General features: G+C 40.1%; 53 protein-coding genes, 1 pseudogene and 1 riboswitch (1 of these 55 running past the window's edge). Of the genes and pseudogenes, 44 read left to right on the top strand and 10 right to left on the bottom strand.

The features are described 5' to 3' along the window. Positions 1-454 precede the first annotated feature (454 nt). Positions 455-855: pseudogene (locus QRD39_RS01475) on the bottom strand (transposase); the annotation flags it as partial. A 503-nt stretch (positions 856-1358) separates the two neighbouring features. On the opposite strand from QRD39_RS01475, the gene QRD39_RS01480 reads away from it, so the two are divergent. From QRD39_RS01480 to copZ, 16 genes are all read left to right on the top strand, one after another. Beyond that, a complete protein-coding gene (locus QRD39_RS01480) occupies positions 1359-3707 on the top strand; it encodes an HAD-IC family P-type ATPase (protein WP_434556759.1) in 2349 nt (782 codons plus the stop codon). A 94-nt stretch (positions 3708-3801) separates the two neighbouring features. Continuing rightward, complete coding sequence (locus QRD39_RS01485; protein WP_004183234.1) at positions 3802-4152, top strand: PBECR3 domain-containing polyvalent protein; 351 nt, start codon at positions 3802-3804, stop codon at positions 4150-4152. A gap of 318 nt (positions 4153-4470) precedes the next feature. After that, positions 4471-4767, top strand: coding sequence for a lactococcin 972 family bacteriocin (locus tag QRD39_RS01490; protein WP_004183233.1), 297 nt, complete (start codon positions 4471-4473; stop codon positions 4765-4767). A 129-nt stretch (positions 4768-4896) separates the two neighbouring features. Further along, on the top strand, positions 4897-6924 hold the full coding sequence (locus QRD39_RS01495; protein ID WP_004183231.1) for a DUF1430 domain-containing protein: 2028 nt from the start codon (positions 4897-4899) through the stop codon (positions 6922-6924). A 1-nt stretch (position 6925) separates the two neighbouring features. Next, entirely contained in the window at positions 6926-7588 is a 663-nt protein-coding gene (locus QRD39_RS01500) for an ABC transporter ATP-binding protein (RefSeq protein ID WP_004183229.1), read from the top strand. Positions 7589-8098: 510 nt separating this feature from the next. Beyond that, complete coding sequence (locus QRD39_RS01505; protein ID WP_021146340.1) at positions 8099-8380, top strand: chorismate mutase; 282 nt, start codon at positions 8099-8101, stop codon at positions 8378-8380. An 87-nt stretch (positions 8381-8467) separates the two neighbouring features. Beyond that, a complete protein-coding gene (gene trpE, locus QRD39_RS01510) occupies positions 8468-9823 on the top strand; it encodes an anthranilate synthase component I (protein WP_285955414.1) in 1356 nt (451 codons plus the stop codon). After that, positions 9820-10386: an aminodeoxychorismate/anthranilate synthase component II gene (locus tag QRD39_RS01515; protein ID WP_037599218.1), complete on the top strand. Its 567-nt coding sequence runs from the start codon at positions 9820-9822 to the stop codon at positions 10384-10386. The genes trpE and QRD39_RS01515 overlap by 4 nt, the downstream gene beginning before the upstream one ends. An 89-nt stretch (positions 10387-10475) precedes the next feature. Next, positions 10476-11480: an anthranilate phosphoribosyltransferase gene (gene trpD / locus QRD39_RS01520; RefSeq protein WP_008535345.1), complete on the top strand. Its 1005-nt coding sequence runs from the start codon at positions 10476-10478 to the stop codon at positions 11478-11480. Further along, positions 11477-12244 carry an indole-3-glycerol phosphate synthase TrpC gene (trpC, locus tag QRD39_RS01525; RefSeq protein WP_060934069.1) on the top strand — a complete coding sequence of 256 codons (768 nt, stop codon included), beginning with the start codon at positions 11477-11479 and terminating at the stop codon, positions 12242-12244. Before trpD ends, trpC begins: the two co-directional genes overlap by 4 nt. Beyond that, complete coding sequence (locus QRD39_RS01530) at positions 12231-12812, top strand: phosphoribosylanthranilate isomerase (protein WP_285955415.1); 582 nt, start codon at positions 12231-12233, stop codon at positions 12810-12812. Before trpC ends, QRD39_RS01530 begins: the two co-directional genes overlap by 14 nt. Beyond that, positions 12809-14017 carry a tryptophan synthase subunit beta gene (gene trpB, locus QRD39_RS01535; RefSeq protein ID WP_285955416.1) on the top strand — a complete coding sequence of 403 codons (1209 nt, stop codon included), beginning with the start codon at positions 12809-12811 and terminating at the stop codon, positions 14015-14017. The genes QRD39_RS01530 and trpB overlap by 4 nt, the downstream gene beginning before the upstream one ends. A gap of 3 nt (positions 14018-14020) precedes the next feature. Continuing rightward, positions 14021-14803, top strand: coding sequence for a tryptophan synthase subunit alpha (gene trpA, locus QRD39_RS01540; RefSeq protein ID WP_285955417.1), 783 nt, complete (start codon positions 14021-14023; stop codon positions 14801-14803). Positions 14804-14943: 140 nt separating this feature from the next. Then, positions 14944-15375, top strand: a complete 432-nt coding sequence (locus QRD39_RS01545; protein WP_285955418.1) for a CopY/TcrY family copper transport repressor — start codon at positions 14944-14946, stop codon at positions 15373-15375. Positions 15376-15378: 3 nt separating this feature from the next. Continuing rightward, positions 15379-17607: a heavy metal translocating P-type ATPase gene (locus tag QRD39_RS01550; RefSeq protein ID WP_285955419.1), complete on the top strand. Its 2229-nt coding sequence runs from the start codon at positions 15379-15381 to the stop codon at positions 17605-17607. Positions 17608-17680: 73 nt separating this feature from the next. Next, positions 17681-17884 carry a copper chaperone CopZ gene (copZ, locus tag QRD39_RS01555; protein WP_143567764.1) on the top strand — a complete coding sequence of 68 codons (204 nt, stop codon included), beginning with the start codon at positions 17681-17683 and terminating at the stop codon, positions 17882-17884. Positions 17885-18209: 325 nt separating this feature from the next. On the opposite strand, the gene QRD39_RS01560 is transcribed toward copZ, so the two are convergent. Continuing rightward, positions 18210-18779 (bottom strand): TetR/AcrR family transcriptional regulator, encoded by a 570-nt coding sequence (locus QRD39_RS01560; protein WP_285955420.1) that lies wholly within the window; start codon positions 18777-18779, stop codon positions 18210-18212. A gap of 228 nt (positions 18780-19007) precedes the next feature. On the opposite strand from QRD39_RS01560, the gene QRD39_RS01565 reads away from it, so the two are divergent. From QRD39_RS01565 to QRD39_RS01595, 7 genes are all read left to right on the top strand, one after another. Beyond that, positions 19008-19742, top strand: a complete 735-nt coding sequence (locus QRD39_RS01565) for an ABC transporter ATP-binding protein (RefSeq protein ID WP_285955421.1) — start codon at positions 19008-19010, stop codon at positions 19740-19742. Between the two features lie 6 nt (positions 19743-19748). Then, the gene (locus QRD39_RS01570) at positions 19749-21092 is read left to right on the top strand and encodes a hypothetical protein (RefSeq protein WP_285955422.1); all 1344 of its coding nucleotides are present in this window, start codon (positions 19749-19751) and stop codon (positions 21090-21092) included. Positions 21093-21317: 225 nt separating this feature from the next. Continuing rightward, on the top strand, positions 21318-22364 hold the full coding sequence (locus QRD39_RS01575; protein ID WP_285955423.1) for a D-alanine--D-alanine ligase: 1047 nt from the start codon (positions 21318-21320) through the stop codon (positions 22362-22364). A 655-nt stretch (positions 22365-23019) separates the two neighbouring features. Continuing rightward, complete coding sequence (locus tag QRD39_RS01580; protein ID WP_285955424.1) at positions 23020-23700, top strand: amino acid ABC transporter permease; 681 nt, start codon at positions 23020-23022, stop codon at positions 23698-23700. Continuing rightward, positions 23660-24337 (top strand): amino acid ABC transporter permease, encoded by a 678-nt coding sequence (locus QRD39_RS01585; RefSeq protein ID WP_008535333.1) that lies wholly within the window; start codon positions 23660-23662, stop codon positions 24335-24337. The genes QRD39_RS01580 and QRD39_RS01585 overlap by 41 nt, the downstream gene beginning before the upstream one ends. A gap of 1 nt (position 24338) precedes the next feature. Beyond that, positions 24339-25097, top strand: coding sequence for an amino acid ABC transporter ATP-binding protein (locus tag QRD39_RS01590; RefSeq protein WP_285955425.1), 759 nt, complete (start codon positions 24339-24341; stop codon positions 25095-25097). Between the two features lie 42 nt (positions 25098-25139). Further along, positions 25140-25994, top strand: a complete 855-nt coding sequence (locus tag QRD39_RS01595; protein WP_008535331.1) for a cysteine ABC transporter substrate-binding protein — start codon at positions 25140-25142, stop codon at positions 25992-25994. A gap of 92 nt (positions 25995-26086) precedes the next feature. Here QRD39_RS01595 and QRD39_RS01600 read toward each other — a convergent pair whose 3' ends face one another. Next, positions 26087-26776: a hypothetical protein gene (locus QRD39_RS01600; RefSeq protein WP_285955426.1), complete on the bottom strand. Its 690-nt coding sequence runs from the start codon at positions 26774-26776 to the stop codon at positions 26087-26089. Further along, a complete protein-coding gene (locus QRD39_RS01605) occupies positions 26745-27440 on the bottom strand; it encodes a hypothetical protein (protein ID WP_285955554.1) in 696 nt (231 codons plus the stop codon). Before QRD39_RS01605 ends, QRD39_RS01600 begins: the two co-directional genes overlap by 32 nt. Before the next feature lie 143 nt (positions 27441-27583). Between QRD39_RS01605 and QRD39_RS01610 the strand changes: the two genes are divergently transcribed. The 3 genes from QRD39_RS01610 (at position 27584) to QRD39_RS01620 (ending at position 31697) form a co-directional block, all read left to right on the top strand. Continuing rightward, positions 27584-28957, top strand: coding sequence for a UDP-N-acetylmuramoyl-tripeptide--D-alanyl-D-alanine ligase (locus tag QRD39_RS01610; protein WP_285955427.1), 1374 nt, complete (start codon positions 27584-27586; stop codon positions 28955-28957). Between the two features lie 181 nt (positions 28958-29138). Next, a complete protein-coding gene (locus QRD39_RS01615) occupies positions 29139-29804 on the top strand; it encodes a TMEM164-related integral membrane acyltransferase (protein WP_285955428.1) in 666 nt (221 codons plus the stop codon). A gap of 348 nt (positions 29805-30152) precedes the next feature. Then, complete coding sequence (locus QRD39_RS01620) at positions 30153-31697, top strand: peptide chain release factor 3 (protein ID WP_008535319.1); 1545 nt, start codon at positions 30153-30155, stop codon at positions 31695-31697. A 350-nt stretch (positions 31698-32047) separates the two neighbouring features. Here QRD39_RS01620 and QRD39_RS01625 read toward each other — a convergent pair whose 3' ends face one another. The 3 genes from QRD39_RS01625 to thiT all read right to left on the bottom strand — a co-directional run bounded on the left by QRD39_RS01625 (position 32048) and on the right by thiT (position 34949). Next, positions 32048-33226, bottom strand: a complete 1179-nt coding sequence (locus tag QRD39_RS01625; protein WP_048673836.1) for a ryptide export MFS transporter — start codon at positions 33224-33226, stop codon at positions 32048-32050. 115 nt (positions 33227-33341) lie between these two features. After that, on the bottom strand, positions 33342-34205 hold the full coding sequence (locus QRD39_RS01630) for a helix-turn-helix domain-containing protein (RefSeq protein ID WP_285955429.1): 864 nt from the start codon (positions 34203-34205) through the stop codon (positions 33342-33344). A 168-nt stretch (positions 34206-34373) separates the two neighbouring features. Beyond that, a complete protein-coding gene (gene thiT / locus QRD39_RS01635; RefSeq protein ID WP_285955430.1) occupies positions 34374-34949 on the bottom strand; it encodes an energy-coupled thiamine transporter ThiT in 576 nt (191 codons plus the stop codon). An 80-nt stretch (positions 34950-35029) separates the two neighbouring features. Further along, a riboswitch (TPP riboswitch) is annotated at positions 35030-35148 on the bottom strand. Between the two features lie 103 nt (positions 35149-35251). Between thiT and QRD39_RS01640 the strand changes: the two genes are divergently transcribed. The 5 genes from QRD39_RS01640 to QRD39_RS01660 all read left to right on the top strand — a co-directional run bounded on the left by QRD39_RS01640 (position 35252) and on the right by QRD39_RS01660 (position 39413). After that, the gene (locus QRD39_RS01640) at positions 35252-35632 is read left to right on the top strand and encodes a PH domain-containing protein (RefSeq protein ID WP_002891573.1); all 381 of its coding nucleotides are present in this window, start codon (positions 35252-35254) and stop codon (positions 35630-35632) included. A gap of 12 nt (positions 35633-35644) precedes the next feature. Continuing rightward, entirely contained in the window at positions 35645-36550 is a 906-nt protein-coding gene (locus QRD39_RS01645; protein ID WP_285955431.1) for a magnesium transporter CorA family protein, read from the top strand. 194 nt (positions 36551-36744) lie between these two features. Then, positions 36745-38328 (top strand): degradosome RNA helicase CshA, encoded by a 1584-nt coding sequence (cshA, locus tag QRD39_RS01650; RefSeq protein ID WP_285955432.1) that lies wholly within the window; start codon positions 36745-36747, stop codon positions 38326-38328. 279 nt (positions 38329-38607) lie between these two features. Continuing rightward, the gene (locus tag QRD39_RS01655) at positions 38608-38913 is read left to right on the top strand and encodes a hypothetical protein (RefSeq protein ID WP_285955433.1); all 306 of its coding nucleotides are present in this window, start codon (positions 38608-38610) and stop codon (positions 38911-38913) included. Positions 38914-38915: 2 nt separating this feature from the next. Continuing rightward, complete coding sequence (locus QRD39_RS01660) at positions 38916-39413, top strand: hypothetical protein (protein WP_285955555.1); 498 nt, start codon at positions 38916-38918, stop codon at positions 39411-39413. Between the two features lie 377 nt (positions 39414-39790). Here the strand turns inward: QRD39_RS01660 and QRD39_RS01665 are convergent, their stop codons facing one another. The 3 genes from QRD39_RS01665 to QRD39_RS01675 are packed head-to-tail and all read right to left on the bottom strand — an operon-like array spanning position 39791 to position 41849. Further along, positions 39791-40060: a GIY-YIG nuclease family protein gene (locus tag QRD39_RS01665; protein ID WP_164376280.1), complete on the bottom strand. Its 270-nt coding sequence runs from the start codon at positions 40058-40060 to the stop codon at positions 39791-39793. A gap of 3 nt (positions 40061-40063) precedes the next feature. Then, a complete protein-coding gene (locus QRD39_RS01670; protein ID WP_285955434.1) occupies positions 40064-40828 on the bottom strand; it encodes a tRNA1(Val) (adenine(37)-N6)-methyltransferase in 765 nt (254 codons plus the stop codon). 49 nt (positions 40829-40877) lie between these two features. Beyond that, positions 40878-41849, bottom strand: coding sequence for a polysaccharide deacetylase family protein (locus QRD39_RS01675; protein WP_285955435.1), 972 nt, complete (start codon positions 41847-41849; stop codon positions 40878-40880). 103 nt (positions 41850-41952) lie between these two features. Here QRD39_RS01675 and QRD39_RS01680 point away from each other — a divergent pair, with 103 nt between their 5' ends. The 13 genes from QRD39_RS01680 to QRD39_RS01740 all read left to right on the top strand — a co-directional run. Beyond that, the gene (locus tag QRD39_RS01680; RefSeq protein ID WP_285955436.1) at positions 41953-42708 is read left to right on the top strand and encodes a lysophospholipid acyltransferase family protein; all 756 of its coding nucleotides are present in this window, start codon (positions 41953-41955) and stop codon (positions 42706-42708) included. 107 nt (positions 42709-42815) lie between these two features. Continuing rightward, the gene (locus tag QRD39_RS01685; protein ID WP_008535305.1) at positions 42816-43511 is read left to right on the top strand and encodes a helix-hairpin-helix domain-containing protein; all 696 of its coding nucleotides are present in this window, start codon (positions 42816-42818) and stop codon (positions 43509-43511) included. Next, entirely contained in the window at positions 43501-45741 is a 2241-nt protein-coding gene (locus QRD39_RS01690; RefSeq protein WP_285955437.1) for a DNA internalization-related competence protein ComEC/Rec2, read from the top strand. Before QRD39_RS01685 ends, QRD39_RS01690 begins: the two co-directional genes overlap by 11 nt. An 85-nt stretch (positions 45742-45826) precedes the next feature. Continuing rightward, positions 45827-47089: a UDP-N-acetylglucosamine 1-carboxyvinyltransferase gene (gene murA, locus QRD39_RS01695; protein ID WP_285955438.1), complete on the top strand. Its 1263-nt coding sequence runs from the start codon at positions 45827-45829 to the stop codon at positions 47087-47089. Positions 47090-47154: 65 nt separating this feature from the next. Further along, entirely contained in the window at positions 47155-47700 is a 546-nt protein-coding gene (locus QRD39_RS01700; protein WP_285955439.1) for a GNAT family N-acetyltransferase, read from the top strand. Next, positions 47693-48973 (top strand): CBS-HotDog domain-containing transcription factor SpxR, encoded by a 1281-nt coding sequence (gene spxR / locus QRD39_RS01705; RefSeq protein WP_285955440.1) that lies wholly within the window; start codon positions 47693-47695, stop codon positions 48971-48973. Before QRD39_RS01700 ends, spxR begins: the two co-directional genes overlap by 8 nt. Positions 48974-49016: 43 nt before the next feature. Further along, positions 49017-49877, top strand: coding sequence for a methionyl aminopeptidase (locus QRD39_RS01710; RefSeq protein ID WP_021146307.1), 861 nt, complete (start codon positions 49017-49019; stop codon positions 49875-49877). 1 nt (position 49878) lies between these two features. Then, positions 49879-50838, top strand: coding sequence for a YihY/virulence factor BrkB family protein (locus QRD39_RS01715; protein WP_285955441.1), 960 nt, complete (start codon positions 49879-49881; stop codon positions 50836-50838). Positions 50839-50927: 89 nt separating this feature from the next. Further along, positions 50928-51437, top strand: a complete 510-nt coding sequence (locus QRD39_RS01720) for a QueT transporter family protein (RefSeq protein WP_037612389.1) — start codon at positions 50928-50930, stop codon at positions 51435-51437. A 50-nt stretch (positions 51438-51487) separates the two neighbouring features. Then, positions 51488-53446: an NAD-dependent DNA ligase LigA gene (ligA, locus tag QRD39_RS01725; RefSeq protein WP_143567737.1), complete on the top strand. Its 1959-nt coding sequence runs from the start codon at positions 51488-51490 to the stop codon at positions 53444-53446. 9 nt (positions 53447-53455) lie between these two features. Then, on the top strand, positions 53456-54469 hold the full coding sequence (locus QRD39_RS01730) for a diacylglycerol kinase (RefSeq protein ID WP_008535295.1): 1014 nt from the start codon (positions 53456-53458) through the stop codon (positions 54467-54469). Positions 54470-55797: 1328 nt separating this feature from the next. Then, positions 55798-56787 carry a helix-turn-helix transcriptional regulator gene (locus QRD39_RS01735; protein ID WP_008535290.1) on the top strand — a complete coding sequence of 330 codons (990 nt, stop codon included), beginning with the start codon at positions 55798-55800 and terminating at the stop codon, positions 56785-56787. A 106-nt stretch (positions 56788-56893) separates the two neighbouring features. Continuing rightward, positions 56894-57671 carry the start of a hypothetical protein gene (locus tag QRD39_RS01740; protein WP_285955442.1) on the top strand. 851 nt of this gene lie beyond the right edge of the window, so only the first 778 of its 1629 coding nucleotides appear in the window; the start codon lies at positions 56894-56896; the stop codon falls past the right edge of the window.

Below are 57671 nucleotides of genomic sequence, written 5' to 3' on the forward strand. Positions count from 1 at the left end.
AGCAGTATTGCTAATTTACATATATTTCATAAAAACTTCTCCCCATTTTAAAGAGCGTCCCCTTTACTTACGCTCTACCCCTATCTTACAAATCAAAATATCGGTATGATAACCCTATCCCAATACCATATAGTACCAAGCACCAACACGTAATCGTATAAAACTCTCCCCAAAAGAGTTGAAAGATTACAATCAAGTTGGCTTCAAGTTACTACTACCAATATTCCCTATTCATATAGACGCTATAATTATAACATGTTATTTTTATTTTTCAACCTTTTTTCAATTTTTTATAATTTTAATGTATGTGACAACTATTATAATGAAGTCGTTTGAATTAAACACTCCTACTTAACAAATACTAATCAAATGATATTTATCTATATTTTAATAAATAATAATTAAACACCCTTTGGCTTTTAAATGGATTTGCATAAAAAAATCAGAATTCCTATTAAAATTCTGATTCAGAATGAAGACAAACATCGTTTTTGATGTTTGTCTTTTTTTATATTCACACTTAATTCTCCCATAATCCAATAATATTGAGGTATTTGAATAAAATAACAGGTCTTCCCTACCATCATTTTTACCAATTTTTTGATATTTAGACATGCCAAAGTAAGCCCAACCTTATCTTCCATTTTGGACTTTCCTTTTTCTCTGGTATAACGCAAGTTATGATATTCTTTTAGCTGTTCCGAATAAACGTTCTATCGTTTCTTTCCGGTGTTGGTACCGTTCCTTCATCCCACTTTGATGACGGATATCTTCACAGATTTCTAAGGCATCTTTCCAAATATGACGCACAACAACTTTTTGGTGCTGGCGACTTTCAGTACAAATCGCTAACAAGGAGTACCTCATCAAATACCTTTTCTTGCTTCGAAGGAGGTATTTTTATACCTCTTTTTGTTCACTCTTCAATTATGCTGTCACTGTCCATTTACTGTCCTATATTGTGTAAAATATATAAAAGTTGTTAAGTTTACTAGTAGTTAAATCCCTTGAAATCAGTATTTATGATGATAACAAGCCTAAAAAATTCTTGGAACAAGTTTTGCATGTTCATCATAATATTTTCTAGATTCCTTTCATACCAAGGGTTTAGCCCCTGTTTGTTAAATATGATGCCTTATTTTGCCTAATAGAAGAGGCAGTCAAAACCTTTTATCAATCTTCAGTGGTTGTTTAATTTACTTTATCAAAGTAGGTTTAATTAGAAACGCTAATCCTACAGAGTGCTTTTGGGTTTATTGGCCTGAATGACAAAGTGGAAAAAATATGCGATTTAATGGGCCTATTTCCTTGGGATTTATGACGGCTAACTTTTGAAAACACCTCGTTTTTATGCTACTATGAAAGTTATGAACAGACAGTTACAAGGCTTGACTCAGATGGAGGTCAAGCGGCGGATAAATGCCGGAAAAACAAATCATTTTAAAGCAAAAACTGGCTCCAGTAATTGGGAGATTTTTAGGCGTAATGTCTTTAACTCCTTTAATATGCTCAATTTTGCGATCTTTGTGGCCTTGATTGCTGTGCAGGCCTGGTCCAATCTCTTTTTCTTCGGGATTATTGTGCTTAATGCTTTTACGGGGATGATGACGGAGTTGCGTGCCCGTCGCATGATTGATAAGCTCAATCTCATGAATAAGGATCAGATACGTGTGGTTCGTGATGGTCAGGTTTCTGCTATTGATCCTCAAGATATTGTCTTGGATGACCTGATGCTTCTATCTGCGGGTGAACAAGTGCCTAGTGATGCTAAGGTTGTTGATGGAATGGCTGAGCTGAACGAGGCTATGTTGACTGGTGAGAGTGATCTCATTCTCAAAAAGGATGGGAAGGAGCTGCTATCAGGTTCTTACCTTGTGAGCGGTCAGGTCTATGCTAGAGTCATTCATGTAGCTGAGGACAATTACGCCAATAAGCTCATGCTAGAGGCCAAAACGCACAAGCCAATCGTGTCTCGTATCCTCTATAACATGGATAAGATTGCCAAGTTTACAGGGAAGATTGTTATACCATTTGGTCTGGCTCTCTTTTTCGAGGCTTACATGATTAAGCAGCTTTCTCTTCAAGAGTCGGTCGTTACAAGTTCGACGGCGCTTTTGGGCATGTTGCCTAAGGGAATTGCCCTTTTGACCATTACCTCTCTTTTGACGGCTGTCATTAAGCTTGGGATGAAGCATGTCTTGGTGCAAGAGATGTACTCTGTTGAAACTCTAGCACGTGTGGATGTGCTTTGCCTGGATAAGACAGGGACGATTACGCAAGGTAAGATGACCGTTAAAGGTCTAGAGCTCTTGTCTAAGCGCTACACAAAGGAGGAGTTGGAAGGTTTGCTGGCGGCTTACATGCAGCATAGCAAGGATAACAACTCAACGGCCCAGGCTATTCGTAATGCCTATGAAGGTCTGGAAAACAACTATCAGGTTGGCGATATTATTCCATTTTCAAGTGATCGTAAATGGGGTGCTATGGTTATTGAAGGGGTTGGAACTCTCTTTTTAGGTGCACCTGAGATGTTACTTAAGGAAAACCCTCAAGCAGTAGAACAGGCGCAGGCACGTGGTTCTCGGGTCTTGATTTTAGCCTTGAGTCAATCGGGTATTGATACAGAGACCATGAGTTTGCCGAATGACGTTGAAGCCTTGACCTTGCTTGAAATTGCCGATCCAATCCGTGAGGATGCGGCTGATACATTAGAATACTTGCGTTCGCAGGATGTTACCCTTAAGATTATCTCTGGAGACAATCCAGTAACGGTTTCTCATATTGCCCATCAGGCTGGCTTTGTTGATTATCAAAGTTATATTGACTGTTCTAAGGTCAGCGATGAGGAGTTGGAGGCCTTGGCTGAGGAGACAGCAATCTTTGGACGGGTATCTCCGCATCAGAAGAAGTTGTTAATCCAAACCCTTAATGCTAATGGACATACCACAGCCATGACAGGTGATGGTGTCAATGATATCTTGGCACTGCGTGAAGCGGATTGTTCGATTGTTATGGCAGAGGGAGATCCTGCAACACGTCAGATTGCCAACTTGGTCCTTATGGATTCCGAATTTAAGGACATTCCTGAAATTCTGTTTGAGGGACGCCGTGTGGTTAATAATATTGCCCACATTGCACCTATTTTCCTCATCAAAACGGTCTATTCCTTCCTTTTGGGGCTTATCTGTATTGCCAGTATTGTTTTTGGAAAGGCAGAGTACCTCTTGGTCTTCCCATTCATTCAGGTTCAGATGACTTTGGCCGGTCAGTTTATTGAGGGTCTTCCACCATTTGTTTTGACCTTCGAGCGTAATATTCGACCTGTTGATAAACATTTCCTCAGACGTTCGCTCCAGTTGTCTATTCCTAATGCCTTGATGCTGGTTATCAGTGTTCTCATATTCCATCTGTCTCAGGTCTATCTTGGCATGAGCAATACGGACATGCTGACGCTATCGTATTACATGATGGGGTCGACGGGTGTCCTTGCCGTTATTCGTGCTTGTATCCCCTTGAATAAGGGGCGTGTGGCCTTGATTATTTACTCAGTCTTTGGTTTCTTAATCAGCTCTTACTATCTTCGAGATGTGATTGAAATTTCGACACTTAATAGCTACACCTTGCCAATCTATCTGGTAGCAATGGCTATCTGTACACCGCTTTTCTTCTGGATTAGCTACAAACAAGGTGCTTTCCAAAAAACATAAGTCAAAACTCGAGCTTGGTAACAGGCTTGAGTTTTTTTGATACCTCAACAATAGGAAAGACCTTGATGTGTATGAGATGTGGTACAATAGAGACATGAAAACAGTAGGGCACTTGACGCCAAAAGTCATTAAAGCTTTTGATTTGAACTACAAGCCTGGTGAAGAAATCACGCTGTCTGCACAACGTAAGAAGCATATGGAAAAACATCGCCAGGAATTCAGTGATTTTGATGCCACCTATGAGCGTATTCCAGAGATTATTGCTCATCCGGACTATATCGGTCGCCATCCTAATGGTCAGTCCTTGGAATATATCAAACGTATTGATGGTAATGTTCTGGTAGCGGTCAGATTATGTGATAAACTTAATGTCCGTACCATGTTTGTGATTAAAGATTCTAAGCTGAAAAATTATCTAAATGCTGGTAGAGCTAAGAAAATGTGATATAATATAAGTAAGAAATAACAACGAGGGCGGAAGAGGCAGCCGCCGCACCTTCGGGTCTGAAAGAGATGCAGGACTGTCACCCTGCCGTTGTTTATCAAACCGAGAAGTCCCTTTGGGGGCTTTTTTGCGTAGCAAAGGTATCAATTCTTACAAAAATACAAAAAGTGTATTGACAAAAATAAAAAAACTGTATATAATAACTTTAAAAGTAAGCGCTTACTTAATGTAACAGTTGATTTATGAAGGTTTAGAAATGTTATGCATAGTTTATGTCATTTTATTTCCTTCATCGCAATTACTTTAAGGAGAATACTTATGAGAAAAAATATGAAATCGTTAATGGTTTTGGCTCTTGCTGTGACTTCTTTTGGGACTTTGTCTGGAGTTGCTGCAGCTACGCAGTATCCAGGTGGTGGTGTTTGGACTTACGGGGCTTCTAACGGTGGTGCTTTTTCGAATTACTATCATGGTTCGAAATATCATAGTTCAACTGTAGTTAGTCGTTGGACCTCTAAATCTAGTAAGGCCTATGCTTATGCCGGTCAGACTTCGTATGCTTTTATTAAAACGTCTTTTGGCGAGCAGGCTGCCTTTTACTATAACTATAATTAATTAAGTAACGGTGACTAGGTTGAATGTAATATGTCAACCTAGTTTTTGTTTCCTTGTAATGGTTCCATTTTCGACCGTAAACTTTATTTCAATACAAAGATATATAATTGTTCCGTTTAGGAGGTTTGTATGAAACGTGTTTTTATATTCATCTCGACTATCCTGTTTTCTTGCTACTTAGTCACAATGATTGTTCAACAAAATCAGCAAATATCTTTTTCGAGTTATAATGCTGTAGATGTGACTGGTCAGGCTTTGACTGATCATAAGGTATCTAATCGCAAGGAAGTAACAGATGCTTTAACTAATTTAGCTAATGAGCATAATAGCTTAATTGCTAGACGGATTGTTCAACCAAATGAAAAGGGTGAAATAGATTTTCGTTATCAGTTTTACGGACACGTTTCTCCACCTTCTAATTTAAAAAGGGCTTCTCAGGAGAGTGCTGAAGGCAGTGATATAGTTAGTAACTATCTAATTGTCTCAGGTGATTTAAAGGGAGCAGAACTTATCTCGACATTCAGTCAGCTTGGCTATAATGCGGTTGATTTTTCTTCTTATTCAATACTGTCTTTACTTTTAACAATATTATTGAATGAGGTTTCACTTATTAGTTTCGCATTATTTCTGTTGACCTTTGCTTCACTAGTGTTGATTTACCGAATAAAGGATTTAAGGGATGCGGGAATCAAGCTTGTTTCGGGGCAAAGCATGATGAAAGTAATGTTATCATCATTTATCGTTGATTCTAGGCAGTTATTGGTTGCATATTGTTTATCTATTCTTATTGGGGGAGTAGGTTTGTGGCATTTTCGGATTTTGCAATCTTTGCCTATATTACTTTATTTTACAGGAGTAACTTTATATTTTTTTGCGCTATGTTTTATTTCTCTTGGGTTAAGTTTAATATATCTACTAGGGTTAAAAGCAACTTCTTTAGTTGAAGTTATGAGAGGGCGCCTCCCCTTAAGAAGACTTCTAGGAGTGATGTTCTTAGGACAATTCGTTGCAATTGTAGTTGTTGGTATTACTGTAGGTACGTTGTTGAACAGTTATCAAGATTTTGTGCAATTAAATAGTGCTAAAGAAGAGTGGTCTATAAATAGAAATTACTACCAGCTATCTTATAGTTATAGCTCTGCCTTTACACAAGGTAAGGAAGAAGAAAAGCAGAATAAGTCTTGGTATGACTTCGCAAATCGTACTCTAAAGGACGATAAAGGGCTATTTGTAAAAACAAATTTACGTCAGTTCTTAGTATCAAATATAGCTAATGGGGTTAAAATAACAGACTATGTGCCTAATGGGAATACCATTTATGTTTCACCTAATTACTTGGAAAAGCAAAATGTTGGTGTCTCCGATGAATTTTTAGCACAAATGAAAAAACTTAAGCGTGGCGAATTTGGATTAATAATTCCAGAGAAGTTGAAGAATAGTAGGAAAGAGTTAGAGAGTATATATTCAGAATATATGTCAGGTTTCTCAAGTCGTAGTCTAAATCCTCATAGTCATCACTTATTTAAGGTATCGGTCTCTACCGAATTCGTAAAAGATAAGAAAAAGCGTTTTTTGTACAATACAGATAGTGACATACCTATGCAATTCCTTAATGATCCTATTATTGTTGTGACTACACCTGAAGCAATGGGAGATACACCAAGTAGTCAGTTATTTTGGGGAACAGAAGTAGGTTCGGGACTACACATGACGGGCTATAAGGATAGCATTGATTTACTTAAACAAGGTGGTGTTTATCAGTGGGTTTCTTATTTGACTAATAATCGTAATAGCTACTATAAGATTCTTTCAGAGAGTCGTAGTCGCCTTGCTTTTCTATTAATTGGTGTTTTATTAGGTTTATTGACCTCTATACTTTTATTTGACAGTATGAACCTTCTTTACTTTGAGCAATTTAGAAAAGAAATCTTTATCAAGCGATTATCTGGTATGAGGTTTGAAGAAGTGCATTTTAACTATCTTTTTTCACAAATCTGTGTTTTAGGTGTTGCACTTGTGTTTTTGATTTTCTTGACTCATCATTTGATTATGAGTTTACTTATAGTTTCCTTGTTTATTATCAACATGTTTACCATTTTATACAGACAGACGCTTACTGAGAGTAGAACTTCAGTCAGTGTTTTGAAAGGAAAGTAATATGATTGCAATTAAGAAACTAAGCAAATATTTTGGTAAGCGAGTTATTTTTGATGATTTAAATTTATCTTTTGATAAAGGAAAGATATATGCGCTTATCGGAGAAAGTGGCTCTGGGAAAACAACTCTTTTAAATATTCTGGCAAAACTAGAGACTTATGATAGTGGTTCTGTCACTTATGATGGTACAGACTTGAAAGAGATTAAATCTCAAGTCTATTATCGTGATTATTTGGGTTATTTGTTCCAAAACTTTGGGCTTATTGAAAATGATAGTATAAGTTACAACCTGGATTTGGGGTTGGTAGGAAAGAAACTCAGAAAGAATGATATTCAAGAATGCAAAGAAAAAGTGATGAAAGATGTTCATCTGGAACATTTAAATCTTAATCAAAAAATATACGAATTATCTGGTGGAGAAGCACAGCGTGTTGCTCTGGCTAAACTTTTTTTGAAAAATCCTCCTATCATACTAGCTGATGAGCCAACAGCTTCTTTGGATCCTGATAATGCTCAAGAAATTATGGACTTAATTCGATCACTAAAAAATCCAAATCGTATTATTATTATTGCTACCCATAATCCAGGTATTTGGGAACAAGCAGATCAAGTAATTCGATTAAATAAGATTCGATATAACAACTCTAACGACGATATTAGTTAGTTTTAATATCGAGAACCTAGGTTAAGAGGTATTTTGACTTATTCTCATAAGATATCCTGAGGAGATGCAAATACCATATAATGTAAGAAATAAAGTCAGTTGGGTCGTTGAAATTGTCAAAATTAACAGAAAATTCTTGACATCTCTCTAAAAAGGAGTACAATAGTTAGTAAATCAGAAAGTAACTGGTCTTAGATTTTCAGGGAGCCTGCGGTGATTGTGAGTAGGTAATCGAGATGAGCGAACATTGGGCTGATTGGATGATAATGAGAAGGTAATACATATTCTTCTCGGTTGGCACCCCTTACCGTGCAACTCCTTGTTAGAGGAGATAGAGATGATGGTCGTTTTTTGGAGACCATTAACTGAGGTGGTACCGTGTTAAACTAGATTTAATGCCCTCACAGAGTTTTTCTCTGTGAGGTTTTTTGTTTATGGTTATCCCTTGAGATTGGACTTACTCACGTTAAAAAAGTGTTATGATCTTTATTCAATGAAAGGTTGGGTATTATGGATGCATTAAGCGATATTCGAAGTGATATTGATAATATTGATAGTCAGTTAATTCGACTACTGGCCCAACGTCAAATACTTGTGGAAAAGGCAGGGCGGCTGAAGCCAAAAGGAGACAAGGTTGCTGTCCAGGCTAGTGATCGTGTTGCTCAAGTCATAGCTAACCGTCGTAAGGAGGCACTAGAGCTTGGCTTATCACCAGATGTTGCTGAAAGTGTTTGGCGAAGCATGATTCAAGCCTTTATTGCTTTGGAAGAAAATGTGAATAAAGAACAATAAATGATTTGATTTTAGACCAATTGAACCAGTAACAGGGTCTTGTATCCGACTTACTATTCTTGATAAACCAGTTTGAAAGGAAATACTATGAGAAAAATTTTACCAGCCGATACCTTAACACCAATCTTGGCTTATATGCGTGTTCAGGGGGAACACAAGGTTATCCTTGAATCCATTCCTCGTGAGAAGGAAAATGCACGTTTTTCGATTGTTGCCTATAATCCGGTCTTTGAAGTAACCTTCAAGGATGGTGTTCTTTATGAAAATGGTAAGGCGATTGATCAGGATCCTTTCGAATACTTGGACCAAGTTACCGTCAAAGGTATCAAGTCTGACCTCCCTTTTGCAGGCGGTGCTATCGGGTTTGCAGGCTATGATATGATTGGTCTCTATGAAAATATCGGTGAGATTCCCGAAGATACGATTGGAACACCTGATATGCATTTCTTTATCTATGAGTCTTATTTGATTTTTGACCACAAGAAGGAAAAGGTTTATGTGGTTGAGGATAATATCTACTCTGGTCGTGACAACGATGCGGTGCGTCAAGCTCTTGGGCAGGTGGTAACGAGCCTACAGACTCAGGCGCCAAACGAGTTTACGCCTCAAGCCTTGCAAGCCTTGCAATTTTCAAATCATATCGAAAAAGAAGTCTTCATGGATATGGTGGCTAAGGCCAAGAAACTCATTCGTGAGGGAGATATGTTCCAATGTGTGCTTAGCCAACGCTTTTCAGCGGACTTTGAGGGAGATCCTTTGGATTACTACCGTAACTTGCGTGTGACCAACCCATCAAACTATCTTTATTTCTACGATTTTGGAGATTATCAGGTGATTGGTGCTAGCCCAGAGAGTTTGGTTTCAGTGAAAAATGGAGAGGTGGTAACCAATCCGATTGCTGGAACTCGCCCTCGTGGTACCAATGAGGCGGAAGACGCTGCTTTGGCAGATGAACTCTCACATGATGTCAAAGAAACTGCGGAACACCGTATGTTGGTTGACTTGGGACGTAATGATATTGGTAAGATTGCTAAAAATGGTACGGTCAAGGTGACCAAGTATATGGAAGTTGAGTATTTCCGCTATGTGATGCACCTTACCAGTGTGGTTAAGGGACAACTCTTATCGGAATTGACAGCACTGGATGCACTAAAATCAACCCTACCAGCTGGAACCGTATCTGGAGCACCTAAGATTCGTGCCATGCGTCGTATCTATGAGCTTGAGCAAGAAAAACGTGGTATTTATGCGGGAGCTATTGGTTATCTGTCTGCGACAGGAGATATGGACTTTGCCATTGCCATCCGTACTATGATTCTCAAAAATCAAAAAGCCTATGTTCAAGCAGGTGCAGGTGTTGTTTACGATAGTGTTCCTGAAAATGAATTTTACGAAACGATTAACAAGGCGAAAGCTATGACAAGAATAGGAGATGCCCAATGATTTTATTAGTTGATAACTATGACTCTTTTACCTATAATTTGGCACAATACCTAGGGACATTTACAGAGGTAAAGGTCTTGCGTAATGATGATGAGACCCTCTATGAAGCGGCGGAAAAAGCTGACGGGTTAGTCTTTTCACCAGGTCCAGGTTGGCCAGCTGATGCGGGTAAAATGGAAGCCTTGATTAAGGATTTCGCTGGTAAAAAACCGATGATGGGAATTTGCTTGGGGCATCAGGCTATTGCGGAAACTTTTGGCGGTAAGCTCGGCTTGGCTAAAAATGTCATGCATGGAAAACAAAGTAACATCACTTTTGAAACGCCATCACCTATTTTCAAGGATATCGACAATGATGTCCCAATCATGCGTTACCATTCCATCGTTGTTGACCAAATGCCAGAGGGCTTTGATGTGACAGCTATCACAACTGATGATCAAGAAATCATGGCCATTCAGCATAAGGAGCTACCTATTTACGGTTTGCAATATCACCCAGAAAGCATCGGAAGTCCAGATGGGCTTAAGATGGTTGAAAATTTCGTAAAAATCGTTGCAGGCTAGTTGGACAGTCTTTGGACTAGATTTGTCTACGCTCAAAACCTCTCGCGTGCATCAGAAAACATTGAACAGTTTTTAAAAGGAAAACAGATATGAAAGAAATATTCCTACAAATCTCAAACCGTCAAGACTTGTCTCAAGACCAAGTCCAAGCAGTCTTTGACCGCATTCTCAAAAATGAAGTCTCAGAAAGCCAAATTGCTGCCTTCCTTATGGGGCTTAAGACTAAGGGGGAAACAGCAGATGAAATCACAGGTATCGTGCGTGCCCTCAAATCACATGCGACTGTCTTGCCTGAGACCTTCACAGATGCTATGTGTAACTGTGGAACTGGCGGAGACCAGTCTTATAGCTTCAACATTTCGACTACGGTTTGTTTTGTTCTAGCAGCAGGCGGTATTCGTATGGCCAAGGCTGGTAACCGTTCGATTTCTTCTAAATCTGGTTCGGCAGACGTGCTTGAAGCCCTTGGAATCAACGTTGCGGCATCACCAGAAACCCTATCTAAAGCACTTGATGAGGTTGGTTTGGCCTTTATCTTTGCCCAAACCATGCATCCTGCTATGCGCTTTATCGGTCCAGCTCGCCAAGCTCTTGGGATTCCAACGATTATGAACTTGGTCGGACCACTGGCTAATCCGCTTGACCTTGAGACACAACTCATGGGCCTCTACCGTGTGGAATTGCAAGAGATTGTTGCTAATGCTATCCAACAGTTGGGACGTAAACGTGCGGTTATTATCACAGGTCCTGACAATATGGACGAAGCTGCTCTCTATGGCACTAACACCTACACCCTTTTAGAAGATGGTCACATCAGCCAGCACACTTTCACTTATGAAGATTTGGGTATGGAAAAGGTTGAGTTGTCAGATATCACAGGTGGTGATGCTAAGGAAAATGCAGAGATTCTCCTTAGTGTCTTGAAAAACGAAGCCAGCCCTTATCTTGAAACAACAGTGCTTAATGCAGGTCTCGGATTCTTTGCTAATGGTAAGGTTGCGACTATTAAAGAAGGTGTTGAGCTTGCTCGCCAATTGATTGCGGACGGCTCAGCCCTAGCTAAACTTCGCCAACTCCAAGAGGTACAAGTATGAGTAAAACCTTTCTTCCGACAATCTTAGAACAAAAAGAAAAAGAAGTGGCTCAGTTGGTCATGGAAGACTTGCAGCCTTTGCGTCAGACCTATCGTCTTTATGATTTTCTCAAGTCAAATCAAAACAAGCTGCAAATTATTTCTGAAGTGAAAAAAGCTAGTCCAAGTATGGGTGATATTAACCTAGATGTGGATATTGTGGCTCAAGCCAAAACCTATGAGGAAAATGGGGCAGCTATGATTTCTGTTTTGACTGACGAAGTCTTCTTTAAAGGTGATATTTCCTATTTGAAAGAAATTTCGTCAGAGGTGGCTATTCCAACCTTGGCTAAGGACTTTATTATTGATGAAAAACAGATTGTGCGTAGCCGTAATGCGGGAGCGACAGTCATTCTCTTGATTGTAGCGGCCTTGCCAGAAGCTCGTCTCAAGGAGCTCTATGATTTTGCGACTAGCCTTGGCTTGGAGGTCTTGGTTGAAACGCATAATCTACCAGAATTGGAAGTGGCTCATCGTATTGGTGCTGAAATCATCGGCGTTAACAACCGTAATTTGGTCACCTTTGAGACGGATATCAATACCAGTCTTGAAATGTCAGCTCATTTCAAGGATAAACCTGTTTATATTTCTGAGTCGGCTATTTTCACAGGTCAGGATGCTGCCTTAGTTGCCCCATATTTTAATGGGATTCTGGTAGGAACTGCCCTTATGACGGCTGACAATGTGGCTGAGAAGGTCAAGGAGTTGCAAATTGACAAAGGTTAAAATTTGTGGACTATCAACACCAGAAGCAGTGGCGACTGCGGTTGAAGCAGGAGCTGACTACATCGGCTTTGTCTTTGCCAAGAGCAAGCGTCAAGTGAGTCTTGAACAAGCTCACGAGCTAGCTAAAGGAGTGACAGGGCAGACAAAAATCGTCGGTGTCTTTGTTTCACCAAGTCTTGAGGAACTGAAAGAAGCGATTGGTCAGGTTCCCTTAGATATCGTTCAGATTCATGGAACTTTTGATGAAGCTCTGATTTCTCAGATTTCAGCACCAGTGATTCGAGCTATTCAGATTTCGGATAGTGAGTCTCAAGTCAAGAGCCAGGCGGATTATCTTCTCTTTGATGCTCCTATTGCTGGTAGTGGTCAGACCTTTGACTGGCAACTCTTGGCGGACAAACAGATTGAACAGGACTATTTCATCGCTGGTGGCTTGACTGTGGATAATGTGGCAGAGGCCAAGGAAACTTTTCATCCCTATGCCTTAGATGTGTCCTCGGGTGTCGAGACAGATGGTCACAAAGATTTAGACAAGATTAAAGCATTTATAGAAAGAGTGAAAGCATGACATATCAACAACCTGATGCAAAAGGATTTTACGGAAAATTCGGTGGTCAGTTCGTTCCAGAAACGCTGATGACGGCCGTTATTGAATTGGACAAGGCCTATCGTGAGGCCAAGGAAGATCCAAGTTTCCAAGCGGAATTGGATGACCTCCTTAAAAACTATGTGGGCCGTGAGACGCCTCTTTACCACGCCAAACGTTTGACTGATCATATCGGTGGGGCACAAATTTATCTTAAACGTGAAGACCTTAACCACACTGGGGCCCACAAGATTAACAATGCCCTTGGTCAAGTCTTGCTTGCTAAACGCATGGGTAAGAAGAAAATCATTGCCGAAACAGGTGCAGGTCAACACGGTGTTGCAACAGCGACAGCCGCAGCCCTTTTCGACATGGACTGTACTATTTATATGGGTGAAGAAGATGTTAAACGTCAGGCGCTTAACGTTTTCCGTATGGAGTTGCTTGGTGCCAAGGTATTTAGCGTCACAGATGGTTCGCGCGTGCTTAAGGACGCTGTCAATGCTGCTCTTCGTGCTTGGGTAGCTGGTATTGATGATACCCACTACATCATGGGCTCTGCCCTTGGTCCTGCGCCATTCCCAGAAATTGTCCGTGACTTCCAATCTGTCATCGGTCGTGAAGCCAAACGTCAATACGCAGAGATTTCTGGCGGTAAACTGCCTGATGCTGTCATGGCTTGTATCGGTGGTGGTTCAAATGCTATCGGTATGTTCTACCCATTTGTCAATGACGAGTCAGTAGCTATGTATGGTGCTGAGGCTTCTGGTTTGGGGCTTGATACCGATAAACACGCCGCAACCTTTGCCAAAGGTCGTCCAGGTATTCTACACGGAGCGCTTATGGATGTCCTCCAAGATGCTCATGGTCAAATCATGGAAGCTTTCTCTATCTCAGCTGGTCTGGACTACCCAGGGGTTGGTCCTGAGCACTGTTATTTCAACGAAATTGGACGTGCGACTTATGACTCTATCACAGATGAAGAAGCTCTCGAAGGCTTCAAACTTCTATCACGTTTGGAAGGTATTATCCCAGCCCTTGAGTCTAGCCATGCCGTTGCGCTTGCACAAAAAGTGGCAGCTAAGATGTCGCCAGACCAAAGTCTCCTTGTCTGCCTTTCAGGTCGTGGGGACAAGGACGTGATACAAGTCAAAGAACGTTTTGAAGCTGAAGCAGAAGGGAAATAAACCATGACAAAAACACTAACAAAACACCTACAAGCTATCAAAGACAGTAAACACGGCATTTTTGTACCTTATATCATGGCTGGTGACCACGCTAAAGGCCTAGACGGACTCTTTGAGACTATTGCTCTCTTGGAAAATAGTGGTGTCTCAGCTATTGAGGTCGGTATTCCATGGTCTGACCCAGTGGCTGACGGTCCCGTTATTGAACTGGCAGGACAACGTAGTTTAGCTAAAGGTGTGACCTTAACGGCTATCATCAAGAAGCTTCAAGAACAAAAAACACAGGTGCCTTTGGTTATCATGACCTACATCAACCCAGTTTATCAATATGGTATTGAAGCCTTTGTTAAAGATTTAGCAGAAACTTCTGTCAAGGGGCTCATCATTCCTGATTTGCCAAATGAACATGCTGACTTTATCACACCATATTTGAAAGATAGTGATATTGCTCTTGTTCCTTTGGTAAGCTTGACGACAGGAATTGAGCGTCAGAAACAGTTGATTGATGGGGCAGAAGGCTTTATCTACGCCGTTGCCATCAATGGTGTTACAGGTAAGACTGGTAATTACCGTGATGACCTTGACAAACACTTGGCTAACTTGACTGCCCATGCAGACATTCCAGTTCTCACAGGTTTTGGTGTGTCAACAGAGGAAGACATTAAACGCTTTAATGCTGTATCAGACGGTGTTATCGTAGGATCAAAAATTGTCCGTGACCTTCACGACGGTAAGGAAGAAGACGTCACTGAATTTGTTAAGTTCGGTTCACATTTCGAAAAATAGAAGATGATACTCTCCAGAAATGGGGAGTTTTTTTCATCAAAAAAACTACAAATGTAAATAAAACTCTTGACACTTTTTCATGATAACGTTAAAATAAATCTACAAACGTAAACGAACAACAAATTCAGAAAGGAGCTATCATGCTGACAATTTCACCTGCGGAATGGGAAGTCATGCGAGTGCTCTGGGCCAAGGGGCAAGCGACTTCTTCAGAGATTATAGCTATTCTATCAAAGAAGCTAGACTGGTCGGCTTCGACAGTAAAGACCTTGATTGGACGTTTGGCGGACAAGGGGTACCTAACCAGTCAGCGTCAAGGACGAGGCTTTATCTATCAAGCTAGCTTGGGGGAAGATGAGGCGAATTTTCAGGCTTTAGAAGCTGTTTTTGACAAGATTTGTTTGACCAAACACAGCGATTTGTTAGGTCAACTCATGGCAAAGACGCCGATGACCCAAGCCGATATGGATAAGTTACAGGCCTTACTTGTAGCAAAAGAACCTGTGGATCAGGTGGTTTGTGACTGTGTGCCTGGCCAATGTGCTTGTGGGCATCATATAGAGGTGATATAGGAAATGGCAAAAGAAACCTTTGTGGTTAATGGGATGACCTGTGCATCCTGTGTAGCCAATGTTGAAAATGCTGTTAATAAGTTGGATGGTGTGGACAAGGCTGTGGTTAACCTAACCACCGAAAAAATGTCTGTGGATTACGCTGGGGATAAGGTTAGTCCAGAAGCCATTGAAAATGCTGTGGCTGATGCCGGTTATGAAGCTGAAGTCTACAATCCAGACACAGCTAAAAGCCAGGAAGAGCGTGAAGAAGACAAGATTCACAAGGTGCGTGAGCGACTTATTTGGTCGTCGGTCTTCACCATTCCTCTCTTTTATCTAGCTATGGGGCCAATGGTCGGTCTACCTGTGCCAAACTTCCTGTCTCCTCACCATGCAGCCTTGACCTATGCCTTGGTGCTACTAGTTTTGACAGTTCCCGTCATGTGGTTGGGTCGTTCCTTCTATAGTAATGGTTTTCGTACTTTGGCCAAGGGTCATCCTAACATGGATGCCTTGGTAGCCTTGGCAACATCGGCAGCCTTTCTTTATAGTCTCTATGGTACTTACCATATTTCATTGGGACATGCCCATCACGCCCACCAACTTTATTTTGAGTCAGTGGCTGTTATCTTGACCTTGATTACTCTAGGAAAATACTTTGAAACCCTGTCTAAAGGTCGAACTTCAGAAGCTATCAAGAAACTCATGCACTTGTCAGCCAAGGAGGCAACCGTCCTTCGGGATGGTAAGGAAGTCAAGCTTCCTGTGGATAAGGTTGTTCTTGGTGACCATATTGTGGTCAAACCTGGGGAAAAGATAGCCGTGGATGGTCAGGTGATATCTGGTAGCTCTGCGATTGATGAGAGTATGCTTACAGGGGAGTCACTCCCTATTGAAAAATCCGCTGGTAAGCCAGTGTTTGCAGGTTCTATTAATGGTCAAGGTAGCTTAATTTATGAGGCTGAAAAGATTGGTAAGGACACCCTGCTTTCCCAAATCATTAAATTGGTTGAAGATGCTCAACAAACCAAGGCCCTTATTGCCAAGATTGCCGATCAGGTATCAGCGGTCTTTGTTCCTGTTGTCATGGCTATCGCCCTTGTTTCAGGCCTCTTCTGGTACTTTGTCATGGGACAAACCTTTACTTTTGCCATGACAGTAGCAGTCAGTGTCTTAGTTATTGCTTGTCCATGTGCCTTGGGCCTTGCTACACCGACAGCCATCATGGTTGGTACAGGGCTTGGTGCAGGACACGGTATTCTCTACAAGCGTGGGGATGTGCTCGAGCTAGCGCACAAGGCTGATGTCCTCGTCTTTGACAAGACAGGAACTATTACTCAGGGGAAACCTCAGTTGGTTTCTAGCTATACCTATGCTAATAGTGGAGCAGCCTTACAGCTTTTGGCATCCTTGGAAGCCAAGTCCGAACACCCATTAGGTCAAGCCATCCTTGTGGCGGCAGAAAATGCTAACTTGGACTTGTTAGAGATGGATAACTTTTCAAGTCTGACAGGACGAGGACTTACTGCCAGCTATGCAGGCAAAACTTATTTAGCTGGAAATCAAACCCTTATGACAGAGGAAAAAGTCGACTTGACTTCAGCACAAGCTGATTTCCAAAACTTGACAGCTGATGGTCAAACACCGATTTTCCTAGCTGAAGATGGTAAGTTAATCGGACTCTTTGGTGTAGCCGATCAGGTTAAAGAAGACAGTGCAGATATGGTGACAGCTCTTCATCAAATGGGCAAGGAAGTCATCATGTTGACTGGGGATAATGACCAAACAGCTCAAGCTATCGCTCAAAAGGTTGGCATCAAGCGTGTCATCAGTCAAGTCCTTCCGCAAGAGAAATCTAGGGTGATTAGTGACCTGCAAGCAGAAGAAAAATCAGTCATCATGGTTGGTGATGGTATCAATGATGCCCCAGCCCTTGCGACTGCCGATATCGGTATTGCCATGGGATCAGGGACAGATATTGCCATGGAAAGTGCCGATATGGTCCTTATGAAACCCAACCTCATGGATGTCGTTAAGGCCCTGAAAATTAGTCAGGCGACGATCACGACAATTAAAGAGAACCTCTTTTGGGCCTTTATCTACAATATCTTGTCTATCCCAGTAGCTATGGGTGTCCTCCACCTCTTTGGAGGCCCGCTCCTTGACCCAATGATAGCAGGACTTGCCATGAGCTTCAGCTCTGTCTCAGTTGTCCTCAATGCTCTCCGGCTCAAACGTCGCAAAGTCTAAGTGTCGATTGCTAATGTCCTCCATCACTTAAGGTGTGTATCAAAAAACAATTAAAGAAAAGGAAGAAAGAAAAATGACAAAAACATATAACATCACAGGAATGAAATGCCAAGGCTGTGTCAACACCGTTACTGAAAAACTCTCTGCTGTAAAAGGCGTAGACAAGGTTCAAGTTGACCTCGAAAACAAACAAGTCACTATCGAAGGGAAACCATGGAAGTGGTCTCTCAAACATGCCCTCAAAGGCACTAAGTTCGAACTTGGTGACGAAATTTAAGACAGGAATGAAACAGCTCTTAGGCTGTTTTTTTTTTTATGATTTTACAAAATCAACAGAATTTATTTTTATATATAGTTTTTATTAAGTTAGTACTTGTAAATATAGACTTCGTATCTAGATAGATTTCTTAAAAATAGGTGTAAGTATTAGTCATGAAAGTGTTATTAGTGAATAGGGGTAAAATGATAAAGAAAGATGACTCTTGAAAGCAAAAGAATATGAAAAAACAAACATCAAAATCGATGTTTGTTTTCACACTATCCTGTTTTCACAGAGAGTTTTACATTAACTATTAATTAATAAGAAGAAATATAATATGTAATTATGAGTCATGTTTTATTGGACTTATGTGATTATTTAGAGGAGTATTTATTAATTCAATAAACTGTTTTGAAAAGACTTCTGGGGGAGAGGGGAAAGGTTCAGTAATCCAAGTTTCTATAATACTTAATACACAATTCACAATATAATTTGATAAGGCGTCGTTATGTAGAAACGAGTGGTTTAAGTTAATAGGTGCATTTAGTAGCCAGTTGGAATATTTTTTTCTTAAATAATTTCGCCAATTAGGAATAGCAGATGTAGAGTAGATACAGCGGAGCCAATCTCTATATTTATATAATTCTGGAATAATAACTTTTGAAAAGAAAACTTCGACTGAAAGATTGTGTTCTTCGAACAGTAAAAATTGTTCGTTTATAGTAGTATCTATGGATTGCATGATGTAATTTATTATTTCTTCATAGCTTTTGAAATGTTTTTGATATATTGCTTGTCTCGAAATCTTTGCCTCGTTAGCAATTTCAGTTATACTGAAACTTGAGCGTTCTGGATATCGTTCTGCTAGTTTGAAGAACGAGTTAATAATCTTCTCTTGAGTTCCTTTTACCATATTAAATCCTAAAAATTTACAAACTGTCAAAAAATTTATGTTTAAGTAATATTCTAAATAGAAAAAATATAATTTACAAGTCTAAAATGTTGATAATGTGTCAATTTTTTTGATACGAAGTTCAAGATTAACGATGAGTATTATCATGTATAATAGAGAGGAGAGTAAATTAATCAAAATTCTTTCCCATTTTTTAGAAATAGTAAGTAGTGATATAGAAAGGAAAATATGAATACAGTTGCAGTAGAAGTAAAACACTTATCTAAGAAATTTCAAATTGATAAAAATAAAGACATTTCGGTTCTTAGAGACATTTCTTTCGAAGCGAACTATGGTGAGTTTGTTTCTATACTAGGAGTAAGCGGGTCTGGTAAGTCAACCTTGTTAAATTGTATATCGAGTTTATCAGCACCAACAGAAGGGGTTGTAAAGGTTAATAATTGTAATCCTTATCAATTAAAGAATAGTAGATTATCAAAATTTAGAAGAGAAGATATTAGTTTTATTTTTCAGTCTTATAACCTACTTCCAGCTCTTCCAGTTCTGGAGAATGTAGCTTTGCCTCTTAGATTGTCCCATAAAAAAGTATGTAGAGACGATATTCAGACATTGTTAGATAAGATGAATTTTAGAGCTGATTTGATGTCTTCAGTTTCTTCGTTATCTGGTGGAGAAAAACAGAAAGTAGCTATTGCAAGATCGATTCTTTCAAAAACTCGTATCATATTTGCAGATGAACCGACAGGTGCATTGGATAGTACGTCAAGGAAGATTATTTTTGAGATGTTAGCTGATTTAGCCCAAGAGGGAAGATGTGTCATTATGGTGACCCATGATATTGAGTTAGCAAGTCAAACAGATAGGGCTCTAATCTTGAAAGATGGCAAAATCTATCAGGAATTGTTCAACCCCACAGCTGAAGCTCTTTATAAGGCATTAGAGATAGAAAATAGTGGGGATTAACTTAAAATGTTCAAATTAATTTATTATCAATTTAAGTATTCAAAAAAACAGTGGCTTGGAATGTTTCCCCTATTTTTCGCTTCGAGTTTATTAGTTGGGATGTGTCTGTCTGTAGCATTTAGTACCATAAAGTATCAGCAAGTATTTCGAGATGTTGGGAGTCCTACCTTATTATTTGTAGGGCCAGTTCTTTTTGGAGGATTTACTTTATTATTTCTGGTTTCCGGTCTAATCCGACTATTTTTGAATTTAGCAAAAGAGGATTATCGCCAATGGTCAATAAATGGAGGAAGCCGAGTTCAGTTGTCGTTATTGATTAGCGGACAACTTACTATTTTTGCATTTTTAGTAAGTATAGTAGGAAGTTTTTTCTCAATTTTTTGTGCAAGATTTTATTACAGTTATGCGCAATATTTGGGAGGAGAAAAATTATTACCAACTATACCGATTGATTTCAGTATATCAGCATTCCTCTTGACCATACTTATTATTTGCCTACTTGCTTTCATAGGTAGCTTTCTTTACTTATATAAAATTCTAGGGAATGCAGTTTTGCTTGGTGATAGATTTGACTCTAAAAATCACTTTGTTGTTAAGATAATAAAGGTATTAGGCTTTGCTATTAGTTTAGGGTTCTGGTTAAAATTGCTTATTCCATTCTTCACAGTATCTGTAAACAAGCCCAATGAAAACTTATTATTCAGACTGGATGACTCAATCTTACTTATCTTAGTTATGCATTTGTTTTTGTTGGCCTTCATTTCACCACATATTCAAATTTTTCTAACTAAAATTTTATTAGCTTGGCGTTCGTCTTATGATTTTGTAATGGCAAAATGGATTATTCTGAAGGATAAAGAGTATTTAAAGTCATTAACAGTATCTATTTCGATAATAGCAATCTTAATATCAGAATTAATGATTTATTCTGACATTGCCTACTCAAATCTAGCAAAGAAAACAGCATCAGTTGAAATAAATGCTATTCTACTATTTTTTGTAGTGGGACCATTAGTAGTTGTGATAGCCAATCTTATTTCTATTACCGTTCTTTCTTCAGTCAAAGAAAAAGAAGAGAATCTGCAATGGGAGAGAATTGGAATATCACATAAGCAGACTGTAACTATTAGATCTGTACAAGCAATAACATATGCAGTCATCATGCTTATTAGCACAGTCTTCTTCAATATTATTTTCTTCGTATTAATGCATAAAGAAGCTCTATTATTAGGGATCAAACAGATGAATTATGGAACTATTATTTATTATCCAATTATTATTTCTATAGTTATGTATTTGTTTGTTTTTATTACCAAAAGTTGGTTTGATGTTAAAAATAAAGCAAATTGATAGATTTTAGGGCTTTTGTAGTTTTTCTTTTTATATATTTTATTTACTAGTATAAACAGGGTAAAATGTATGGGTATAAGTACATTTACTCTGTTTTTTTCTATCCACAATACTTTTGAAAAACCCATTTTTTTGTGATATGATTAGTGTAATTATGTTCTCTAAAAGGGTATGAGTTCCCTTTTTGTGAAGATCACAAAATTAAGAAAAGAAAATGGTATACCTATGTCTAAACAAACCCTTATCCTTCTATATGGTGGACGTTCTGCAGAACGTGAAGTGTCTGTTCTTTCAGCTGAGAGTGTCATGCGTGCGGTGGATTATAGCGCATTTGAGGTTAAAACCTACTTTATCACTCAGTCTGGTGATTTTATCAAAACACAAGAGTTTACGGAAACACCAGGTGATGATGAAAAGCTTATGACTAATGACACAGTTGTGGCGAGTCAGGCTATCAAACCAAGTGACATTTACGAAGAGGGTGCTGTGGTCTTCCCAGTCCTTCATGGGCCTATGGGTGAGGATGGATCTATCCAAGGTTTCCTTGAAACTCTCAAGTTGCCATACGTGGGTACCAATGTCCTTTCATCAAGCGTTGCCATGGACAAGATTACGACCAAGCATATTCTCGAGGTTGTGGGTGTACCCCAGGTTGCCTACACTGTCTTCATCGAGGGTGAAGATTTGGAAGCAGCAGTGGCTAGAACTGTGCAAAAATTGACCTTTCCAGTTTTTGTAAAACCAGCTAACATGGGGTCATCTGTTGGGATTTCTAAGGCTGAAAATGAAGCAGAGCTTCGTGCAGCGATTGATTTGGCCCTCAAATATGATAGCCGTATCTTGATTGAGCAGGGTGTGGTTGCCCGTGAAATCGAGGTTGGTATCCTTGGTAATACGACTGTCAAAACAACAGAACCAGGTGAAGTTGTTAAAGACGTTGCCTTCTATGATTATCAGGCCAAGTATATCGACAATAAGATTACCATGGATATCCCAGCTCACGTGCCTGCAGAAGTCATGACGCAAATGCGTGCCTATGCGGTCAAGGCCTTCCGTGATCTTGGTGGTTGTGGTCTTGCTCGCTGTGATTTCTTCTTGGCTGAGGATGGAACCATTTATCTTAATGAGCTCAATACAATGCCAGGTTTCACCCAATGGTCAATGTATCCATTGCTTTGGGAAAATATGGGACTCTCTTATACAGACCTTATCAAGGAATTGGTAGCGTTAGGACAAGAAATGTTCGAGAAACGTGAAAGCCATTTGATTTAAGAAATATGATTTAGAAAGCAGACATCTTAGTCTTGGAGAAATCTCTGAGACTGGGGTGTTTTTTTCTTTACAAAATGTGTCAGTTTATCTATATCTTTTCTTTATCACGCTGATAAAAAATACATATTATCCAAATAATCTTAGCGGTGGTAGAATAAAGCTAACGTTTCAAAATGACATAAAACTATTCATTCGTATTTTGTGAAGCCGTACTTTTCAAATGCGAGAGAAGGGTCAGAAGGCTAGAAGTTGATGGCAGTGAGTGCTGATGAAATTTTCTACGCTTTTTGTATCTTATGGAATTGAACACAGGCTAAATTCCCAGAGCAAAAGATAAACTTCCTAGTGTGCCCGCACACGCCGTCAGTTTCCTATTTGCCTTACGGAATTCTATACGCCCTTTGTATCTTATGGAATTGAACACAGGCTAAATTCCTAGAGCAAAAGATAAACTTCCTAGTGTGCCCGCGCACGCCGTCAGTTTCCTATTTGCTTACGGAATTCTATACGCCTTTAGTATCTTATGGAATTGAACACAGGCTAAATTCCTAGAGCAAAAGATAAACTTCCTAGTGTGCCCGCACACGCCGTCAGTTTCCTATTTGCTTTACGGAATTCTATACGCCTTTTGTATCTTGTTTTGAGGAGGTAAGTTTTGGACTGGTCCATTGTTCAACAGTATTTGCCCTTTTATCAGAAGGCATTCTTTTTAACTTTACATATTGCCGTTCTGGGGATTATTGGTTCCTTCCTTTTGGGCTTGGTGGTGAGTGTTATTCGTCATTACCGAGTGCCAATTTTGAGTCAGCTTTCGACGGCTTATATTGAGCTATCTCGTAATACGCCGCTCTTGATTCAGCTCTTCTTTCTCTACTTTGGCTTGCCTCGTATAGGTTTGGTGCTATCCTCAGAGGCTTGTGCTGTGGTAGGTTTGATTTTCTTGGGTGGTTCCTATATGGCGGAGTCCTTCCGAAGTGGTCTAGAGGCTGTTAGTCAGACCCAGCATGAAGTGGGCTTGTCTATTGGTTTGACGTCCTTCCAAGTCTTTCGCTATGTGGTCCTTCCTCAGGCAGTAGCTGTGGCGTTGCCGTCATTTAGTGCTAACGTCATTTTCCTTATCAAGGAAACGTCAGTATTCTCTGCGGTAGCCTTGGCGGATTTGATGTATGTGGCCAAAGATTTGATTGGTCTTTACTACGAAACCGATGTGGCTTTAGGTATGTTGGTTGTGGCTTATCTCTTAATGTTGCTACCGATTTCCCTAGTCTTTAGTTGGATTGAAAGGAGGTTACGCTATGCAGGATTCGGGCTTTCAAGTTCTTCTTCAGGGGAATAATTTCCTACGTATCATACAAGGTCTAGGCGTAACTATTTGGATTTCCATCGTTTCGGTGCTTCTTTCCCTTTTATTGGGGACCCTTTTGGGAATTGTCATGACGTCGAAATCTAAGATTATTCGTTTTTTGTCACGTATTTATCTGGAATTTATTCGTATCATGCCCCAATTGGTTTTGCTCTTTATTGTCTATTTTGGCCTGGCTAGGAACTTTAACATCAATATCTCAGGTGAGTTATCGGCTATTATCGTCTTTACCCTTTGGGGAACGGCTGAGATGGGTGATTTGGTGCGTGGGTCAATCACGTCGCTCCCTAGACACCAGTTTGAGAGCGGAAGGGCCCTTGGCTTGACCAACAGTCAGCTTTACACCTATGTGATTATTCCGCAAGTTTTGCGTCGCTTGTTGCCTCAGGCCATTAACCTGGTGACCCGGATGATTAAGACTACGTCTTTGGTGGTGTTGATTGGGGTGGTTGAGGTGACCAAGGTTGGTCAGCAGATTATCGATAGTAACCGCTTGACTATACCAACAGCTTCTTTCTGGATCTATGGCACGATTTTGATTCTTTACTTTGCCATTTGTTACCCAGTTTCTAAGCTGTCTACTTATCTTGAAAATCGTTGGAGGAATTAAGATGACCGAAAGCATTTTACAAATCAAGGATTTGAAAAAGTCCTTTGGGGACAATGAAATTCTCAAAGGTATCTCCTTGGACCTTAAACAAGGTGAAGTCGTTGTTATCCTGGGTTCCTCAGGTTGTGGGAAATCGACACTGCTACGTTGTATCAATGGCTTAGAGACCATCCAAGGAGGCGATATTCTCCTAGACGGTAAGTCTATTACTGGTAGTAAGAAGGATTTCCATCTGATTCGTCAGAAAATCGGCATGGTCTTTCAAAGTTATGACCTCTTTCCACATTTGGATATCCTACAAAATCTGATTTTGGGGCCGGTCAAAGCCCAAGGGCGTAACAAGGAAGAAGTCATAGCCGAGGCTGAGAAACTTTTGGACCGTGTGGGACTTTTGGACAAGAAGCATAGCTTCGCACGACAACTATCGGGTGGTCAAAAGCAACGTGTGGCCATTGTCCGTTCCCTACTCATGCATCCTGAAGTTATCCTTTTTGATGAAGTGACGGCGTCGCTTGACCCTGAGATGGTTCGTGAAGTTCTGGAATTGATCAATGACCTCGCTCAAGAAGGGCGCACCATGTTGATTGTAACCCATGAGCTTCAGTTTGCGCGTGCCATCGCTGACCGTATTATCTTTATGGACCAGGGAGTCATCGCTGAGGAAGGTACTGCTGAAGAATTCTTCAATCATCCCAAGACTAAGCGAGCTCAAGAGTTCCTCAATGTCTTTGACTTCAGTCAGTTTGGTGCCTATTTGTAACCCATTGTTTTTAGTGAAAATAAATTATTTTAGGAGAGAATTATGAAACTAACAAAGAAAATTTTTGCCCTATTAGCCCTCGTCTTTGCCTTGGTTGCAGTGACGGCTTGCTCAAGCAACAGTAGCTCTGGTAAATCAACAGCCAAAGCACGTACCATTGCAGAAATTAAGAAGAGTGGTGAGCTTCGTATCGCCGTCTTTGCGGACAAGAAACCTTTCGGTTACGTAGATAGCAAGGGTGCTTACCAAGGTTACGATATTGAACTTGGTAACCGTTTGGCTAAAGACTTGGGTGTAAAACCTAAATACGTCTCAGTAGATGCGGCCAACCGTGCAGAATTCTTGATTTCAAACAAGGTCGATATTACACTTGCCAACTTTACAGTGACTGATGAACGTAAGAAACAAGTGGACTTTGCCCTTCCTTACATGAAAGTCTCAATCGGTGTGGTATCACCTAAAGACAAGGTCATCAAGGACGTTAAAGAGCTTGAAGGTAAGACTTTGATTGTTACTAAAGGGACAACCGCTGAAACTTACTTTGAAAAGAACTATCCAAACATCAAATTGCAAAAGTATGACCAATACAGCGATGCTTACCAAGCCCTCCTTGACGGTCGTGGCGATGCCTTCTCAACTGATAATACAGAAGTTCTTGCATGGGCTCTAGAAAACAAAGGTTATGAAGTCGGAATCACATCTCTTGGTGCCCCAGATACGATCGCTCCAGCCGTTCAAAAAGGTAACAAAGAACTCCTCGACTTTATCAATAAAGACATTAAGAAACTTGGCGAAGAGAATTTCTTCCACAAAGATTATGAAAAAACACTTCACCCAACCTACGGTGATTCAGCTAAAGCTGATGACCTCGTGGTTGAAGGTGGAGAAGTGAAATAAGACTGGCATCCTCTAAAAGAGGTAAGTCTTGCTTAATAAGAATAAACAACCACTCCTGCTTATATCTAGTCTAACTAGAAGTAGGGGTGGTTTTATTTGTTTTTATAGTTTCTTTTGATCTTCCATTCAACGAAAAGGACATAGCTAATCAAGCCTCCAAACATACCAAATAGGAGATAGGGTTCCAGACGATCAAACAAGGTTATTCGTTGACCGTAAGGGGATTTAGAGCCATCTTTCCAGGTAATGCTCTTGTTTTCATCATCAATCCGTTTGTAGGATTCGCCATTATAGGTCAGATAATTGTCTTTACGGACATACATATTCAAATAGTTGAGGCCGTTCTTAGCGGGAAGGACTGAAAGCAGGCGCTCCTTGGCATAAACTTCGATGTAGAGGGTACCGTCATTAAAGCGTTTAATGTCATCAATGCGTGCATTTTTAATGAGGACATTTCCATCTTGAACAATCTCCCAATCAATCTTACTTCCCTTGCTACCTCTTTCGTAGGATATGGCAATCTGATGACTTTCAGATTGCCAAAGACCATAGATACTGTCTTTATAAACGTTATGATCAAAGAAAATACCATAGATAGTGAGTATAGGTAAGAGGATTAGGAAACCTATCCCAAAAATGTTGGCTAAACGGTCTGTAAAGTTATCCCAGCGTGCTCGCCACCCCGTTTTACGTTTTTGTTCTTTCCGATATGCTTTTTGTGACTGATACTTTCGGTTGAGATTCTTTCGGTCAGCGTATTTTCTTTTTGTTTGATGTCTCATTGAGCTTCTCTTTCCTCTTTTTCCGAGCCTCTATGATGGTAACTAATAATAAAATACCCATAAGTATCAAATAGAAGGCTTCAACAACTTCATCTATAGTAGTTTTCCGTTCTCCATAAGGGCTGGTAGAACCATCTTTCCAAGTGATGGACTTGTTTCCGGAGTCTATTCGCTTATAGGAGTCACCATCGTAAGTGAGATAATTGTCTTTGCGAAGATAAAAATCCATATAGCTGAAACCATCCTTGGTGGGTAGGTCAGTCAGGTAGCCTTCTACAGTATAAAGCTCCATGTAGAGGGTGCCGTCATTGAAGCGCTTGATAGGGCGAGTTCTAGCAGCATAGATAATATACTTACCGTCTTGAACGACTTGCCAGTCGATATTTCCTCCTTTCCGAAGATGCTTATAGGAAATCGCTAACTTATGATGATCAGACTGCCAGAGACCATAAATGTTATCTTTGTTGACTGTATAATGATCGTAATAATAAAAACCACCATACAGCAGTGCTAGTATTATTAAGATGATCAATTCAGATGTTGGCTCCAGTAGAATTAGCTTTCTCCAATTAAAGTGCCACCTTTTGGGTTCTTCAATACTTTGACAGTCACTTTTTCTGTCTTTCTCTTTGCTAGAGGGTCTGATTGATTTTTTCTTTGTCATGCCTAATCCTTTCATCAACCATTGTAACAAATTCACCTCCCAAGCAAAAGCTAAGCTGATTTGTGATATAATTGGAGAGTATTGAGAGACAAGAAAGCCTATTTTTTGTCAGATTTGTAAAAAATAAAACAGAGGATTTTAAGATGAAACTGACACTCCATGAAATTGCCAAGGTTGTTGGCGCTAAAAATGATGTCACTGCCTATGAAGATGTCGCTATTAACCAGATTGAGTTTGATAGCCGTAAGATTACAGCGGGCGATCTCTTTTTGCCACTTAAGGGTGTGCGTGATGGGCATGAGTTTATCCAAACAGCTTTTGAAAATGGTGCTCTAGCGACATTCACAGAAAAAGACTTACCAGCTGATCAAGCCCACATCCTAGTTGATGATGCTCTTGAGGCCTTCCAAGCTTTAGCTGCCTACTATCTTGAAAAGACTGGCGTTGATGTCATTGCGGTGACTGGTTCTAACGGTAAGACAACGACCAAGGACATGATTCATGATATTTTGGCAACGACCTACCGCACCTACAAGACCCAAGGTAACTACAATAACGAGATTGGTCTTCCTTATACCGCCCTTCACATGCCTGATGATACTGAAAAAATCGTCCTTGAGATGGGACAAGACCACATGGGTGATATTCACCTCTTGTCTACCTTGGCTAAGCCAAAAACAGCTGTTGTCACTTTAATTGGAGAGGCTCACTTGGAGTTCTTCGGTAGCCGTGACAAGATTGCCAAAGGTAAAATGCAAATGCAAGACGGTATGCCTGATGGCAGCCTCTTACTTGTGCCAAGTGATCCTATCGTAGATCCATTCTTGCCAAGCAATCTTGAAGTGGTACGATTTGGTGAGGGCTCTGATCTGACAGTCTCTGACTTGACGGAATACAAGGATCACCTCACCTTCTCAACCAACTTCCTAGATGGACAAGTTACCTTGCCAGTCACTGGAAAATACAATGCCACAAATGCTATGGTTGCGGCTTATGTCGCTAAACACTGGGGTGTGACTGAGGAAAATATCTTCTCAGCTTTGGCTAACTTGCAGCTGACAAAAAACCGTACCGAGTGGAAAAAAGCAGCCAATGGTGCGGATATTCTTTCAGACGTCTACAATGCCAATCCAACAGCCATGAAACTTATCTTGGAGACTTTCTCAGCCATTCCTAAGAATGAAGGAGGCAAGAAAATCGCTGTCTTAGCCGATATGAAAGAACTCGGTGAGCAGTCTGTCCAACTTCACACGCAGATGATTCTTAGCCTGGCACCAGATGCTATTGATACGGTAATTTTCTACGGTGAAGACATTGCGGACTTGTCGCAACTTGCTAGCCAGATGTTCCCGATTGGTCATGTCTATTATTTCAAGAAGACAGCTGACGAGGACCAGTTTGACGCTATGGTTAAACGCATCAAAGAAAGCCTAGGCGAGCACGATCAAATCTTGCTCAAGGGCTCCAACTCTATGAACCTAGCTAGAGTTGTTGAAGAACTCCAAGCTAAGGATTAAGCTCTAAAACCTGCATTAAAGAGCTGTTTATGGAACTTTGAAGAAGTGGTGACCGAACTAACTTAAGGAAAGTCACAAAATTAGATTGTCTTAAATCAAAAGCCTGCTCGTTAAAGCAGGTTTTTGATTTACCTGAAATTTGATATAATAACAAGAATAGCAATTTCATCAGGAGAAGAGAATGAAGGATTTTTTGACTACGACCCAAACCCGGCCACCACAGATACCGTTACCCTATTATCTGGTGATGCTAATGGTATTGGTGCTGCTGGCCTACCTGAGTTGGTCCTGGCATGATAAAAAAAGTTGGTGTCTGACTTTTCTAGGAATCCAAGCCGTACAACTGATTAGCCTTTACGTTTGGTATATTTGGCAGGGATTTCCTTTAGATGATAGTCTCCCTCTTTATCATTGCCGCTTGGCCATGCTCGCCCTCTTGCTCCTAAAAGATAGTAAGGTCAAAACTTATTTTGCACTTATGGGCTTGGTTGGAGGCTCTTGTGCGATTATTCATCCCATATTTGATCCTTATGATTTTCCGCATATCTCCAGTATTTCCTTTATCATTGGGCATTATGCCTTATTGGTCAATAGTCTCAATTATCTTTTGAGGACCTATAAGACTTACCCTATTCCAAAGAATATGATTGTGACGCTTACCCTGCTATTGAATCTCGGACTTGTAGTTGTTAATCATTTTGTTAACGGAAATTACGGCTTATTAAGACATACCCCTTTTATCCCAGAGGCCTGGTTACCTATCAAATACCTTACTGTTTCAGGAGCTTTGATTTTTCTTATGATAATTATGAAAAAAGGTCTGGAATATTTTGACGAGAAATATTAAATAAATGAAGAAACACGCCATCAGAGAATTGATAGCGTGTTTTTTCATTTTATTTGTTTTATTCTAACACAAAACGCTTTCAGAATTGCTTTCACACTGTAATTTGGATATAATAAAAGAGCTGTGCCTGCGAGAATTATCGCAAGCCTTGACAACAAATGTAGCTTTCAAAAGACAGGAATTTTCTGAAAGAAGTGCTACAACGATCTTGCTTTTCGTTCTGGTAAAGCCCTATTGCTATTAGTAGCTCTGGGACATGGGATTTTTGAGATTTACTAAGAAGCTGCTGACATCCATGCCACTAAGGAAAAGTATCAAAAAGATTATTTTTAAAGAAGAAAGAAAACTATGAGTATTCAAGACGAAATCAAAAAGCGCCGTACTTTTGCCATCATCTCTCACCCCGATGCTGGTAAAACAACAATCACTGAACAATTGCTTTACTTTGGGGGTGAAATCCGTGAAGCTGGTACTGTAAAAGGTAAGAAAACTGGAAACTTTGCTAAATCAGACTGGATGGATATTGAGAAACAACGTGGTATCTCAGTAACCTCATCTGTGATGCAGTTTGACTATGCCGGCAAACGTGTCAATATCCTTGATACTCCAGGACACGAGGACTTCTCAGAAGATACCTACCGTACCCTTATGGCGGTTGATGCTGCCGTAATGGTAGTTGACTCAGCCAAAGGTATCGAGGCCCAAACCAAAAAACTTTTCGAAGTTGTCAAACACCGTGGTATTCCTGTCTTTACATTCATGAACAAATTGGACCGTGATGGACGTGAGCCACTTGACCTCTTGGAAGAGTTGGAAGAAGTGCTTGGTATTGCCAGCTACCCAATGAACTGGCCTATCGGTATGGGTAAAGCCTTCGAAGGACTTTATGACCTTTATAACGAACGCTTGGAGCTCTATAAAGGTGACGAGCGCTTTGCCAAGATTGAAGATGGTGATACTCTATTTGCCAATAACCCATTCTATGAGCAAGCTAAAGAAGATATCGAACTCTTGACAGAAGCAGGAAATGAATTCTCAGAAGAAGCTATTTTAGCAGGTGAATTGACACCGGTCTTCTTTGGTTCTGCCCTTACTAACTTCGGGGTTCAAACCTTCCTCGATACCTTCCTCAAATTTGCTCCAGAACCACATGGCCACAAGACCGTAGATGGTGATGAGATTGATCCTCTTAACAAGGATTTCTCTGGTTTTGTTTTCAAAATCCAAGCCAATATGGACCCACGTCACCGTGACCGTATTGCCTTTGTTCGTATCGTTTCTGGTGAATTTGAGCGTGGTATGAGTGTTAATCTAACACGTACTGGTAAAGGAGCTAAGCTCTCTAACGTCACTCAGTTCATGGCCGAATCTCGTGAAAATGTTGAAAATGCCGTGGCTGGAGATATTATCGGGGTTTACGATACAGGAACTTACCAGGTTGGTGATACCCTTACTGTAGGTAAAAACAAATTTGAATTTGAGCCACTACCAACCTTTACGCCAGAGTTGTTCATGAAAGTTGCTGCTAAGAACGTCATGAAGCAGAAGTCCTTCCACAAAGGAATCGAACAATTGGTGCAAGAAGGAGCCATCCAGCTCTACACCAATTACCAAACAGGTGAATACATGCTTGGTGCCGTTGGTCAACTTCAGTTTGAAGTCTTCAAACACCGTATGGAAAATGAATACAATGCCGAAGTCGTTATGACACCAATGGGTAAAAAGACTGTGCGTTGGATTCAACCTGAGGACCTCGATGAACGCATGTCATCAAGCCGAAATATCTTGGCCAAAGATCGCTTTGACCAACCAGTCTTCCTCTTTGAAAATGACTTTGCCCTTCGTTGGTTTGCGGACAAATATCCAGATGTGACATTGGAAGAGAAGATGTAATACGGCACAAAAGATGACGATTTTAAATCGTTCATCTTTTGACGCTAGCCACTATCTTGTGGCTAGCTAGCCGTCTCACTAACTACGTCAGACGAATAATATCGATTCGTCTGACTTCGTGTCGTAACATTTTAATAATGATATCTACACTACATACTATGAGACCGTGGCTAAGTCCCTTACTAACTCGAAAACGGAAAAGTATCGTTTCCGTTTTCTCATGTCGTAATATCTTAGCACTGATATCTACGCCACGTCTCTAAAACAACACAAAAAAATATAGGACTATCTAATCAGATAGCCCTATATTTTTTATAAACCTAATAGTTATCAAGTATACCTATGATTAATTACTTTAGATAATTACGATTATGATAAATCAAGCCAGCTTCTAAAAGTATGCAAATTGTTGATAGCCAGAAACTTGTTGTAATTCCAAATTTTTCAGTAATAGAACTCATCAGAAAGACGAAAACTGAAAAAGCAAGGGTTGAAATGACTTCAAATACAGAATAAACATGTACTAACTGATTTTCATCGACAGTTTCCTGAAGAAAGACACTTTCAGGTACTTCTTTTAACTGAGAAAAGAAGCCGATTAAACTGGAGAAAATTAAAAATGTTTGTGTATTTGAGAAAAAGAGGATACTGGCTGTGATGGTCGCCATTGCTAAGAGTGAAAAGAGAATACTTTTCCACTTATGCGCTAAAAACTTTTCGGATAGTTTGTAGACAATTATTCCACCTAAAATGATACCAAGGGAATAGGCTGTATTTGAGTAGCCCCAGTAACTTTCAGTTTGTTTTAACACCTCGGTTACAAAAACAAGGATTACAGACGATACCCAGATTGTATTGGAGAAGTCCTCTAATAAATTTGCTTGAACAAATAACTTTAATTTAGGATTTTTTGCAACCAACTTCCATCCTTTTACTAGAGTATCAATATTTGTCTCCGCTTCTAACTGCTCTATTTTAGCCTGAGGAAGAAAGAGCATCACAAAAGTGGAGAGGAGATAAAGGAGTAAGACTATCAACAGTGTGGGAAAAAGACCAAGCGAAGTATATAAGAGACCGCCTAGTCCCCAACCAATCAATTGTACTCCCTCACCACTCATTGATAAGGCAGCATTTGCCTTTCCCAAATTTGTGGCATATCTAGGAATCATGGCATAAGATACGGGCGACGCAAAGCCATCTAAGATAGAAATAGCGACAACAAAGATATACATTCCTAAGGCTGGAACAAATTGAGCCTTAATGAGCATTACAAGGAGTATTGCTAATAAAAAAGTCTTTCCACATTGAGTGAATGAAAGCACTCTATTTAAGGCTAGTTTTTTAGTTACTAATGGCACAAGAAGGCTTGCCACGAAAGCTGACAATCCGATTAGAATCGGAACCATTGAGGTTGCAATAACGGATTTTGTAATGACGTAGATATTTGCAATGAGAGATACCCTGAGAAAAATGTCAGCTAAGTTAGCAAATAACTGAGAGATAAGTAATTTCAGAAAGGATTTAGACATATCGTTTCTCCATATTAGTTATCAAATCTGGAAATGAAATTGGATTCACATATTTTTAAACAAAATAATTTTACAAGAATAATAATCTTATTTAATAATTTCCCATATATGCTTGCTAACTATTTTCCTCTATCAATTTTTTCAAATGTGCTTCATAAGTCTTTGCAATATGCTCGCTCCCTGCCAATTTCATGGCACCAATACATTTCTTCATTTCGATAATAGACTGATTGCTTCCTTCTTTTTTATATTGATAATAATTTTGTGCATATTGAAAAACCAATCGTTCATAGATTTCAGTCTCGATAAAAAAGCATTGGTTTAATTGTTTTTCGAAATACAGTGCATCAATGAGCTCTCCTCTTTCTATACATGTAATATAAACATTTAATAACATGGTTGATATCATGCGTCGATTATTAGGAATCTCTTTGTAAAAATCAGACCTTCTATACATCTCCTTTGCCAAAACCATAAGAGTCTCATGGTTCAACACATCTAAGGTATTTGCAAAAATCAATAATTCATAATAACCCCAGTACTCAACACTAAATAGATAATCGGTTAAATCGGTTAGGTCCTGATGTGTATAATAGCTTTCTCCCGATAAATCTTGCAAGCGAATTTTTAATAAAATAGTATTAATGTGATGAAATTTTTCTCGTTTATGTTCTGATTTTAGTTGGGAATTAAGTAGTTTCTTTAATCCATTAATATCATGAGTTGATACAAAAAGCTGAATCTTTGCTAATAGTTCATTCAGTTCATCACGATGAAAATCATGGACAGCATACATGAATTCGTCAATAGGCATATTAATCTCGTCCAATATCAACATAAACTTTGTAATGGTTAAGTCTGTCTGTCCTTTTTCAAAACGAGACAGTTGAGATGTCGAGATACCAGCTTTTGCAATATCTTTTAATCGTATCCCTCTTGATTCACGAAATTTTTTAAAAATTTCTCCAAATTTTTGCATGGGAAACCTCCATTTTGCATATATGGGAACATATATCTTTTTGTATCTTAACATAGAATACAGTAAAACAAAAGTGAGGTTATTACTGTGAATAGGCAATAATTGCTGTTTTTTATATAAACAAGAAAAACCATAGGACTTCCAATTAAGACTGTCCTATGGTTTCTTTTATTTTTCTGTATTTAGTAACCTGCCTAGGAATCGTTGTAGGGCGAAGAAAACGATGAGGCTGGCCAATGTTTCTCCAAGGAAGGATGAGCTATTGACAATAAATGAATAGAGATAAGGGCTTTGTCCTTTAGGAGCATAACTTCCCCAAAAGATGACACCGGCTATAAAGTGAATGAGATAGCGTGAAAAGCCCCCTAGCAGAATACCGCCAGTGATATACACTAGAGACTTGAGCTTTTTCCCTTGTATGATGGCTTTATCGAGGACTGGTTTGACCACACCACTAATCCCAATAAGGCTAAAGGCAACAAAATATTCCAGAAAACCTTGTGTTAAGGTTAGCCAACCGCCGGCTGCTTGTCCTGTCACCACTTGGAGTAATCCCCAGATAAGGCCTCCCATTGCACCAGCTCCAACTCCCCAGCGAAAACTAAGGAGGAAGATAGGGACCATTTTAAAGGAAAGGGAAATCCAAGGACCTATGGACATGGGTTGAGTAACCAAGTCGAGAATGTAAGCGATAGTTGCAAAAAGTGCAACCTCAATCATTGGTCGAATACTTGTTTTCGACATAAAAAAACCTCCTATACCAATCGTCTTGATTGGCTATTTTTGCCACATCAAAACGTTGTCATAGAAGTTCTTCTATTTCAATCTATTTTGAGACACATCCCTACGCAGGTTCTAACCTGATCAGGTGGTAAGAGTTTAGGCAAGTCTTGAAAAAAATTCAAGCTAGCCATTCTCAGCAATTGCTCCTCTTGTGACTCCTTAATTGTACTACCAGAAACCCATTTTTGCAAGTGTCTGAAATCCTAAAATTGTGGTATAGTTAAAGCAAGGATTATCTTTACAATAAAAAAGGAGAAATAACTATGGGACTTTTTTCAGGACTGCTTGGCAATGCATCTAAAAAAGATAATGATAAGGTTGAGCGCCAATTGGAGGGCATCTTAATTCCAGGTGAACAGGTGGAGTTAGCCTATGCCCTTGTTCGTGACTTGATTGTCTTTACAGAGAAGCGCTTGATTTTAGTCGATAAACAAGGTGTTACAGGGAAGAAGACTTCTTATAAGTCTATCCCTTATCACTCAATCTCTCGTTTCACTGTAGAGAGCTCGGGCCACTTTGACCTAGATGCTGAACTTAAGATTTGGATTTCATCAGCACTGGAGCCTGCAGAGGTCCTTCAATTTAAGAGTGATAATAATGTCTTTGAAATCCAACAAGCTTTGGCAGCAGCAGTACTAGAGTAATGAGGAAGAAAAATGTTTATTGAAAAAGAACTGGGTTATAAGCGTCACTGGATTAATATCGACTCAGATATTATTTCTGAGCAATCCTATCTTTATACCAAGTATGATATTGATCAGGAAACCATAGAGTATGCTTTGGATAAAAATGAACGAGCTCACATGGACTACAATCGTGAGAATGGGACAATCACCTTTATCTATAACGTTCTGGCACTTGAAAAGGACAAGGAATACTATGAAACCATTCCTCTGACCTTTATTGTTCAAGATACGCGTTTGGTGACCATTAGTAACGAGGATAACGCTTATGTGATAAGCAAGATGCAAGATTATGTGGATAACCATGAGGATTTGTCTATCTACAAATTGCTCTTTGCAGGACTTGAGATGATTTCAAATGCCTACTATCCCGTCATTGAATGTTTGGATCAGCAAAAAGATGAGGTTAGTCGACGCCTAAGACGGACCACGACCAGTAAGAATCTTTACGATCTTTCAGATTTGGAAACAGGCATGGTCTATTTGGTGGCTGCAGCCACACAAAACCGTCTTCTATTGGAACACATCAAGGGGCACGCCATTTATCGTCGTCTCAATGAGGTCGAAAAAGAACAGTTTGATGATGCCATGATTGAAGCTAGACAGTTAGTAGCCATGACGGACCTCATTTCTAAGGTCTTACTGCAACTATCAGGTTCTTATAACAATATCCTAAACAACAACCTGAACAACAACTTGAGCAATCTGACCATTATTGAGGTACTCTTAGGAGTGCTTGCCGTTATTACCGGTTTCTTTGGGATGAATGTTCCTCTACCGTTTATGACTGTCAGTCCAGCCTGGATTTTCATCATTATCGGTAGTGCGATTCTTTGTTTGGTCTTGGCCCGCTACTTGCGTTGGTTGGTCCATAAATAATAATTAGTGAGTGAAACCGTCTTCTCAAATTGGAGGCGGTTTTAAAACGTTATTCACTGTCTTTTTATTCTTAAATATGATAGACTAGATGAGTTGTTAAAATAAACGACTATTAAATACAGGTAGTTAACATACTACACAACCAAGTCTCATAAGGTGGCTTCGCACCACCTTCAAATAGAAAGAAGAATACTTTGAAATTTACAGATTTAAACCTATCAGAAGACATCCAATCAGCTGTTGTAGCTGCCGGTTTTGAAAAGCCATCACCTATCCAAGAGTTGACGATTCCACTCGCTCTTGAAGGTAAGGATGTTATCGGTCAGGCCCAAACTGGTACTGGTAAAACAGCTGCCTTTGGTTTGCCGACCCTAGATAAAATTCGTACAGAAGAAAATACAATCCAAGCCCTTGTGATTGCCCCAACACGTGAGTTAGCAGTGCAGTCTCAAGAAGAGCTTTTCCGTTTTGGTCGTGACAAGGGCGTTAAAGTTCGCTCAGTCTATGGTGGTTCTAGCATTGAGAAACAAATCAAGGCCCTCCGTTCAGGTGCCCACATTGTTGTAGGAACACCAGGTCGTCTCCTTGACCTTATCAAACGTAAGGCTCTTAAACTCAATAATATCGAGACTTTGATTTTGGATGAAGCGGATGAAATGCTTAACATGGGCTTCCTTGAAGACATTGAAGCTATCATTAGCCGAGTACCAGAAGAACGTCAGACCCTTCTCTTCTCAGCAACTATGCCTGATGCTATCAAACGTATTGGCGTTCAGTTCATGAAAGATCCTGAGCATGTGAAAATCAAGGCTAAAGAATTGACCAATGTTAACGTTGACCAATACTTTATCCGAGTGAAGGAACAAGAGAAGTTCGATACCATGACTCGCCTTATGGATGTTGACCAACCTGAATTGTCAATCGTCTTTGGACGTACCAAACGTCGTGTGGACGAGTTGACACGTGGTTTGAAACTTCGTGGTTTCCGTGCAGAAGGTATCCACGGTGACCTTGACCAAAACAAACGTCTTCGTGTTATCCGTGACTTCAAGAACGACCAAATCGATATCTTGGTTGCCACAGACGTTGCGGCGCGTGGTCTTGACATTTCAGGTGTCACTCACGTCTACAACTATGATATTCCACAAGATCCAGAAAGCTACGTTCACCGTATTGGACGTACAGGCCGTGCAGGCCAATCAGGTCAATCGATTACTTTCGTTGCTCCAAACGAAATGGGTTACTTGGGAATCATCGAAAACTTGACGAAGAAACGCATGAAAGGTCTTAAGCCACCAACAGCTCAAGAAGCCTTCCAGGCTAAGAAGAAAGTTGCCCTTAAGAAAATTGAACGTGACTTCGCGGATGAAGCTATCCGTGCCAACTTTGACAAGTTCAAGGGCGATGCGGTTAAATTGGCTCAAGAATTCACACCTGAAGAATTGGCGCTTTACATCTTGAGCTTGACCGTTCAAGATCCAGAGACAATGCCAGAAGTGGAAATTGCACGTGAAAAACCATTGCCATTCAAACCATCAGGTGGTAGCTTTGGTGGTAAAGGCAAAAGTGGTCGTGGCAACCGAGGCCGTGACAATAACCGTCGTGGTGGATACCGTGGCGACCGTAACCGTGATGACCGTGACGGTGGCTATCGTGACTTCAAACGCAAGTCTAAGAAAAACAGCCGTGACTTCGAAAATCGTGGCAACAAACGTCCACACCGTACCTCAAGCGAAAAGAAAAATGGCTTTGTTATCCGTAACAAGGGTGATAAATAAAGATGAAAACGCTCTAAAAAATAGAGCGTTTTCCTATACCTTGAATATACAATATAGGTACATAATAAATTGCACTTATTCTTGCAATTTATCGAATCAAAACAGCACCATTTCAAGTAGGACAAAAGATGCTATTTCATTGACAATATTCTCCTTAATTGAAGTATATTTTAGTGTTTATTACTATTTTTGCGGAAGTTATATCTCTTGACGAGGATTAAATTTTTCGATAATATTAATATTCAATAAAATTAAATTGTACAGGTTGTTAATAATACAGTGGTTAAACCTGTTGGTAAGGTTGTTTACAACAATATAAGTAAGCCAGTTTATAATCGTATCGTTAAACCAGTATCTGGGTTTATCAATAGGAAAGTTATAAAACCAGTTTATAATAATATAGTTAAACCTGTCTACAACCGTGTTGTGAAACCAATTGTTAGACCGATTTATCAAAAAGTTGTTAGACCAATTGCAAAAGCAACAAAACGTTATATTGTAAGACCTGTCGTAAATACTGTAAAACGTTTTGTTGTAACTCCAGTCAAGAAATTGTTTGGTCGTAGAAAAGGAAAGAGAAGATGACAATGCAAAAAAGAATTATTTTAGGGATTTTTGTGGGACTGCTTACAGTCTTGTGTATGAGTCTCTATACTTATTGTAATTTAAAATTTAACTCTGTTTATTATGCTCAGCATATTCCTCATAAGGAGGGAACAGAACCGGACATCATTATGCTGATGGAGAATAAGGTTGGGGCCTATACACCGGAAATAGATGGTATTAGTTATGATGATGATGGGTCGTATTCTATAACTAGAGAAAAAGGAACTAAAACGTCTGTATTAGATCTTACAGGTGATACTCTATTTTTTCATTCGGAGTCAGATGATATGTATCTTCTTAATCGTAATTTTTCTATCCAAGATGCTTTTGACAAACGTTATCACAAGATAAAATATAATCAACGAAAAGTCCTAAAAGAAATTAGAGAGACCGTTCAACCTGTGATTGATGCTCAACCAAAACCATTAATCAATCTTCAGTGGTTGTTTAATTTAATTTATAAAAGTAGGTTTAATTAGAGAATAAGAAGCATGGAAGCATTTTGTAAGATTATTTATATCTAAAGATGAGTTTATCTATATTGTGGCATTTACTGTGAATTTAATTCAGGACACCTTCCAGGGTGTCTTTTTTTTTTACTAAATTTGGAGTAATACTACTGATTTTAAAGCTTTTTAGAGCATGTAGAATCACTCGCGCGCATGAGTTGTACTACTATGAGAGTATATTCCAAATGGAAGTGATCTAACATTGGTTGATAATCAGATCATTCAGCTGTGAGAGAACAAACTTAATAATAAGGCACGAAAATATCATAACTGGAAAACATCTTATGAAGTCTTATAAGAGGAAAGTATGTACTTAATTTGATAATTCAAGACCAAAAAACACACGGTTATTTTTCCGTGTGTTCTTTGATATAGGCCAGTTTTTTCTCTCGGCTTTTTTTCTTAAAGCGTGCTTCGGCGCTCATGGCTTCAGGCTTGCTAGTGAAGGCTTCTGAGTAGAGGAGTTTAACTGGTAGGCGAGCTCTGGTATACTTGGCGCCTTTGCCTGAGTTATGGGTTTTGAGGCGGCGTTCGACATCTGTGGTGTAGCCTGTATAGAAGGTGCCATCAGCACACTCAACCACATACATGTAGGCCTTGCTATCCTTTTCTGTCATCGTTTAGGACTCACCCTCAGTCTTTTTCCCAAAGTAAATCTCAAAGATTTCGTCGGTATAATCACCATTTTCCTTGTGCACAAAGAGAGGTGGAAGGATTTTCAAGCCATCTGTTGAACCGTCTTTAATGGCTTCAATTAGGAGCATGTTAGCCTCTCGTCCCATTTTAGGATAGATAAACTGGATGCGTTTAGGTGCTAGATTATACTGGCGCATGGTGTCGATGATATCCAAAAAGCGGTCAGGGCGATGCACGATGGCAATGCGCCCGTTAGATTTGAGGGCATGACGTGCAACCTGACAAATTTCTTCTAAATTCGTCGTGATTTCATGACGGGCCAAGAGGTAGTGCTCGGAGAGATTCTTCTTGGACGTTTCTGTCGCCTTAAAGTAGGGAGGGTTACAGAGGATAAGATCCACCTGAGATCGTGGGGCATGGTCAAGCAAATTTTTCAGGTCGTCATTGACAACAGTCACCTGGTCCTCTAGTTGGTTGAGAGTGACGGAGCGTTTAGCCATATCAGCCAGGCGTTCTTGCAACTCTACCAAGGTAATCGGCGCCTTAGTGCGTGTGCTGGCAAAGAGGCCAACGGCCCCATTTCCCGAACAGAGGTCAACGATTAATCCTTTCTTTGGAATTTTTGGAAACCGAGAGAGGAGAACGCTATCAATAGAGTAGCTGAAGACCTCCTTATTTTGAATGATTTTCACATCTGTGGAGAAGAGCTGGTCAATGCGTTCTCCATCTTTTAAAATTGGATTTGTCATAGTTTTTATTGTAACAAAAAACAGCTCCCAAAGGAACTGTTGCGAGTGATTACTCTAGGACACCGAAGGTATATCCTTGATTTTTGAAATATTCGATAATTTGTGGAAGGGTCTGAACAGTCAGCTCCTTACCAGCTGTATCGTGCATTAGTACAACTTTAACAGTAGTTTCAGGGAAATATTTCTGTGAACCATCCATATAAGCCATCATGCTTTCAGATGTAGTTGGACGAACAGAGAGTGGTTCTGCATCTCCACAGAGCATGTTCCAGTCAATCCATTGGACACCTTGTTTAGCAAGAGCTTGGTCGGTTCCCTCTAGGCCTTGCCATGACATATGACCACCAGGGTAACGGAAAATTCTTGTTTTGAAATCCTTACCTAAGATTGCCTTGAAATTAGCCATAGTTTGGTCAACCTCAGTAGTAATCTGACTTTGGTTAGGAACACGTCCTGGATACAGCAGATTGAAGTTATGGCTAAGACTGTGGTTGGCAATGGCATGTCCTTCAGTAATTTGGCGTTTGAGGATGTCCCCATTTTCAGGGGTGATGGTATAGCCGATGTGGAAGAAGGTTGCGTGAACGCCGTACTTTTTCAGAATATCCATGACTTGTGGTGTCAAAGTGGGATCAATCCCATCATCAAAGGTTAAAAAGACCACCTTACCCTTAACATCATCTGATTTCCCTCGGATAGTGTTATTAACGGCAGTGACATCATAGGCGTAGTCAGACGCCGCAATGCTGTGGTTACTTCCTTTTTTGAGTTGTGTTTTATCCTCTTTTTTAGCTTCTTTTGAAGAGCTACTTGAACCCTTAGACACTTGTTCATTTTTAGGTGTCTTCACCATACGATTAACCTTAGAGTTTTGGTGCTGGAATAGGACAAAGCCTAAAACGGCAAGTACAGCAAGGTTAGCTATAATAAGACAAATATTAAGTGTCTTTCGATTATTCCCTAAAATATCATTACTTCTTTTCATGATTACATTATATCTCAAACTAAGAGAAAGTGCCATAATGTTTTCATGTATTTTTGCATAATTTTTTTACTGGTATTTTACTGAAAAAAACGCATTTTTCTAGTATAATATAAAAAATTGTAGAAAAAGAGGTAAAAACGTGTTTTACGCTTATTTACGTGGGCTTGTTGTCTTCCTTCTTTGGATTATTAATGGCAATGCCCATTATCACAATCGTGACAAGTTATTGAGTAAGGATGAGAATTACATTTTGGTAGCTCCTCACCGGACTTGGTGGGACCCTGTTTATATGGCTTTTTCAGCTCGTCCAAAGCAGTTTATTTTCATGGCTAAGAAAGAGCTCTTCAAGAGTCGCATCTTTGGCTGGTGGATTCGTATGTGTGGGGCTTTCCCAATTGACCGTGAAAATCCTGGTCAGGAGGCTATTAAGTACCCTGTTAATATGCTTAAAAAGAGCAAGCGTAGTTTGATTATGTTCCCAAGTGGTAGCCGTCATTCTTCTGATGTTAAGGGTGGGGTTGCGGTTATCGCTAAAATGGCAAAGGTTAAAATTATGCCAGTTGTTTATCAAGGGCCTCGTGAACTCAAGGGGCTCTTGACGGGTGAACGTGTAGATATGAACTACGGAAATCCTATTGATATTTCGGATTTGAAGCGTTTGAATGATGAGAATATTCAAGAGGTTGCCCGTCGTATCCAGTCTGAATTTGATCGCCTTGATGAAGAAGCTTTGAGCTATCAAACAGGTAAGAAACCAAACCCATTGACCTATATCTACCGTGTACCACTTGGCCTTGTGGCTATCGTTGCGGTGATTTTAACAATGGCTTTCTCATACGTGGCTAGCTTTGTTTGGAATCCTGAAAAACATCGTGCTAAAGAAACGCAAAAATAAGTAAAGGACTCTATCAGATGTCAATCTGATGGAGTTTTTTTATCCTTTTGATATTTTTTCTAGATTTTTACGAATAAAAAGAAAAGATATCAATTAAGGAGAGTAGCGTGAAGAAAAAAATTCTAGCTTATGTCAAAGACAATCGTCTTTTTGTGGGGATCATCAGTGTACTCTTGGTCATTTTTTGTCTCTTCCTGTGGCTGACTTGTGGCGCTGGAAATAGCATGGAGGCGGAAACGTCTTACACAGATATTTCTGCTCTATCAACCTCGTCTTCACAGAAAAGTTCAAAAGCTCTTTCTGAAAGACCTGCTCAGTCAAAGACTGAGGCAACAGATACACCACGTGAGCAAGTAACTGTAGATGTCAAGGGGGCGGTGACAAAGCCAGGTGTGTATACGCTAAAAGCAAGTTCTCGGGTGACGGATGCTATCAAGGCAGCTGGAGGAATGACTGAGGATGCGGACGCTAAGAGTGTCAATTTGGCCGCAAGTTTGTCAGATGAAGAAGTCATTTATGTGGCGAGCAAGGACGAAAATGTATCAGTGGTAGGCCAATCTGACTCAGGTGCGGCTTCTGATAAGGGAGGGAAAACGAGTCAAAAAGATGGCAAGATTAACCTCAATACTGCGACTTCAGAGGAACTACAAACCATTTCAGGAATTGGTGCCAAACGAGCAGAAGACATTATTGCCTATCGTGAAAGTCATGGTGGCTTCCAATCTGTAGATGATTTAAAAAATGTCTCAGGAATTGGCGATAAAACTTTAGAAAAAATCAGAGAATCAATTTATGTGGCTTAAAAAGGCTCCAGTCAATCTTTTTTCCTTGGCTCTTTTGATTGCTGCCCTTTATTTTACAATTTTTGCCACTAATCCCTATGCGATTGGGGCTTTTGTCTTTCTATTGCTGTGCTTCTTTAAGCATCATTGGAAGAACACAGTATCTCTTAAATTTGTTTGCGTTATAGCTGCTTTCTTTCTAGCTTACTTTCTATTCCTGCATCATAGAGCTACTATACAAGATAAACAAGCTCCTAGTGAAATCAAACAGGTAGTATTGGTTGCAGATACAATCTCGGTGAATGGTGAGCAATTATCAGCCGTTGGTAAGACAAAGGGGCAAACCTATCAGATTTTTTACCGACTTAAGTCAGAAAGGGAGCAACATTACTTTAAGACAGTTTGTCGGACACCTGTCTTAAGGGGGAAAATTAAGTTATCACCAGCAACGGGTCAGCGTAATTTTCAAGGGTTTAATTATCAGTCTTACCTAGCTAGTCAGGGTATTTATCGTATTGCTAAGATGGAGCGCTTGGACAGTGTGGCGCCCCTAAAATCCATTTCTCCACTAACCTTTTTTCATCAACTGCGAAGGAAGGCCCTGGTTCATATTCAGACACATTTTCCTAATCCGATGAGACACTATATGACAGGCCTACTCTTTGGGTATTTGGACAAAGAGTTTGACGAGCAGAGCCAGCTCTATACTAGCTTGGGGATTATTCATCTTTTTGCACTTTCAGGCATGCAGGTGGGCTTTTTCCTAGGATGGTTTCGCTATGGTCTTTTACGTCTTGGCCTTCCTAAAGACTATCTTTTTATCATCTTAGTGCCATTTTCACTTTTTTATGGGCTAATGACAGGATGGACAGCTTCGGTACTAAGGTCCTTAATACAAAGTCTTTTGGCTGAGTTAGGTTTTAAAAAGCTTGATAATATGGGAATGACTCTACTTCTTTTATTTCTCTTCTTACCCCATTTTCTTTTAACAGTGGGAGGTATATTAAGTTGTTCTTACGCTTTCTTGTTGTGCTTATTTGATTTTGAGGAGTTGTCCTCTCTGAAGAAGTCCATCTATACAAGTCTAGTATTGAGTCTAGGAATCTTGCCATTTCTAACTTACTATTACGGGACCTTTCAACCCCTTAGTTTAGTCTTGACAGCCCTATTCTCCATACTTTTTGATAGCTTTCTCTTACCTGTCTTGACGGTTTTCTTTGCACTCTCGGGTTTTCTTGTCCTGACTCAGCTCAATCCGCTTTTTGAATGGATGGAATCCCTTTTAATTTGGATACAATCTTGGCTTGGTCAGCCATTGGTTTTAGGAAAACCCAGTCTCTTTCAGTTCGGCTTGATGATAGCCGTCTTAATTTTTCTCTCTGATTTTTGGAAAAAGCCTCAGATAAGGATTTGTCTTTTAATCGCTTTTAGTCTTTTGATGATTTGGGTCAAACATCCCTTGACTAATGAGGTAACTGTGGTAGATGTTGGTCAGGGAGATAGTATTTTTCTGAGAAGTGTAAAAGGTGAGACAGTCCTGATTGATGTAGGTGGTAAGGTGACTTTTGGCTCTAAGGAAAAATGGCAAGAGGGGAGCCAGACGAGCAATGCCGAGAAAACCTTGATTCCCTACCTGCAGGCTAGAGGAGTGTCTAGTATCGATCATTTGGTTCTTACTCATACGGATACAGATCATATTGGCGATTTGGAGGAAGTGGTTAAGCGGTTTAAGATTAAGGAAATTTGTGTCAGTCAGGGAGCCTTGACTAAGAATAGTTTTGTTAAACGCCTTCAGGAACTGAAGCGGCCAGTCCGTCCTCTAAAGGCTGGTGATAAATTGCCCATAATGGGAAATCATTTACAGGTTCTGTATCCTCAAAAAGTCGGTGATGGTGGCAATAATGACTCCATTGTCCTCTATGGAAAATTATTAGGGACTAGCTTTCTTTTTACAGGTGATTTGGAAAAAGAGGGTGAGAAGGCGTTGATAGATAGCTATCCTAATTTAAAAGTAAGTGTGCTTAAGGCTGGACACCACGGTTCAAAAGGGTCTTCGTCTGAAATGTTTTTGAACCAGATACAGCCCTCAATCGCTCTTATTTCAGCTGGCGAACATAATCGCTATAAGCATCCTAATGAGGAAACACTAGAGCGTTTTAAGGACCGAAACATTAGAGTTTTACGAACAGACCAGGATGGTGCTATACGGTTTAAGGGATGGTTCAAACTATCAAGTGAAACTGTCCGATAATTGTTTAGCTTCTTAATTTGTCATGCCCCTCAATCTATGGTAGAATTAAAAGGCTAATATTCCAGTATAAGAAAGATTGAACAGTATGCGTAAAATTATTATCAATGGGGGTAAGAAACTTCAAGGAGAAGTTACAGTATCTGGGGCTAAAAATTCGGTTGTTGCTTTAATCCCGGCCATCATTTTATCGGATGGGGTAGTGACTTTGGACGGTGTTCCAGCGATTAGTGATGTCGATAATCTAATTGAAATTATTGAGCTAATGGGTGGTTCGGTTAAGCGTGATGGCGAAACGCTTGAAATTGACCCTCGAGGCGTTAAAGATATGCCGATGCCATTTGGTAAGATTAGTAGACTCCGTGCTTCTTATTATTTCTATGGCAGCTTGATTGGTCGTTATGGTCAAGCTACAGTGGGACTTCCTGGAGGATGTGATTTAGGTCCACGTCCTATCGACCTTCACCTAAAGGCTTTTGAAGCTATGGGCGCTACGATTTCCTATGAAGCCGAGTCTATGCGTATTGCCACTGAGGCAGGTCAACGTATTAGAGGAGCTCATATCTATATGGACACCGTGAGTGTCGGAGCGACCATTAATACTATGTTGGCTGCGTCTAAGGCTCAAGGACGTACTGTTATTGAAAATGCAGCGCGTGAACCTGAGATTATTGACGTAGCTACCTTACTCAATAATATGGGAGCACATGTCCGTGGTGCTGGTACTGAGGTTATCACGATTGATGGCGTTGATAGCTTGCACGGTACTCGCCACCAAGTTATTCCAGACCGCATCGAAGCAGGTTCATACATTGCTATGGCAGCAGCAATTGGTAAGGGAATTAAGATTAAAAATGTTCTTTATGAGCATCTCGAGAGTTTCATTGCTAAGCTTGAGTCAATGGGTGTTCGCATGACAGTTGAAGAGGATTCTATCTTTGTCGAAGAACAATTTGATTTAAAACCAGTGGATATTAAGACATCACCTTATCCAGGCTTTGCGACTGATTTACAACAACCCATGACTCCCTTATTGTTGAAAGCGGGGGGCCGAGGAAAAATCATTGATACCATTTATGAAAAGCGTGTGAATCACGTTCCTGAACTTGCTCGTATGGGAGCAGATATTCAGGTGCTTGGTGGTCAAATTGTTTATAATGGTCCGACACAATTTTCTGGTGCCCAAGTCAAGGCGAGTGATTTGCGTGCAGGTGCAGCACTTGTTACAGCAGGCCTAATGGCGGACGGTCAGACTGAAATCACGAATATTGAGTATATCCTTCGTGGGTATTCAAATATCATCGAAAAACTTTCTGATCTGGGTGCAGATATTACTTTGATCGAAGATTAAGTCTAAGGTTCAATCCCTTGTGGTTGAGCCTTTTTCCATTCTTAAAACTGTGTTATAATACTTTCATGGATATATGGACTAGTCTGGGGGCTTTTGCCTTCATTGAGTCAGAACGCCTTTCTTTTAGGCCACTCATCTTTTCAGATCGATTTGACTTGCACGAAATAGTGTCAAATCCACAGAATCTACGCTTTTTCTTTCCATCAACCAAAACTCAGCTGGAGACGGATTGCCTTTTGGTCCATTATTTCATGAAAGAACCTTTGGGTGTTTGGGCCATTTTGGATAAAGAGTCGAGTAAGATGATTGGTGTTATTCGTTTTGAAAAGATAGATGTCCAGAAAAGGACTGCCGAACTTGGTTATTTTTTGAATGCCTCTTTCTGGGAACGAGGTCTAATGACGGAGGCAGTCACTTGTCTAACGGATTTAGCCTTATCAGCTATGGGAATGGAACGTATCGTTCTTATAGCCCATTTGGAAAATAAAGCATCTATTCGTGTGGCAGAAAAGTCTGGTTTTAAACTCGTGTCTCGCTTTAAAGGAGCCGATAGATACACCCGTGCCATGCGTGATTATCTCCGCTTTGAGAAGGAGGAGAATAGTGAGTAAACATCAAGAAATTCTAGATTATTTAGAGGCTCTGCCTATCGGTAAGCGTGTCAGTGTACGTAGTATTTCTAACCACTTGCAGGTGTCTGATGGAACAGCCTACCGAGCCATTAAAGAGGCTGAAAATCGAGGATTGGTAGAGACTCGGCCTCGTAGCGGTACTGTTCGAATTGAAAAGAAAGTTCAAGTACGTCTTGACAAGTTAACTTTTGCAGAGATTGCTGAGATTACAGAGTCTGAAGTTATTTCTGGTCACGAAGGTTTGGACCGTGTTTTCAGTAAATTTTACATTGGTGCCATGACTATTGAGAATATCACGCGTTATTTAACAAAGGGAGATTTGCTTATTGTTGGGGACCGTGAAGATATTCAATTATTAGCCCTCGAGCACAATAATGCTATCCTAGTAACAGGGGGATTTCAGGTTTCTGAGCGGGTTAAGGAACTTTCTCGTTTGAGACAATTTCCAGTCATGGTTACAACCTATGATACCTTTACTGTGGCAACGATGATTAACCAGGCCCTGTCAAATGTACGGATTAAAACAGATATCAAGCCAGTTGCTCAGGTTTATACAAGACGAGAAGATTACACTTACATGACTCCTGAAATGACTGTTAGGGATTATCAGAATGTGGTTAAGCGGACTAATCTCGTTCGTTTCCCGATTGTGTCTGATGACAATCAGGTTGTTGGAATTGTGACCATGCGTGATGTGGCTAACCAGCATCCAACGACCATGCTTAAAGCTATTATGACAAAACCTACGGTTACCAGACTTGAGACTAGTTTAGCGACCGTGGCTCAAAAGATGATTTTCGAAGACTATGATATGATTCCTGTTGTGGATGACGAAAAACATTATCTAGGGACGATCACCCGTCGACAGGTTTTAGAGGAACTTCAAGACAATAATCGTGGCGATTTGCACACCTTTAGCGATCAAATGATAGCTAATCTGAACCAAGACAAGCATGCCTTTAACTTTGAGGTGGAACCAACCATGATTGATAATTCTGGTAACCTTACCCAAGGTGTTCTTGCGGAGTTGGTTAAGGAAGTAGTTTATCGAATCATGGAAAAACAGGCGCAGAAGGGCTTAGTGATTGAAGAGATGATGTTTTACTTTCTTCAAGCGGCTCAGATTGATGATAAGGTAACGATTACCCCGAGTATTATTGCTGAGACCAGACGTAGAGCCCATCTGGACCTTATGGTTACTCATGGGAATCATACCGTCTGCAAATCAGTTGTTGTGGTTAAGAAAACATAGTAATGAATAAAAAATAAAAGATATAAAGAAAACGGAGAAAACAATGATTACATTAAAATCAGCACGTGAAATTGAAGCAATGGATAAGGCAGGAGATTTTCTTGCCAGCATCCACATTGGTCTACGTGACCTCTTGAAACCAGGAGTGGATATGTGGGAAGTAGAAGAGTATGTGCGTCGTCGCTGTAAAGAAGAAAATGTTCTTCCTCTTCAAATTGGAGTTGAAGGAAGCGTTATGGATTATCCTTATGCTACTTGTTGTTCCCTTAATGATGAAGTAGCACACGCCTTTCCACGTCACTATACTTTGAAAGATGGCGACCTTTTGAAAGTTGATATGGTCTTGTCAGAACCTCTTGACAAATCCATTCTTGATGTATCAAAATTGAACTTTGACAATGTTGCTCAAGTTAAAAAATACACAGAATCTTACACTGGTGGTTTGGCTGACTCATGTTGGGCTTATGCGATTGGGACACCTTCTGATGAAGTTAAAAACCTTATGGAAGTAACTCGTGAGGCTATGTACCTTGGTATTGAACAAGCGGTAGTTGGTAACCGTATCGGTGATATCGGTGCAGCTATTCAAGAATATGCTGAAAGTCGTGGTTACGGGGTTGTTCGTGATTTGGTTGGACATGGTGTTGGACCAACAATGCACGAAGAACCAATGGTTCCTAATTATGGGGTAGCTGGACGTGGTCTCCGCCTTAAAGAAGGAATGGTCTTGACCATCGAGCCAATGATTAACACAGGAACTTGGGAAATTGATACAGACCTTAAAACGGGTTGGGCACATAAAACGCTTGATGGCGGTCTTTCCTGCCAATACGAACACCAATTTGTGATTACCAAAGATGGTCCAGTCATTTTGACTTCTCAAGGCCAAGAAAGAACTTATTAGTATGAAACGACAAGGCATAATGGCCCGTCTCCTAGATAGGCTTCAATGGCGACCTTTGCAGGTCTACCTTAGACATTATCGTAGTGCAGAGGTAGATATTTCTACCATTGCCGTGGCTTATTATTTGATTTTGACGGTCTTTCCGCTCATTGTCATTGCAGCCAATGTCTTTCCCTATCTGAATATTGATACCACTGATCTCTTGAATTTTATGAGTGAGCATCTTCCCAAGCAGTTTTATGCTCCTGCAGCCAATGTTGTCAAGGATGTCTTCTCCACACCTTCTGGACAATTATTGGGAGTAGCCTCTTTGACAGGATTTTGGACCATGATTAAGTCCTTATCATCACTTCAAAAGGCCATTAATAAGGTATATGGTGCCTCAGAACACCGAGACGTCTTTATCAGTCATATTATCGGTGGACTCTTGAGTTTGGTTATCTTGTTTTTGTTGACCTTTGCGCTTATGTTATCTACAATTGTTCAGTCGGTCCTCCGAGTCATCAATCAGACCTATCCTATTGGGTCTGACCTGACTCAACTGATTTTGAATAGTATTCAGCCCTTGAGCGTTGCAGTGGTATTTCTGGGAGTCATGGTACTTTATTTTATTCTTCCGAATGTGAAGATTCGAAAAATTCGTTATATCATGCCGGGGACTATTTTTACAACCTTGGTGATTGGGTATTTGAGCAATTTGTTTGGGACCTATGTGATTCGTACGCTGAGTCGATTGGTTGATATCAAGTTATTCGGGTCAATTATGATCTTCGTCTTCATGCTTTGGTTTATCTTTTTAGCAAGGATTTTGATTCTGGGGGCTATTTTTAACGCAACCTATCAGGAACTTAAACAAGGTGAACTACACAGCCGAAGAGGAGATGTGCTTACCATTATTCATAGTTTTTCAGGAGATGGTAATGGTAGCACAAAACACAAAAAAGACGAGGACAATTCTTAGATGCTAAAGAGAGCTTGGCGAGGTCCAGGCTCTTTTGGCGGGAATGAGTTCTTGTCAAAGAAAAAAATAGAGAGATTGTAGAGGAAAAAATGAAAAATCAAACTATTCGTGATTTAACTCATATTGCTATTGTGGCAGCACTTTATGTGGTCTTGACCATTGTGCCACCTTTTAATCTGATTTCGTATGGTCCATACCAGTTTCGAATTGCAGAAATGTTTAATCTTTTGGGATTTTATAATCGCAAGTATATCATTGCTGTGACCTTGGGATGTTTGATTGCCAACTTCTTTAGTTTTAACATGATTGATGTGGTCGTTGGTAGTCTCTCAACCTTGGTTTTTGTCGGCTCAGGTGTCCATTTCTTTGACCGCTTTAAGAATCAAGATATTTTTGGAGGTCTTTTTGACAAGGCCCAGGTCTATTTTGCCCTTTATTTTTCATTCTTCATGGTGACTATTGCTGCTGAGTTGACCTTGGTGGCTCATGCTCCGTTTTGGGCAACTTGGTTCTCTGTAGCTATGGGAGAATTGGCTTCACTCTTGGTCGGTGCCATTCTTATCAAAAAATTAGCCAAAGTGATTGATTTTGTTTCCTAAATTAACGTCTGTAAAGGCGTTTTTTGTTGCTTTTATGATAAAATGTTCCTATGGAAAAACGAATGAAAGAGCTGGTTGCCAAACTTAACCAGTATGCAAAAGAGTATTATACTGAAGATGATCCCTCGGTATCAGATGCCGAGTATGATAAGCTCTATCGTGAACTTGTAGCTTTAGAGGCTGAGCACCCCGAGCTTGTTCAAGCAGATAGTCCGACTCATCGTGTGGGAGGTTTGGTCCTTGATGGTTTTGAGAAATACCAACATGAGTATCCCCTTTATAGTTTGCAGGATGCTTTTTCTCGAGAAGAACTGGATACCTTTGATAAGAGAGTTAAGGACGAATTTCCTAATGCTGATTATATGGCTGAACTCAAAATCGATGGTCTTTCTATCTCGTTGACCTATGTGAATGGTATTCTACAAGTCGGTGCGACACGTGGTGATGGTTCAGTTGGTGAAAATATCACTGAAAATGTCAAGCGTATCTCAGATATTCCACTGAAGTTGGATCAACCGCTTAATATTACTGTGCGTGGGGAATGTTATTTGCCACGTGCTGAATTTGAACGCATCAATACCCAACGCCAAGAAAATGGTGAGGCAGAATTTGCCAATCCTCGTAACGCTGCTGCAGGAACCCTTCGTCAATTGGATACTAAAGTGGTGGCTGAGCGTCGTTTGGCGACTTTCCTTTATCAGGAAGCCAGTCCGACGGAACGCTTGACGCAAAATGATGTCTTGAATGAGGTAACAGAACTTGGTTTTTCAGTCAATCCACGTCGTATTGTCACTTCATCGATGGATGAGATTTGGGACTTTATTCAAGCTGTCGGTCAGGATCGTGACCACTTGGCCTACGACATTGATGGTGTTGTCATTAAGGTCAATAGTTTGGCCATGCAAGAAGAACTAGGCTTTACAGTTAAAGCACCACGTTGGGCTATTGCTTATAAATTTCCGGCTGAGGAGAAGGAAGCAGAGCTTCTCTCAGTGGACTGGCAAGTGGGTCGTACGGGTGTAGTAACGCCGACGGCTAATTTGACGCCGGTACAATTGGCAGGGACCACAGTTAGCCGAGCCACCCTTCACAATGTGGATTATATTGCTGAAAAAGATATTCGCATTGGTGATACTGTTATTGTCTACAAGGCAGGTGATATTATCCCTGCTGTACTCCGTGTAGTAGAAAGTAAGCGTACGACACAGGAACCGATGGAAGTGCCGACGCAATGTCCATCTTGTGGCAGTGGTCTCTTGCATTTTGAAGATGAAGTTGCCCTTCGTTGTATCAATCCTTCTTGTCCTGCTCAGATCAAAGAAGGCCTGATTCATTTTGCCTCCCGTGATGCCATGAACATCGCAGGTATGGGACCTTCAGTGGTTGACAAGCTCTTTCAAGCTGAATTGGTAAAGGATGTGGCTGATATCTATGGATTGAACAGCCAGGATTTCCTCCAGCTAGAAGGCTTCAAGGAAAAATCTGCCGAGAAACTTTATGCTGCCATTCAAACGTCAAAAGAAAACTCTGCTGAGAAATTACTCTATGGCTTGGGCATTCGTCATGTCGGTGCTAAAGTAAGTAAGCAGTTGCTGGAAGCTTTTGAAACGATCAAGGATTTGGCAAGCGCTGATGTTGAGGCCATTGCAGCTGTCGATGGATTAGGGGAGGTTATCGCCAAGTCTATTCAACGTTATTTCGTTAAGGAGGAGGTTAAAGTTCTTTTGAAAGAACTAGAATCCTATGGCATTAATATGGTCTATCTTGGGCAAAAAGTTGCAGACGATGCCATTTTGTCTGGAAAGACGGTCGTTTTGACAGGTAAATTGGAACATCTTAAACGTAGCGAAGCAAAAGCAAAACTAGAGGCCTTAGGTGCCAAGGTGACAGGATCTGTCTCTAAGAAAACAGATTTAGTGGTTGCAGGTAGTGATGCTGGAAGTAAGTTGGAAAAAGCACAAAGCCTAGGCATTGATGTAGTGGATGAGGCTTGGTTGCTGAATTTATAGGAGTTCAATATGAAACAAAAACGTGCCCGCTTAATTTATAATCCAACATCTGGGCAAGAAATTATGAAGAAAAATGTTGCTGAGGTATTGGATATTTTGGAAGGTGCTGGTTTTGAAACGTCAGCTTTTCAAACAACACCAGATGAAAACTCAGCCAAAAATGAGGCCACTCGTGCCGCTAAAGCAGGTTTCGACTTGGTTATTGCTGCCGGTGGTGATGGAACGATTAACGAAGTGGTTTCTGGGATTGCTCCGCTCAAAATGCGCCCACAAATGGCAGTGATTCCAACAGGAACAACGAATGACTTTGCGCGTGCTTTGAAGATTCCAAGAGGGAATCCTGTTGAAGCAGCCAAAGTCATTGCCAAAAAACAAACCCTGCAGATGGACATTGGTCGTGCCTATGATGATAAATACTTCATCAACATTGCGGCTGCAGGTTCCTTTACCGAATTAACCTATAGTGTGCCTAGTCGATTGAAGACGGTCCTTGGTTACTTGGCTTATCTGGTTAAAGGAGCTGAGCTGTTGCCTCAAGTTAAGAAGGTTCCAGTTCGCATTACACATGATGAGGGCGTCTTTGAAGGTGGCATTTCTATGATTTTCGTTGCCCTGACCAATTCGGTCGGTGGTTTTGAAACGATTGCTCCGGATGCTAAACTGGATGATGGTAAATTTACCCTAATCATGGTTAAAACAGCCAACCTTTTTGAGCTGGTTGACCTTATTCGACAGGTTCTTCAAGGTGGAAAACACATCTATGATAAGAGAGTTGCTTATATCAAAACCAGTTCGCTAGATATCGAGCCCTTAGGTGAAGATCGTATGATGATTAATCTCGATGGAGAATATGGTGGAGACGCCCCTATTCATCTGCAAAATCTTAAGAATCACATTGAATTCTATGCAAATATTGATGAAATCTCTGACGATGCCATCACGCTTCCTGACACCGATGAATTGGCTCTCGAAGCCATCGCACAAAAATTCAGTAGCGAAGCTGAAAAAATTGAAAATGATTAAATGACAGACAGAATTTCGGTTTATGCTAACTTCGATTGTAAAGCAAGGATTTATTGCAAATCATGTGTCGCCTTCTTAGTTTTTGACACATTTAAATCGTCTGTCTACCTTCTAAAGCAACCTGCTTCAGGTTGCTTTTTTAGTATTTCTATAGAAAATAACGTTTTCATTTGTTACAATAGTAAAAACCAGTAAATTTTTCTGGAGTGTATCTTGGGGAGGGGTGAGAAGCTTAATAAGGAAAAGGACAGTCATTTCAATGATAATGACATAATAAAGAGTGAGAATTCTTTTGAGTCGGCTTTTAGTGACAAAGGACCTGAGTTCGAGTCTGCTTTTCAGGAGGAAAAAGCTGAAAAGCGGTATGTCTTTCTCACTTTTGTTTCTCCAATGATACTTTTACTCGTAAGCTTGGTATCAGCTATTTTATCTTGAAAGCATCAGCCAGTAATCTTGTATTTAGCTGTGATTATTGCCTGCTTCGTGCTTTCTATCATTATCCTCAGGCTAGGGCTAAAACTGAGAAGGTTTCTCTGGGCGTCCATTGTTCTTGCATTGATTGGACTAACATTCATTGCCACTTTGGGCGGTTCTATTTATCGAGAAACCATGAAAAAATACAGGGTGATTCAGTAGGCATCTCAGTCGGAGAATAAAGCTGATAGTGATAATCCTCAGGATTACGAAGATGTGTCTGCGGCTTATAACTGGACTGAGGAAGATTTTGAGAATTTGAAGCCTAAGAAAGATACCCTGCGCTCAATTTTTAACGCCACGGTAAGGCAAAATATGTCGAGCTGGAGTCCAGTGGTTTAAAGGTAGAATATAGCCGGGGAGATGAAAAAGAGTATATTGATCTCACTTTTGTCAAAAATAAAGAAGGTCAATATGTTTATGATGGTGGAACAGCGACTTATCCACCTGATGGCGTCACGGTAGTTGATAATTATAGTAGTGACTGGACAAAAGAACAGCTTAATCGGTTACGTACTAAAGACCAAGAAATTTTTGGGCCAGCAACACCCTTGTCTGAGGTAGTGAGGGAACACCCTCAGGCAGACAGTGCTCAGAGGTGCATAAGTCTGCATTCTTCAGGAGCTATGCATAAGACAGTTGATCTTGATTATACTGATCAGAATAGCTCAATTGAGAAAGCAAAATTTTTAAGACTATCTTTTGAGTACAATGAGGAGAAGAAGGATTATTATCTGAGTTATAATTCTGCTTCTCGTTACTCTTGGTGAGGGACTTATGATAATGAAATAATTATTCATTAGACAGCAATTTTTTTAGTAATAAGAGATTCAATTATAAAGGGGGATTTTATAATGACAGCATCAAAAACCAAACGTCTCTTGTATTTTATGTCCGAATTGGAAAAGGGAAATGACATTTCAAAAACGGACTATCTGGCTCGCTTTGGCATTAGCGAGCGTACACTTAAAGAGGATGTTAGCGAACTTAAGGACAATTTGTCAGAGCTACGTCCTAATATGAAAGTAAAATATTCTAGGAAATATGGTTCCTACCATGCCCAATATGAGCAAGGATATGGTAATCTGAAATATAATCAAGCAGTTATCTTGTCTAAAATTCTTTTGGAGAGTCGTGCCCTTCGAAAAGATGAGGTATCAGAAATTATTAACATCTTTGTTGAGAGGGCTGTAGATGACAAGGAACGCAGACGTATCAAGCAATTGACTGAGTTAGAGCTAGATAGTTATCAAGAATTGAAGATTTATCAAAATCAAGATAAGTCACTCTTACCAGCTATTTCAGCGATTTTTGATGCCATTGTGGACCAACGGCCCTTGGCTTTCAGTTATCGTAAACCTGGAGAAAAAGTGGAGGAATATAAGGTCTTTCCGATTTCTGTTATCTTCGACAACCACTATTTTTACTGTATTTCCTATAAATTGGATGATAACTTTACCTGTGATTATCAGTTCTCTGAAATCCGTTATTTCCGTGTGGATCGTTTCCAGACTATTCATAAATCGGAAAATAAGGTCGCATTCACGCTTAGTCCAGAGCAAGAGGATCGTTTGATTACAGACGAGCAAGTGCGCTATCAGGCTTTCTCAATGCTTTCGGGAAATGAATGGGTTCGCATTACTTTTGAATATACGGGTCTCTACCGTGATGTCTTGGAGTCTGATATTCCCAAACTAAATCTTCTTGAAGAGACGACTAATGACGGTGTTGACAAGGTTCGCTATGAGATTGAAACCTTTAGTTTATTGGGTTTCCAAAAGTATATCCAACGTTTTGATGGAGATTTCGTTTTTCTAAAGATTGAAACAATAGATAACAAGTGAAAAAGGTTTTCAGGCGACTGAAAGCCTTTTTGTTTAGGACAAGGAGATTCTATTTGTGTTAAAATAGATTTGTGGAAACGCTATCATTTTCATAAGGAGGGAAAGTATGAAAGAAAAGAAAAAAGAAATGCAAAGACAGGTTATGACTCTCTTGGGGATTTTGATTTTTGCCTTTGTCAATGTGTTTATCTTTGATGATAAGATGGGCGCTGGATTTTCTGCCTTTTCAACCATTACCCTGATGAGTATCGGACTATTGTCTAAGCGCACCAGCCTGCGAGTTTTGGCCATTATTTCCTATCTTATCAATGTTGTTGCGGCTATTTTTGGTTTCAATTATGTTGGTTTTCTAACAGCCGTTCAGGCTATTGAACTTATTTTCGTCATTTGGTATCTTTACCCACGTGACAGTTTTTTAGGACGGGATATAACGGATAAGTACACCTACCGTTTTCGTTGGATTCACCTGCTTCTCACTATTTTAGTGTCGATTGGAGGCTATATTGTCTTTGCGGTTGTCTCTAGTATTTGGAATGGTTCTTTCTTGGAATATGGTGGGAACACAGCCCTTATCTTTGCCATGCAATATTTGCTTTTTATAAGTATCACTAAGTCACGGCAGGACGAACCGACTAAGATTGCTCATTATTTTCAGAAGGAGCGCCGTACGAGGGAAATGAAGGTGGCAATAGAAGCTGAACGTTTGGCCAAAGAGAGAGCTCTTGCAAGGGCTTTTGAGGTACCTCTGAAGGCTCCTAGTCAAACAGCTGAAAAATTTGGTAGTAACATAATCAAATTCGCTTCCGTTTGGCTTTTGGTGATGGATATGTCCATTTTGGCTTATTTCTTCCGTCCCAATGATGTTGGTTTCGGTTTTGGTGCTT

The organism is Streptococcus raffinosi (assembly GCF_030284685.1).
GTDB classification, from domain to species: Bacteria; Bacillota; Bacilli; order Lactobacillales; family Streptococcaceae; genus Streptococcus; species Streptococcus raffinosi.

What these genes read in the sequence shown, in the direction of transcription:
- QRD39_RS01480 (WP_434556759.1), top strand. Translation starts at nt 1,359, where the DNA reads ATGAAAGTTATGAACAGACAGTTACAAGGCTTGACTCAGATGGAGGTC.
- QRD39_RS01485 (WP_004183234.1), top strand. Translation starts at nt 3,802, where the DNA reads ATGAAAACAGTAGGGCACTTGACGCCAAAAGTCATTAAAGCTTTTGAT.
- QRD39_RS01490 (WP_004183233.1), top strand. Translation starts at nt 4,471, where the DNA reads ATGAGAAAAAATATGAAATCGTTAATGGTTTTGGCTCTTGCTGTGACT.
- QRD39_RS01495 (WP_004183231.1), top strand. Translation starts at nt 4,897, where the DNA reads ATGAAACGTGTTTTTATATTCATCTCGACTATCCTGTTTTCTTGCTAC.
- QRD39_RS01500 (WP_004183229.1), top strand. Translation starts at nt 6,926, where the DNA reads ATGATTGCAATTAAGAAACTAAGCAAATATTTTGGTAAGCGAGTTATT.
- QRD39_RS01505 (WP_021146340.1), top strand. Translation starts at nt 8,099, where the DNA reads ATGGATGCATTAAGCGATATTCGAAGTGATATTGATAATATTGATAGT.
- trpE (WP_285955414.1), top strand. Translation starts at nt 8,468, where the DNA reads ATGAGAAAAATTTTACCAGCCGATACCTTAACACCAATCTTGGCTTAT.
- QRD39_RS01515 (WP_037599218.1), top strand. Translation starts at nt 9,820, where the DNA reads ATGATTTTATTAGTTGATAACTATGACTCTTTTACCTATAATTTGGCA.
- trpD (WP_008535345.1), top strand. Translation starts at nt 10,476, where the DNA reads ATGAAAGAAATATTCCTACAAATCTCAAACCGTCAAGACTTGTCTCAA.
- trpC (WP_060934069.1), top strand. Translation starts at nt 11,477, where the DNA reads ATGAGTAAAACCTTTCTTCCGACAATCTTAGAACAAAAAGAAAAAGAA.
- trpB (WP_285955416.1), top strand. Translation starts at nt 12,809, where the DNA reads ATGACATATCAACAACCTGATGCAAAAGGATTTTACGGAAAATTCGGT.
- trpA (WP_285955417.1), top strand. Translation starts at nt 14,021, where the DNA reads ATGACAAAAACACTAACAAAACACCTACAAGCTATCAAAGACAGTAAA.
- QRD39_RS01545 (WP_285955418.1), top strand. Translation starts at nt 14,944, where the DNA reads ATGCTGACAATTTCACCTGCGGAATGGGAAGTCATGCGAGTGCTCTGG.
- QRD39_RS01550 (WP_285955419.1), top strand. Translation starts at nt 15,379, where the DNA reads ATGGCAAAAGAAACCTTTGTGGTTAATGGGATGACCTGTGCATCCTGT.
- copZ (WP_143567764.1), top strand. Translation starts at nt 17,681, where the DNA reads ATGACAAAAACATATAACATCACAGGAATGAAATGCCAAGGCTGTGTC.
- QRD39_RS01560 (WP_285955420.1), bottom strand. Translation starts at nt 18,779, where the DNA reads ATGGTAAAAGGAACTCAAGAGAAGATTATTAACTCGTTCTTCAAACTA.
- QRD39_RS01565 (WP_285955421.1), top strand. Translation starts at nt 19,008, where the DNA reads ATGAATACAGTTGCAGTAGAAGTAAAACACTTATCTAAGAAATTTCAA.
- QRD39_RS01570 (WP_285955422.1), top strand. Translation starts at nt 19,749, where the DNA reads ATGTTCAAATTAATTTATTATCAATTTAAGTATTCAAAAAAACAGTGG.
- QRD39_RS01575 (WP_285955423.1), top strand. Translation starts at nt 21,318, where the DNA reads ATGTCTAAACAAACCCTTATCCTTCTATATGGTGGACGTTCTGCAGAA.
- QRD39_RS01585 (WP_008535333.1), top strand. Translation starts at nt 23,660, where the DNA reads ATGCAGGATTCGGGCTTTCAAGTTCTTCTTCAGGGGAATAATTTCCTA.
- QRD39_RS01590 (WP_285955425.1), top strand. Translation starts at nt 24,339, where the DNA reads ATGACCGAAAGCATTTTACAAATCAAGGATTTGAAAAAGTCCTTTGGG.
- QRD39_RS01595 (WP_008535331.1), top strand. Translation starts at nt 25,140, where the DNA reads ATGAAACTAACAAAGAAAATTTTTGCCCTATTAGCCCTCGTCTTTGCC.
- QRD39_RS01600 (WP_285955426.1), bottom strand. Translation starts at nt 26,776, where the DNA reads ATGAGACATCAAACAAAAAGAAAATACGCTGACCGAAAGAATCTCAAC.
- QRD39_RS01605 (WP_285955554.1), bottom strand. Translation starts at nt 27,440, where the DNA reads ATGACAAAGAAAAAATCAATCAGACCCTCTAGCAAAGAGAAAGACAGA.
- QRD39_RS01610 (WP_285955427.1), top strand. Translation starts at nt 27,584, where the DNA reads ATGAAACTGACACTCCATGAAATTGCCAAGGTTGTTGGCGCTAAAAAT.
- QRD39_RS01615 (WP_285955428.1), top strand. Translation starts at nt 29,139, where the DNA reads ATGAAGGATTTTTTGACTACGACCCAAACCCGGCCACCACAGATACCG.
- QRD39_RS01620 (WP_008535319.1), top strand. Translation starts at nt 30,153, where the DNA reads ATGAGTATTCAAGACGAAATCAAAAAGCGCCGTACTTTTGCCATCATC.
- QRD39_RS01625 (WP_048673836.1), bottom strand. Translation starts at nt 33,226, where the DNA reads ATGTCTAAATCCTTTCTGAAATTACTTATCTCTCAGTTATTTGCTAAC.
- QRD39_RS01630 (WP_285955429.1), bottom strand. Translation starts at nt 34,205, where the DNA reads ATGCAAAAATTTGGAGAAATTTTTAAAAAATTTCGTGAATCAAGAGGG.
- thiT (WP_285955430.1), bottom strand. Translation starts at nt 34,949, where the DNA reads ATGTCGAAAACAAGTATTCGACCAATGATTGAGGTTGCACTTTTTGCA.
- QRD39_RS01640 (WP_002891573.1), top strand. Translation starts at nt 35,252, where the DNA reads ATGGGACTTTTTTCAGGACTGCTTGGCAATGCATCTAAAAAAGATAAT.
- QRD39_RS01645 (WP_285955431.1), top strand. Translation starts at nt 35,645, where the DNA reads ATGTTTATTGAAAAAGAACTGGGTTATAAGCGTCACTGGATTAATATC.
- QRD39_RS01660 (WP_285955555.1), top strand. Translation starts at nt 38,916, where the DNA reads ATGCAAAAAAGAATTATTTTAGGGATTTTTGTGGGACTGCTTACAGTC.
- QRD39_RS01665 (WP_164376280.1), bottom strand. Translation starts at nt 40,060, where the DNA reads ATGACAGAAAAGGATAGCAAGGCCTACATGTATGTGGTTGAGTGTGCT.
- QRD39_RS01670 (WP_285955434.1), bottom strand. Translation starts at nt 40,828, where the DNA reads ATGACAAATCCAATTTTAAAAGATGGAGAACGCATTGACCAGCTCTTC.
- QRD39_RS01675 (WP_285955435.1), bottom strand. Translation starts at nt 41,849, where the DNA reads ATGGCACTTTCTCTTAGTTTGAGATATAATGTAATCATGAAAAGAAGT.
- QRD39_RS01690 (WP_285955437.1), top strand. Translation starts at nt 43,501, where the DNA reads ATGTGGCTTAAAAAGGCTCCAGTCAATCTTTTTTCCTTGGCTCTTTTG.
- murA (WP_285955438.1), top strand. Translation starts at nt 45,827, where the DNA reads ATGCGTAAAATTATTATCAATGGGGGTAAGAAACTTCAAGGAGAAGTT.
- QRD39_RS01700 (WP_285955439.1), top strand. Translation starts at nt 47,155, where the DNA reads ATGGATATATGGACTAGTCTGGGGGCTTTTGCCTTCATTGAGTCAGAA.
- QRD39_RS01710 (WP_021146307.1), top strand. Translation starts at nt 49,017, where the DNA reads ATGATTACATTAAAATCAGCACGTGAAATTGAAGCAATGGATAAGGCA.
- QRD39_RS01715 (WP_285955441.1), top strand. Translation starts at nt 49,879, where the DNA reads ATGAAACGACAAGGCATAATGGCCCGTCTCCTAGATAGGCTTCAATGG.
- QRD39_RS01720 (WP_037612389.1), top strand. Translation starts at nt 50,928, where the DNA reads ATGAAAAATCAAACTATTCGTGATTTAACTCATATTGCTATTGTGGCA.
- ligA (WP_143567737.1), top strand. Translation starts at nt 51,488, where the DNA reads ATGGAAAAACGAATGAAAGAGCTGGTTGCCAAACTTAACCAGTATGCA.
- QRD39_RS01730 (WP_008535295.1), top strand. Translation starts at nt 53,456, where the DNA reads ATGAAACAAAAACGTGCCCGCTTAATTTATAATCCAACATCTGGGCAA.
- QRD39_RS01735 (WP_008535290.1), top strand. Translation starts at nt 55,798, where the DNA reads ATGACAGCATCAAAAACCAAACGTCTCTTGTATTTTATGTCCGAATTG.